Source organism: Enterobacter dykesii, assembly GCF_008364625.2.
Lineage (GTDB): Bacteria > Pseudomonadota > Gammaproteobacteria > Enterobacterales > Enterobacteriaceae > Enterobacter > Enterobacter dykesii.
Genome location: NZ_CP126604.1, coordinates 4,470,231 through 4,527,901 on the forward strand (window position 1 = coordinate 4,470,231; position 57,671 = coordinate 4,527,901).

The window sequence follows — 57,671 nt, forward strand, 5'->3', positions numbered from 1 at the left end:
CTGTTCTCCGTGGCGCTGGCGACCACGTTTTATGAAGGTGACCACTTCGCGGGCATGGCGCGCGTGCTGGGCGTGGCGTTTGCGGTGTTTTTAGCCTGGCGGAAGATGCCGTTGATTGTAGTGATCGTGGCGGCGGCGGTGGTAACCGCGCTGCTGCGCGTGGCGGGCATAAACTAAAAAAGCGCCCCGGGGGCGCTCTTTCGACGGTGTGACAGCTTATTTAGTCAGTTCAGCAGTCATGTGTACGCGGTTACCTGAGAACGCCTGGGTAATTTTGTAAGATGACGCGCCGGCTTCCTGAGCCTGAGCCGCGATTTTCGCTTCTGCTCCATCAATAGTTGACGCGGTTGCGGTCACGGTCTGAGCAGCGAAAGAACCGAAAGAAGTAGCCAGAGCGATTACAGCGACAAAAGTTTTGATGCTTTTCATAATATAAACCCTTTCATTAAGTTGTTTAGGTAAGGCACCGTGCCTTGATGAGATAAATACTAGACCTCATCTCGAACAACTAAAAGCGGAAGGATTTGCTATTATCATTCAAAATTATTGATCAACTATTAATCGCTGAGGATGGGTATAAACGGTCGCCCTTCCCGGCTTGCAGAAGCCCACCAGCGTCAGGTTGCAGCGCTCCGCCACCTCAACTGCCAGCGTGGTCGCCGCCGACACCGCGAACAGAATTTCCACCCCGCACATCGCGGATTTTTGCACCATCTCATAGCTGGCGCGGCTGGAAACGAGTGCCGCCCCCTGCTTCCACGCGTCACTTTCACGCGCCCGGCGACCGAGCAGCTTGTCCAGCGCCACGTGGCGGCCCACGTCCTCGTGTCCACCGGCAATATCGCCCGACGGCAACACCCATGCCGCCGCGTGCGTGCAGCCGCTCAGCTGACCGATGGGCTGTACATCGTTCAGGTGCTCGAGCGCATGGTCGAGGTGAGCCAGATCAAAGGTCTGAGTAAACGGCAGTGGCGCAACGGGTTTACCAATATCATTGAGCTGCTCAACGCCACAGACGCCGCAGCCGGTACGCCCGGCCAGCGCGCGGCGGCGCTCTTTCAGCCCCATAAAGCGGCGGCTGGAGAGTTCGATTTGCACTTCAAGGCCGTTGCAGGCCTGCACCACGTCCATGCCGTAGATCTCATGCGGATGGTCAATGATGCCTTCCGACAGGGAAAAACCGATGGCGAACAGCTCGAGATCTTTCGGTGAAGCCATCATCACCACGTGCGAGATACCGTTGTAAACGAGCGCAACGGGCACCTCTTCCGCCAGAAAATCGGGCGTGGCATGGGTTAGGTGGGGCGGTCTGTGTACCGACAGTTCCACAATGCCCGCAGGCAGTGGTGACGAGTGGGGAGCACGGTTTTGTTTAGACACAGCGGTATTCCTGAACAACCACGGAGGTGAGCCTGCTATTGCATCATAAAGTACAGGCTTTACGCATAGTATGGATCAACTTTTCGACAACCATTCTCTTACTCAATTGGGAGGGGTGCAACCTGACACCCGCTACACCGCTTTAACATGCAGAGCTGTTAATGTGATCGATATCACACTTTATAATCAACATGGTGATAATACGTTCACTTTGTATTAACGCCATTGGAACAGGCGTACCGACATTGTGGTATTCTGATGATACCCCTCGTGGAATTGAGGGATTAACGCAAATTTTTTTCCTTTGCGGCCATTCTTCAGCCGCGAAGTCAAAACTACATATGTAAGCAATGTCGAAACAAGGAGTGACCCATGCAGGTCAGCAGAAGGCAGTTCTTTAAGATCTGCGCTGGCGGTATGGCAGGCACCACGGCAGCGGCACTGGGCTTTGCGCCCGGCGTAGCGCTGGCGGAAACGCGGCAGTATAAACTGCTGCGCACCCGTGAAACCCGTAATACCTGTACGTACTGCTCTGTCGGTTGCGGGCTGTTGATGTATAGCCTCGGCGACGGTGCTAAAAACGCCAAAGCGTCTATTTTCCATATCGAAGGCGACCCGGATCATCCGGTCAACCGCGGCGCATTGTGCCCGAAAGGGGCCGGTCTGGTGGACTTCATCCACTCCGAAAGCCGCCTCAAATTCCCTGAATATCGCGCGCCTGGCTCCGACAAATGGCAGCAAATTAGCTGGGAAGAAGCGTTCGACCGCATCGCAAAACACATTAAAGAAGACCGCGATGCCAACTTTGTTGAGAAGAACGCCGACGGCGTCACGGTCAACCGCTGGCTCTCCACCGGGATGCTGTGTGCCTCTGCTTCCAGCAACGAAACCGGTTATTTAACCCAGAAATTTACGCGTGCACTCGGTATGCTCGCGGTCGACAACCAGGCGCGTGTCTGACACGGACCAACGGTAGCAAGTCTTGCTCCAACATTTGGTCGCGGTGCGATGACCAACCACTGGGTCGACATCAAAAACGCCAACCTCATTGTGGTGATGGGCGGTAACGCCGCTGAAGCGCACCCTGTCGGGTTCCGCTGGGCGATGGAAGCCAAAATCCACAACGGTGCGAAACTGATTGTGATCGATCCCCGCTTTACGCGAACTGCGTCAGTGGCGGATTTCTACACCCCTATTCGTTCAGGTACTGACATCACTTTCCTGTCAGGCGTATTGCTGTACCTGATGACCAACGAAAAATATAACCGCGAATACACCGAAGCTTATACCAACGCCAGCCTGATCGTGCGTGAGGATTACCACTTCGAAGATGGCCTGTTCAGCGGTTACGACGCCGAAAAACGCAAATACGATAAAACCAGCTGGAACTACGAGCTGGATGAGAAAGGCTTTGCGAAGCGCGATACCACTCTGCAACACCCGCGCTGCGTGTGGAACCTGCTGAAAGAGCACGTTTCCCGCTACACGCCGGAGGTGGTTGAAAACATCTGCGGTACGCCGAAGGCAGACTTCCTGAAGGTGTGCGAGCTTATCGCCGAAACCAGCGCGAAAGATAAAACCGCGTCGTTCCTGTACGCCCTCGGCTGGACGCAGCACTCCATCGGTGCGCAGAACATCCGTACCATGGCGATGGTTCAGCTCCTGCTCGGCAACATGGGGATGGCAGGCGGCGGCGTGAACGCCCTGCGCGGTCACTCCAACATTCAGGGTCTGACCGACCTCGGTCTGCTGTCTCAAAGCCTGCCGGGTTACATGACCCTGCCGAGCGAGAAACAGACCGACCTGCAAACCTACCTGACGGCCAGCACGCCTAAACCGCTGCTCGAAGGCCAGGTCAACTACTGGGGCAACTATCCGAAGTTCTTCGTCTCGATGATGAAAGCCTTCTTCGGGGACAAAGCGACGGCTGAAAACAGCTGGGGCTTTGACTGGCTGCCGAAGTGGGACAAAGGTTACGACGTTCTGCAGTATTTCGAGATGATGCACCAGGGCAAAGTGAACGGCTATCTGTGCCAGGGCTTTAACCCGGTGGCCTCGTTCCCGAACAAGAACAAGGTTGTTGAGTCGCTGTCGAAACTGAAGTTCCTGGTGACGATTGACCCTCTCAATACCGAGACCTCGACCTTCTGGCAGAACCACGGTGAATCGAACGACGTCGATCCGTCGAAGATTCAGACCGAAGTGTTCCGTCTGCCGTCGACCTGCTTCGCGGAAGAGAACGGTTCTATCGTCAACTCCGGACGCTGGCTGCAGTGGCACTGGAAAGGCGCTGACGCCCCGGGCATCGCCATGAACGACGGCGAGATCCTGGCCGGCATCTTCTTACGCCTGCGTAAGATGTATGCGGAAGAAGGCGGCGCGAACCCTGAGCCGGTGCTGAACATGACCTGGAACTACTCGACGCCGGAAAATCCAGCGCCGGAAGAAGTGGCGATGGAGAGCAACGGTAAGGCGCTGGCGGACGTTATCGATCCGGCCACCGGTACCGTGCTGGCGAAGAAAGGCGATCAGCTCAGCACCTTCGCGCACCTGCGCGATGACGGTACCACGTCAAGCGGTTGCTGGATCTTTGCCGGTAGCTGGACGCCGAAAGGCAACCAGATGGCCAACCGCGATAACGCCGACCCGTCGGGCCTGGGCAATACGCTGGGCTGGGCATGGGCGTGGCCGCTCAACCGCCGCATTCTCTATAACCGCGCATCCGCTGACCCGCAGGGCAACCCGTGGGATCCGAAGCGTCAGCTTCTGAAGTGGGACGGCGCGAAATGGGGCGGCGTGGATATTCCAGACTACAGCACTGCCGCACCGGGCAGCGACGTTGGGCCGTTTATCATGCAGCCTGAAGGGATGGGACGTCTGTTTGCTATCGATAAGATGGCGGAAGGTCCGTTCCCGGAACACTACGAGCCGTTTGAGACGCCGCTGGGTACCAACCCGCTGCACCCGAACGTGGTCTCTAACCCGGCAGCCCGTATCTTCAAGGGCGATTTTGAAGCGCTGGGTAAAAAGGACAAGTTCCCGTACGTGGGCACCACCTACCGTCTGACCGAGCACTTCCACTACTGGACCAAGCACGCGCTGCTTAACGCCATCGCGCAGCCGGAACAGTTTGTGGAGATCGGCGAGAAGCTGGCGGGCAAGCTCGGCATTGCCCATGGCGATACCGTGAAGGTCTCCTCTAACCGTGGCTATATCAAGGCCAAGGCGGTGGTGACCAAGCGTATTCGCACGCTGAACGTTCACGGTCAGCAGGTGGATACCATCGGTATTCCGATCCACTGGGGCTATGAGGGCGTGGCGAAGAAAGGGTTCATTGCGAATACCCTGACGCCGTTCGTCGGCGATGCGAACACGCAGACGCCGGAGTTTAAGGCCTTCCTCGTGAACGTGGAAAAGGTGTAACGGAGACGACTTATGGCTTATCAATCTCAAGACATTATCCGTCGTTCCGCGACTAACGGTTTCACGCCCGCGCCTCAGGCGCGGGACCACCAGCAGGAAGTGGCGAAGCTTATCGACGTGACCACCTGTATCGGCTGTAAAGCCTGCCAGGTGGCCTGTTCTGAGTGGAACGACCTGCGTGACGAAGTGGGTCACAACGTCGGGGTGTACGACAACCCGGCGGACCTGACCGCCAAGTCCTGGACGGTGATGCGTTTCTCGGAAGTTGAGCAGAACGACAAGCTGGAATGGCTTATCCGCAAAGACGGCTGTATGCACTGTGCGGATCCTGGCTGCCTGAAAGCATGTCCGTCAGAAGGGGCTATCATTCAGTATGCCAACGGTATCGTCGACTTCCAGTCCGAACAGTGCATCGGCTGCGGCTACTGCATCGCCGGCTGCCCGTTCGACGTGCCGCGCCTGAACCCGGAAGACAACCGCGTCTACAAATGCACGCTGTGCGTTGACCGCGTCACCGTCGGCCAGGAGCCAGCGTGCGTGAAGACCTGCCCAACCGGCGCAATCCACTTTGGCTCCAAAGAGGATATGAAAACGCTGGCAGCAGAGCGCGTGGGCGAGCTGAAAACCCGTGGTTACGACAACGCGGGCCTGTACGATCCGGCCGGGGTTGGCGGCACGCACGTGATGTACGTGCTACACCACGCCGACAAGCCGAATCTGTATCACGGTCTGCCGGAGAACCCGGAAATCAGCGCCACCGTGAAGTTCTGGAAAGGTATCTGGAAACCGCTGGCAGCGGTCGGTTTTGCTGCCACCTTCGCAGCGAGCATCTTCCACTACGTCGGCGTCGGTCCGAACCGCGCGGAAGAGGAAGACGACAACCTGCATGAAGAGAAAGACGAGGTGCGCAAATGAGAAAACGTGACACCATCGTGCGCTACACCGCGCCGGAACGCATCAACCACTGGGTCACCGCCTTCTGCTTCATGCTGGCGGCGATAAGCGGGCTGGGGTTCTTCTTCCCGTCCTTCAACTGGCTGATGCAGATCATGGGGACACCACAGCTGGCGCGCATCCTGCACCCGTTTGTGGGCGTCATCATGTTCGCGTCGTTCATCATCATGTTTTTCCGCTACTGGCACCATAACCTAATCAATCGGGATGATATCTTTTGGGCGAAGAATATTCGTAAGATCGTCGTCAACGAGGAAGTGGGTGATACCGGGCGTTATAACTTCGGCCAGAAATGCGTATTCTGGGCGGCGATTATCTTCCTGGTCCTGTTGCTGGTGAGCGGCGTGATCATCTGGCGTCCGTACTTTGCGCCTGCTTTCTCAATCCCGGTGATCCGATTCGCGCTGATGCTGCATTCATTTGCCGCAGTGGCGTTAATTGTGGTTATCATGGTGCATATCTACGCCGCCCTTTGGGTGAAAGGCACCATTACCGCGATGGTGGAAGGATGGGTAACCAGCACGTGGGCGAAGAAACATCACCCGCGCTGGTACCGTGAAGTCCGCCAGAAACAGGAAAAGTCATCTGAATGAGTATTCGCATAATCCCGCAAGATGAGCTGGGGTCGAGCGAGAAACGCACGGCGGATTATATTCCGCCGTTGTTATTCCCCAGACTCAAGAACCTCTACAACCGCCGCGCAGAGCGTCTGCGCGAGCTGGCAGAGAACAACCCGCTGGGCGATTTTCTGCGCTTTGCCGCGCTGGTTGCCCACGCGCAGGAAGTGGTGCTGTACGACCACCCGCTGCAAATGGATCTGACCGCGCGCATCAAAGAAGCCAACGCGCAGGGCAAGCCGCCGCTGGACATTCACGTCCTGCCGCGCGACAAGCACTGGCAAAAGCTGCTGCATTCGCTCATTGCAGAGCTGAAGCCAGAGATGAGCGGCACCGCGCTGGCGGTCATTGAGAATCTGGAAAAAGCCTCTGACCTGGAACTGGAAGAGATGGCGAGCGCGCTGTTTGCCTCCGACTTCTCGCTGGTGAGCAGCGATAAAGCGCCGTTTATCTGGGCTGCGCTGTCGCTCTACTGGGCGCAAATGGCAAGCCTGATCCCCGGCAAAGCCCGCGCCGAATACGGCGAGGCGCGCCAGTTCTGCCCGGTCTGCGGCTCCATGCCGGTCTCCAGCATGGTGCAAATCGGCACCACGCAGGGGCTGCGCTACCTGCACTGCAACCTGTGTGAAACCGAGTGGCACGTGGTGCGCATCAAGTGCAGCAACTGCGAGCAGACCCGCGATCTGAACTACTGGTCGCTGGAAAATGAAGAAGCGGCAGTGAAAGCCGAAAGCTGCGGCGACTGCGGCACTTACCTGAAGATTCTGTATCAGGAAAAAGACCCGAAAGTCGAAGCCGTGGCAGACGATCTCGCCTCGCTGATTCTGGACGCGAAGATGGAGCAGGAGGGCTTTGCCCGCAGCTCGATCAACCCGTTCCTGTTCCCGGGTGAAGGGGAGTAATCTCCTGTGAGAGTGCCGGGCGGCGCAAGCTTGCCCGGCCTACAGCTGGTAAGGTGAAACGACTTCAGTAATGCCCGAAAAGTCTTTCGTGTTTCGAGAAATCAACGGACAATTTCTGCTCTGAGCTGTGGCCAGAATGATAGCATCAGGCAGTTTCATTCCATGCTTCTCGCGCAGAATTACACTTCTTTCAGCGATATCTCGGGTGATATCAATAATCTCAAATACGCCCATCACTGTCGCAGTTTTCGCTTCGTGACCATGTTTGCGGGCCCCCACCATGACTTCCATCCATGTGATCAGGCTAATGGCTCGATGCGAAGCCGTGCGATCAATTGCATCCGCAGCCTCAACGCGATTATTAAAAAGATCAATGAGTATATTGGTATCGAACACCGCCATGTGTTCCATGATTACCACTCCTCACGCAGCTTGCGTTCATACTCAACCCCATCTTCCTGCTGGTTTCCCCACAAGCCAAGCGCATCGCGGATAACCGATGAACTCTGCTGGTCGAGATATTGCTCAATGGCTTCCCGAAGCAATTCGGCACGAGGCCGGTTACGCAGCTGCTTCAGATTATCCAGTCGTTGAATTACGTCATCAGACAAATCGATCAGAATTCTGCCCATATCAAAATCCGCGGAAAGACTCATATATCACCTTAGTATATCACCATTGTCTATTTTCAAGGCAACATACACTTTCTCTCTGTAGGGTTAAAGTCCCAGCCAATAGTTTGCCTTCCATTTGCGAGGCGCTTTCCAGATTGTTGTCCTCAACAATATTCTTGTTTTCTTTTGAATCAAACCAGGCTATAAAACTGTTCATCCATACAGTAAAAGGGAATTTTCATGGCGCTGGAACAGGGTATTGCACAGCTGGTTCAGGGGTTTATCGCTGCAGGTAGGCCCTGGTCACGTCGCCAGAGCATTGAGGTGCGACGAGCAGGCTATATTGCCAGCACGGGGCTTGCCGGGGAGACCGAAACGCGCGTACAGATAGAGACGCTTGTTCTTGAGGGTCTAACCATTCGGTTATATTCACCTCTCAATGCGCCTGAACTATTGCCTGCAGCCATCTACTACCACGGCGGATGCTTTATCAGCGGCGGCTTTGATACCCATGACAATCAACTTCGACAGTTAGCCTGCTACGGCAATTGCCGGATGATTGCGATTCAGTACAGGCTGGCGCCGGAGCATACTTTCCCCGCCGCACATGACGATGCGGAAAGAGGTGCAGATCTGGTCTGGCAATATGCGGAAAAACTGGGCGTGGATAAAAACCGGATCACCCTTTGCGGAGACAGCGCGGGGGGACATCTTGCGCTGGTAACGTCATTGCGGCTCAACGCGAAAGGGCGATGGAAACCTGCACAGCTTATTCTTATCTACCCCATGCTCGACGCCACCGCCAGTTTTGAAAGCTATGCCCTCAATGGCACGGATTACATTATCACCCGCGATACCCTGCTCAGCGGATATGAAATGTACCTCGCCGACACCGACCGCCAGCACCCCGAAGCGAGCCCGCTGTGGCGCGATGATTTTTACGGTCTTCCGCCTGTGCACATTATTACCGCAGAGTACGATCCGCTCTGCGATGAGGGCGAAATGTTGTTCCAGCATCTGACGGAGCAGGGTGTGAAGTGTACCGCTCAGCGCTGGCTGGGCGTCATCCATGGCTTCTTTCAGCTTGGCGGGGTTAGCCAGTCAGCGCGAGACGTTGTGCGGGATGTCGCCGGGCGGATTCAGCACGCCCGGGGAGCGTGAACAGGAGATTATTCCTCCTCGTTCCCACCCTCTTCATACGCGCCGAAGGGCTTCACTGGCAGAACAATGTAGGTACCTTCAAACACCGCGCCCGCCGTTTCATCGCCAAACAGCTCAACCTGCATCTGTACGCGCGCTTTGCGGCCTCGCGCCAGACGGTCAAGATCGCCACCCAGTGCACCGAGATCGGCCACCGCGCTCGGCTTGCCGCTGATGGGGGCGCTGTAGCGAATATGTGCATCAGCAAGAATAATGGTGCCGCCCAGGTGACGCTCGCGCAGCATGAGCCAGATCAGCCCCCAGCCAGTGAGCGTAGCCAGTGAGAACAGGCTGCCTGCAAACAGGGTGTGATGTGGATTTTGGTTGCCGGTTTCCGGCATGGTGGTAATGAATTTCTGCCCGGTGTACTGCTGAATGCGCACGCCCATTTTTTCACTGAGCGGAATGTGCTCATACCACGCCTGCTGCAGCTGACCGCACCAGTCCGCACGATGCAGAATGTCATCCAGCGTGGCAATGGGTTTAATCATCAAAAAGTGGCGAATCGGCGTGGTCTGCGGGGCGGTAATTTCGCCCTGGTTAACAAAACCGAGCTTGGCAAAGAACTCGACGGCGTCTTCACGGGCGCTACAGGTGACGCGCTTAACGCCTTCCTGACGGGCGACGGACTCCAGCGTCATCGCCATCAGGGTGCCGAGCCCTTTATCCTGCACTGACGGGTGAACCGCCATAAAGCGAATAGAGGCTTCATTGTCGGCATTGATATACAGTCGCCCAACGGCGACGAGGTTACCCTCTTCATCCACCACCATTTGATGGTGCGCCATTGCGTCCCAGGCGTCGCGTTCAGACCCTTTTGGTTGATGTAATGGCTTGCGCAGCATTTCCCAGCGGAACTGGTAATAAGCGTCTAACTCTTCTTCCGTTTGCGGTACTCTAAGGTGATACATAGCTGTACTCTCTCTGGTTACCCGCGGCCACGCCGCCAGTTGGCTCATACCTGGAGCCAGAATGTGACGGGGCCATCGTTCACCAGCGACACCTGCATATCTGCAGCGAATCGTCCGGTTTGCGTATTCATTTCCTGCTGGCGACAACGCTCAACAAAGTACTCGTAAAGTGCTTCTGCACGATCCGGCGCGGCGCCTTTGGAGAAGCTCGGACGCATGCCGCGCTCGGTATCCGCAGCCAGCGTAAACTGGGAAACCACCAGCACGCTGCCGCCCGCCTGCTGGACGTTCAGGTTCATCTTGCCTTCCGCATCGCTGAAAATACGGTAGCCCAGCACGCGCTCACACAAGCGGTTGGCTTTTTGTTCGTCGTCATCCTTTTCGACACCTAACAACACCAAAAGTCCTGGGCCAATTTCACCCGTCACCTCTCCCTCCACGGTGACGCTGGCACGGGTTACGCGCTGTATCAATGCAATCATGGTTGGTCTGCTTCTTGTTGTTTTTCAGCTTCTGCTGCTTTTTTGAGTTCGCGGTATACGCCGAGAGTGACAGTTATTTCCGCACCAAGCAAGACGATACACCAGGTCCAGTAGACCCAGACAAACAAAATGGGGATCACCGCCAGCACGCCGTAAATCAGTTGATAGGACGGAAACATGGTGATATAGAGGGCAAACCCTTTTTTACCGAGCTCAAAAAGCAACGCCGCCACCAGCGCCCCCACAACCGCATCACGGTTAGGCACGCGCGTGGTCGGCACCACGCTATAGAGCAGCCAGAACGAGAGCCATGACAGGATCAGCGGAAAAATGCGAAGCACATTATCAATCACGCCGTTTAAATCGCTCGCCCAGCGCAGAGAAAGAAGATAGGAACTGATCGCCAGGCTAGCCCCCGCCAGCAGTGGACCGAGGGTCAAAATCATCCAGTACACGGCAAAGGAGTAAACCTTAGGACGGATTTTTTTGCTTCGCCAGATGGTGTTGAGGGCACTGTCGATGGAATACATCAAAAGCAGCGCCGTGACGATGAGGCCGCAGGCACCCACTGCTGTCATCTTGCTGGAGTTGGCGACAAACTGCTCAATATAGTTCTGGATGACATCCCCGGTTGCAGGAATGAAATTCGCGAAGACAAAATGGCGAAGCTGCAGGCTGACGTCCGCAAACATCGGAAACGCGGAAAACAGGGCAAAGATGACCGCCACCAGCGGTACCAATGAGAGCAGCGACACGTAGGCGAGGTTACCCGCCAGCGTGGTCATATTGTCCTCATCAATCCGGTGCCAGAGCAGTTTCAGCCAGGCCCTCAGGGGGCGAGTATGGTGCGTGGCTTTTTGATGAACGGTTTTTAGCATAGCTGCTTCGCAAAGTAGTCAGGTATCGTCTCTTTTCCGGTCACCAGAATTGACGTAATACCCAACTGGTTAGCTCCCTCTATATTATCGGCGTTGTCATCGAAAAAGACCGCATCGGCCGCGGTGAATCCTTCTGACTGCAGAACAGCCTGATAAATTCGCGCTTCAGGCTTACGCATCCCCATCTCCTGCGAGAGGTAGATCTTATCCGCCGCCGCCTTAACTTCAGGGTATTCTTCAGGCCAGAATGTGGTGTGCAGACGGTTGGTATTTGATAGCACAACGACCCGATGGCCCTGCTCGCGCAGTTTGTGCATGATGTCGATCACCTCAGGGCGAACCGCCACAAATACCGCCTGCCAGCCGTGGGAAAACTGCTCGTAGCTTAACGAAAGCCCCATCTCCTGGCAGAAACGTTCAGCAAACTCTTCATCGCTGATTTCGCCGCGTTCATGCTGGTGAAAAGTCTCGCCCATCGCGAAATTCTGCTTTAAGGTCGCCAGCGGCACGCGGCTAAAATCGCTCCATGCACCCAACACGCGATTAAAATCGATATCGACGATGACGTTTCCTAAATCAAAGATATAAAGCATGTTTATCTCCTGCTCGCCGTGGAGAGGTAACTGTAGCGGGAAAGATAAAGTTTAGCTATGCACGAGATTCAGCTTAGAGGGAGCAGTATGAAGAACAAAAATTTAGCCAGGAAGATGATATTGGCTTTTGGGCGATAGGCAGGGATAAGTTTTATTTAAGTTCGACTTTGCGAAGATATAGGTTTTAGTTCATTCTGCAAAAAACTATCGAAAAACGCTTCCGTATAATTTTTTCTCATCACCATATTCCCCCATTTTTGCCATGGCAATCCCATTTCGCGCGGCTTTGCTCGAAATCGCAACAAGCTTACTTTACTTAAATTTACATTTTGATACAAACACTCTATTTATCTTCTTTTTTATAATGATAAGTTTACATTACTTTACACATGGAGCTGCACTTTCGTGAAGATTAAAAAGGGATACGTCCTCAGTGCCGTTTTAATAGCTTTACTCTGCGCTTTCGCTATGTATTCATACAATGCCTACCGATTTAAAAAAGCCAGCAGAGATATTTTATATCAACTCTCTAGCCAACTGATTGTGAAGCAAGGGCTTGAACCAAAACTTTCAACCCACCTCGTTTTTGATACGTTATATATCGACGGTAACATATCCAAAGATGATGACAAAATCATTGTGGGGCTTATCAGAAAAAACCTTATCCCTGTCAGAACGATATCGATAAACAGTGGTGGCGGCGATGTCGAAACTGCAATCAAAATAGCACAAGTTATTCATGATAAAGAAATTAACATTGAGGTGAGGCGATTATGCCTTTCTTCGTGTGCTAACTATCTTTTCCCAGCGGCAAAAAATAAAATCATCAACTATGGTTCCATTATTGGCTTCCATGGGTCGCCTAATTCTGATGACAATAAGTTAACAACTACGGTTAACGGAGAAATCAATACAGACACAACAATAACAGATCGCATTTTCTCAGAATTAAGAAAAACGGATAAAGAATTCTACAAAGATATAAATGTGTCATGGATGATGCCACTTTGCGGGCAAAAAGAAAATATTGGTGATCCAGACACAGGTCTGTCGACGTACAGCGAAAAGGATTTTACGCGTTTTGGCGTAAAAAACATTTCATTCACGGATGGTGAAATGGTATGGAAAAAGTCTATGGATATTATGGGTATACCTTTTGCTCACTATTGCAAGGAACATTAATAATGCGTGAACTCAATGATAGCGAATTAAGTAACGTCAGCGGTGCAGGAATGTGGGGTTCTATCGGTAGTGCGATTGGTGGGATGTTCGGTGGCGGTAGTGCTGGTTGTAATGGCAGCTATTCTCACACCAGCACCACTAACAAAGATGGTTCTCACTCTGAAAGCACATCCTTTAGCGGCGGTTGCTCGGTTAACGTTGGTGGTAAAAGCGGTGGTTCATCAAAAGGTAATGGTGGTTCGAAAAGTGGCGGTGGCCGCCAGGGTAATGATCACGGTAGACATTAATTCCTGAATCATTATAACTCATAGCCGCTGATATTTAGCGGCTATTTCCACCCTGCAAGAGGCCAGATATGTTTCGCAAGGAAGCTATTGAACATCAAAGAACCCGGTGGGAAGGGAGAGCCGTTCTTCTGCCGGGCATCCCTTTTGCTTTTATCATATTGCTCAGCTTTTTTTTTATTGCTTCCATTTCTATTTTTATTACCAAAGGTTCCTATACCCGACGCGTAATCGTTCACGGTGAGATAACCACTTTCCCAGGCTCAGTGAATATCTCAGCATCAATGCAGGGTACAGTCGTGCAGAGTTTTGTTAATGAAGGCGATCGCGTAAAAAAAGGTGACGCTCTCTTTCTCATTCATTCGGGTGTATCGACGCAATCAGGCCTGGTTGATGAGAATAAAAAAAAGGAGATCGCGCTACAGATAAATAGTATCAGTGTAATGATGGCAAATTTGAACTCTTCGAAAAAACGTACGCTCAACGCGCTGACCACTCAAAAAGATCATTATCAGTCCAGTTTTAATACCTCATCTAGGTTACTAGTGCAGGCTGAGCGGGAACTGCATCAGATTGAGAAAAACGTTAACGATTACCGTCGTTATCAGGAAAAAGGTCTGGTCACCAAAGACCAGATGAGTAGCCAAAACGCACTACTCTATCAACAGCAGAGCAATGTGTCTGACCTGGTCGCCAGAAAATCACAGGACCAGGTTCAGATCGATGCGCTCAATCAGCAAATCCAGTCCCAGAGCGCTGATTATGACCACCAGATTTACCAGCTTGAGCAACAGATATACGAATTGCAAAAAGAAAAGTTAAATGCAGAAGCGGAAGGTAATTATGTCATCGAGGCAACAGTCGATGGCTTAATCGACTCCATCAATACGGCGCAAGGTAAGATGATCGGCGCAGGCGATGTACTGGCGCGAGTTCAACAGAATATACATTCACCATGCTATCTCGAAACCTGGGTTCCGGATGAAGTTCTTCCTTATCTGGCGATTGGCCAGCGCGTTAATGTCAGTTACGACGCCTTTCCTTATGAAAAATTTGGTCAGTTCAGGGCATCAATATCAGCAATATCCAGGCTTCCGGCATCGAAGCCAGAACTCCTGTCAAAGCAGACCATCGCACATGAATTCTATGACGATAAAAAGTCCTGGTACAAAATCATGATCAAACCTGACCTACAGTCTGTGCAAGTTCATGGAAAACAACTCTCACTGAGCCAGGGAGCCAAAGCGCAGATTTCTCTTTTCCTTGAAAAGAGACATATCTATGAGTGGTTATTATCGCCCTTTTACGAAATGAAAATGAGCGTAACGGATGCGGGTAATGAATAATCTTTATACACTTGAGACGCTGCTGCGCAAGTTGGATCTGAGGATATTTAAACGCATCCCAGTTGTCTTTCAAACTGAAGCGTCCGAATGTGGCCTGGCCTGTCTTTCAATGATATGCAGTTTTTATGGCAAGCAGGTCGATCTACTGCAACTCCGGCAACAATTTAATTTGTCATCACGTGGGGTCAACCTCCATGCGATAAAAGCAATTGCCAGTCAACTGGAGATGTCGTCACGCGCATTGTCCGTGGACCTTCAGGAATTACATGATGTACGCAAGCCCTGCATATTGCATTGGGATTTTAACCATTTTGTCGTACTGATTAAGGTCGATAAGAACGGCGCGGTGATCCACGACCCTGCGTTTGGACGACGGGTGATTAGCATGCCCGAATTGTCCCAACATTTTACTGGTGTTGTGCTTGAGGTATGGCCGGGAACCACTTTCTCAGTTCAAAAAAAGCAAAACAGATTAAAAGCCACCACGTTATTAAAGAATATCAATGGACTGATAACATCACTGACGAAGATATTTTTCTTATCGCTGGTGATTGAGTTGATCAGCCTGCTGTTGCCTGTGGGGACACAATTAGTCACGGATAATGTCATTGCATCCGGAGATTACGGTTTACTTAATATCATCTGTCTTGGGCTATTTATTCTGATTCTGTTACGTTTGACGGTCAGTGTCATACGCTCCTGGACCACGCTGATACTGGGAACACTCATCGACGTCCAGTGGAGTTTTAGCCTCTTTTCTCACCTTATTAAGCTACCGACCACTTATTTTGAAAGACGCAAACTGGGGGACATTCAGTCTCGTTTCCACTCGCTTGATGTGATACGGGCCACTTTTACCACAGGTTTAACTGGTAGCATTATTGATACGCTAATGCTCATGGGTTTGCTGGTAATGATGTTTTTATACAACCTGCAGCTCAGCATGATAGTGGTCTCTTTTACCTCAATATACACCTTCATTCGGTTTGCTACCTATCGATACTATCGCCAGTTATCCGAAGAAGAGTTAATCAAGGAAGCACGTCTTAATTCTTATTTTATGGAAACCCTGTACGGTATCGCGACGATTAAGATTCAGGGGATGACTGACCTGAGAATCGATAACTGGTTTAATCTTTTTTCAGATAAGGTCAATACCGGCATTCGTTTGACGCGAATGGATCTCTTCTTTGGTGGTGTCGTCTCTTTTATCGCCGCCTGCGACCAAATTGTTATCCTGTGGGTTAGCGGCAGGCTGATGATGGATAGTCATTTAACCATCGGTATGTTTATCGCGTTTAACACCTTCAGAAGTCAGTTCTATGACCGAATAAATGCCCTGATCAACTTTATCATTCATCTGAAGATCATCAATTTACATAATGAACGCGTTGCCGATATTGCGCTGCAGGAAGCATCTTCTTCAAAGTCCACCAGCCCGCTGCGTTTACCACACGGAGCCTTAACGCTCGAAACTCAGGATCTGGCCTACCGTTATGATAACCATGCGGACCCTATCTTCAGCAAACTGAATCTGACCATTCATGCCGGGGAGAGTATTGCTTTTACGGGCGTATCGGGTGCAGGTAAAAGCACCTTGATGAAAGTGTTGTGCGGTTTATTCGAACCGTCGAACGGCTGCGTCCGAATTAATGGCATTGATATTAAGCAACTTGGTTTTGAACATTATGCTGAACGCATTGCCTGTATCATGCAGGAAGATAAGCTGTTTTCAGGCTCTATCAAAGAGAATATCGCCGGTTTTCGGCCTGACATTGACGAGCAGTGGATGGTGCAATGCGCCATCGCAAGCCATATTCATAATGACATTTTAAAACTACCAATGGGTTACGAGACACTGATTGGTGAACTTGGGGAGGGGTTGTCCGGCGGTCAAAAACAGCGGATTTATATTGCCAGGGCATTATACCGCAAACCGGGTATTTTATTCATGGACGAGGCGACCAGCCACCTTGATAAAACCAGTGAGAGTCAGGTCAATCAGTCTATACAGGCGATGAACATCACAAGGATTATTATCGCGCATCGCGAAACCACGATTTCATCGGCAGATCGGGTGTTCGTGATAAATGGAGCAGAGTTACGCTAATCCGTGAATTTCGCAGGAAAGAGATAGCTTCCGGACATAATGCCCCAGGTAATGAAGAATTCTGGCGATAATCGAATAAAAAAGCCGCTGATCGCTCAGCGGCTTTTTACATACAGGACAGCGTTAACGCTAACCTGTATTACTCTTCTTTCGCACCGCGCATAGCACGTTTACGATCGTTCTCGGTCAGGTGACGTTTACGGATACGAATTGACTGTGGAGTCACTTCGACCAGTTCGTCATCATCGATGAATTCCAGAGCCTGCTCCAGAGTCATCTTGATCGGTGGAACCAGAACCGTTGCTTCGTCAGTACCGGACGCACGCATGTTGGTCAGTTTCTTACCGGTCAGGCAGTTTACGGTCAGGTCGTTAGAACGACTGTGAATACCGATGATCTGGCCTTCATAAACTTCAGCACCGTGACCCAGGAACAGCTTACCGCGATCCTGCAGACCGAACAGCGCAAACGCAACCGCTTTACCCTGACCGTTGGAGATCAGCACGCCGTTGTTACGCTGGCCCACTTCGCCCGGACGCACGTCGTCGTAGTGGCTGAAGGTGGAGTACAGCAGACCGGTACCGGAAGTCATGGTCATGAACTCAGAACGGAAGCCGATCAGGCCACGGCTTGGGATCACGTAGTCGAGACGTACGCGGCCTTTGCCATCTGGATTCATGTTTTTCAGGTCGCCTTTACGCTCACCCAGAGCCTGCATCACAGAACCCTGGTGCTGCTCTTCAACGTCCAGCGTTACGTTTTCGAACGGCTCTTGTTTACGGCCGTCGATTTCGCGGAAGATTACTTTCGGACGGGAAACCGCCATTTCGAAACCTTCACGACGCATGTTTTCGATCAGAACAGAAAGGTGTAGCTCACCACGACCAGAAACGCGGAATGCATCAGCGTCTTCGGTTTCTTCAACGCGCAGCGCAACGTTGTGCACCAGCTCTTTGTTCAGGCGGTCAAGGATCTGACGAGAGGTAACGAATTTACCTTCTTTACCACAGAACGGAGAGGTGTTGACGTTGAAGAACATGGATACGGTTGGTTCATCAACGGACAGGGCTGGCAGCGCTTCGACGTTCTGCGGATCGCAGATGGTGTCGGAGATGTTCAGTTCACCCAGACCGGTGATAGCGATGATGTCGCCCGCTTCAGCGATGTCGCTCTCGATACGCTCAAGACCCAGGTGAGTCAGTACTTTACCGACTTTACCGTTACGGGTTTTGCCTTCGCTATCGATGATAGTAACCTGCTGGTTAGGCTTCACTTTACCGCGCTTGATACGACCAATGCCGATTACGCCAACGTAGTTGTTGTAGTCGAGCTGAGAGATCTGCATCTGCAGGGTGCCGTCGAGATCGACGTTTGGTGCAGGAACACGGTCAACAATCGCCTGATACAGCGGGGTCATGTCTTCAGCCATGTCTTCGTGGTCCAGACCTGCGATACCGTTCAGCGCAGAGGCGTAAACGATAGGGAAGTCCAACTGCTCGTCGGTCGCGTCGAGGTTAACGAACAGGTCGAAGACCTGGTCAACAACCCAGTCAGGACGCGCGCCAGGGCGGTCAACTTTGTTGATAACAACGATTGGCTTCAGACCATGGGCAAAAGCTTTTTTGGTCACGAAGCGCGTCTGTGGCATTGGGCCATCCATTGCGTCAACGACCAGCAGAACGGAGTCTACCATGGACATTACACGTTCAACTTCACCACCGAAGTCGGCGTGCCCTGGGGTATCAACGATGTTGATACGGTAGTCATTCCATTTAATCGCGGTGTTTTTCGCGAGGATGGTAATCCCACGCTCTTTCTCCAAATCGTTGGAGTCCATCACGCGTTCTTGGGTTTCGGCACGCGCATCAAACGTACCGGATTGCTGCAGCAGCTTGTCGACCAGGGTAGTTTTACCATGGTCAACGTGCGCGATGATGGCGATGTTACGCAAATTTTCGATCACAACTTTGCCTCAGGCATTTAGAAATAGCGCGTTATTGTACACGGATTAATCGCACTACAAAACAGGATCACAAACATCCCCCGCAAACAAGTATTGCAGAGATGCTTTGTGATCGCTTTCACGGAGCGGTAAAAGGGCACTTTAACGTAATTTGCACCAATATGGTGCTCAATGTTCACATTAAAGCACTATACTGGTGCAACAAATCCATTGTGGTGCAGCCCTTTTGCACTATGGTGCGCATGATAACGCCTTTTTAGGGTGATTTAAAAGTTGGCACAGATTTCGCTTTATAAAAAATACATGGCACCAGCCAGTACAAACAGAAATTGAAGACCTCGTTACCACGACGACAATGACCAATCTGGAGAGTTAAGTATGTCCGCTGAACACGTTTTGACGATGCTGAACGAACATGAAGTGAAGTTTGTTGATCTGCGCTTCACCGATACCAAAGGTAAAGAACAGCACGTCACAATCCCTGCTCATCAGGTGAACGCCGAATTCTTTGAAGAAGGCAAAATGTTTGACGGCTCCTCCATTGGTGGCTGGAAAGGCATTAACGAATCCGACATGGTTCTGATGCCAGACGCGACCACTGCGGTCATTGATCCGTTCTTCGAAGAACCAACCCTGATCATCCGTTGCGACATCCTCGAGCCAGGCACGCTGCAGGGCTACGACCGCGACCCACGTTCTATCGCGAAACGCGCTGAAGAGTACCTGCGTTCTACCGGCATCGCGGACACCGTTCTGTTCGGGCCAGAGCCAGAATTCTTCCTGTTCGATGACATCCGTTTCGGTGCCTCTATTTCTGGCTCCCACGTGGCTATCGACGACATCGAAGGTGCATGGAACTCCTCTACCAAATACGAAGGCGGTAACAAAGGTCACCGTCCTGGCGTGAAAGGCGGTTACTTCCCGGTTCCTCCGGTCGACTCTGCACAGGACATCCGTTCCACCATGTGTCTGGTGATGGAAGAGATGGGCCTGGTTGTTGAAGCTCACCACCACGAAGTGGCGACTGCGGGTCAGAACGAAGTGGCAACCCGCTTCAACTCCATGACCAAAAAAGCGGACGAAATTCAGATCTACAAATACGTTGTGCACAACGTTGCGCACCGTTTCGGTAAAACCGCGACCTTCATGCCAAAACCAATGTTTGGCGATAACGGTTCCGGTATGCACTGCCACATGTCTCTGTCCAAGAACGGTACCAACCTGTTCTCTGGCGACAAATATGCCGGTCTGTCCGAGCAGGCGCTGTATTACATCGGTGGTGTTATCAAACATGCTAAAGCGATCAACGCCCTGGCGAACCCAACCACGAACTCCTACAAGCGTCTGGTCCCGGGCTACGAAGCGCCAGTGATGCTGGCCTACTCTGCACGTAACCGTTCTGCTTCTATCCGTATCCCGGTGGTGGCTTCTCCTAAAGCGCGTCGTATCGAAGTGCGCTTCCCGGACCCAGCGGCTAACCCATACCTGTGCTTCGCAGCACTGCTGATGGCCGGTCTGGACGGTATCAAGAACAAAATCCATCCGGGCGAAGCGATGGACAAAAACCTGTACGACCTGCCGCCAGAAGAAGCGAAAGAGATCCCACAGGTTGCTGGCTCTCTGGAAGAAGCCCTGCAGGCGCTGGACGCAGACCGCGAGTTCCTGACTGCAGGTGGCGTATTCACTGACGACGCTATTGATGCTTACATCGCCCTGCGTATGGAAGAGAACGACCGCGTGCGTATGACTCCACACCCGGTTGAGTTCGAGCTGTACTACAGCGTTTAATTAAAGTTGTTTTACCCGGCGCGATAAGCGCCGGGGGTAGTTGCCGTGGAAACTTTTAGCCCATCTCCGGATGGGCTTTTTTCTCCACCAACAACCTGATCTCACGCGCTTTTTACGCCGAAAACGCTATACTGCACTAAATTAGTGCAAACGATTCCAGGAGACTGCTGAATGGCAACTGGCACGCTGCCCGATGCTGGGCAGATCCTCAATTCTTTGATTAACAGCATTTTGCTGGTCGATGACGAGCTGGCCGTTCATTACGCCAACCCGGCCGCGCAGCAGCTGCTCGCCCAAAGCGCACGTAAACTGTTCGGCACACCGCTTCCTGAACTCCTGAGCTATTTTTCGCTGAATATTGGCCTGATGCAGGAAAGTTTGCAGGCTGGCCAGGGGTTTACCGATAACGAAGTCACGCTGGTGATCGACGGGCGCTCGCACATTCTGTCGCTAACCGCGCAACGTCTTCCCGAAGGTCTGATCCTGCTGGAAATGGCGCCGATGGATAATCAGCGTCGACTGAGCCAGGAGCAGCTTCAGCATGCGCAGCAAATTGCCGCCCGTGACCTGGTGCGCGGTCTGGCGCATGAAATCAAAAACCCGCTAGGTGGATTACGCGGCGCGGCGCAGCTTCTGACCAAAGCGCTGCCCGATCCCGCGCTGGCGGAGTATACCAACGTCATCATTGAGCAGGCGGACCGTCTGCGGAATCTGGTAGACCGTCTTCTCGGTCCGCAGCAGCCGGGAATGCACGTCACGGAAAGCATCCATAAAGTGGCTGAGCGGGTGGTGAAGCTCGTCTCAATGGAGCTGCCGGAGAACATCACGCTGGTACGTGATTACGACCCAAGCCTGCCGGAACTGGCCCATGACCCGGACCAGATTGAGCAGGTCCTGTTAAATATTGTGCGTAATGCCCTGCAGGCGCTGGGGCCTGAAGGCGGCGAGATTATTTTACGCACCCGCACCGCCTTTCAGCTCACGTTACACGGCGTGCGCTACCGGCTGGCGGCCCGAATCGACGTTGAGGATAACGGGCCCGGCATTCCATCGCATTTGCAGGACACCCTGTTCTACCCGATGGTAAGCGGTCGCGAAGGCGGGACCGGCCTGGGCTTATCCATTGCCCGCAGTTTGATCGATCAACACTCCGGGAAAATTGAATTTACCAGTTGGCCGGGACATACCGAGTTTTCGGTTTTCCTGCCGATTAAAAAATAAAGGTGACGTTTATGCAACGAGGGATAGTCTGGGTAGTCGATGACGATAGCTCCATCCGTTGGGTGCTTGAACGCGCGCTCACAGGGGCAGGATTAAGCTGCACGACGTTTGAGAGCGGCAGCGAAGTGCTCGACGCACTCACCACCAAAACGCCAGATGTTCTGCTTTCGGATATTCGTATGCCGGGCATGGACGGGCTGGCGCTGTTAAAGCAGATCAAACAACGCCACCCTATGCTTCCGGTCATCATAATGACCGCGCACTCCGATCTGGATGCCGCAGTGAGCGCCTATCAGCAAGGGGCGTTCGATTACCTGCCCAAACCCTTTGATATCGACGAAGCGGTGGCGCTGGTTGAGCGCGCGATTAGCCATTATCAGGAGCAGCAACAGCCGCGCCACGCGCCCGATTTTGGGCCAACGACAGACATCATCGGCGAAGCGCCGGCGATGCAGGACGTGTTTCGCATTATCGGTCGTTTGTCCCGCTCGTCCATCAGCGTATTGATTAACGGTGAGTCGGGAACCGGTAAAGAGCTTGTGGCGCATGCATTGCACCGCCACAGCCCGCGGGCAAAAGCGCCGTTCATCGCCCTGAATATGGCGGCGATCCCGAAGGATTTGATTGAGTCCGAACTGTTCGGCCATGAAAAAGGGGCATTTACCGGCGCCAATACCATTCGCCAGGGGCGGTTTGAACAGGCTGACGGCGGTACGCTGTTCCTGGATGAGATCGGCGATATGCCGCTGGATGTCCAGACACGCCTGCTGCGCGTGCTGGCCGATGGGCAGTTTTATCGCGTGGGCGGCTATGCGCCGGTGAAGGTGGACGTGCGTATTATCGCCGCGACCCACCAGAACCTGGAGCAACGCGTGCAGGAAGGAAAATTCCGTGAGGATTTATTCCACCGTCTGAACGTCATCCGCGTTCATCTGCCGCCGCTGCGTGAGCGTCGGGAAGATATTCCCCGCCTGGCACGCCATTTCCTGCAGGTAGCCGCTCGTGAGCTGGGTGTGGAGGCCAAGCAGCTTCACCCGGAAACCGATGCCGCTCTGACGCGTCTGGCGTGGCCGGGCAACGTGCGTCAGCTGGAAAACACCTGCCGCTGGTTAACCGTGATGGCCGCCGGGCAGGAAGTGCTGATTCAGGACTTACCGGCCGAGCTGTTTGAAGCGACCGCGCCTGAAAGCAGTACCGGGCACGCGCTGCCGGACAGCTGGGCGACGCTGCTGGCGCAGTGGGCCGACCGCGCGCTGCGTTCCGGTCATCAAAATCTGCTGTCTGAAGCTCAGCCAGAGATGGAGCGTACGCTGTTAACTACCGCGCTTCGTCATACGCAGGGTCATAAGCAGGAAGCTGCTCGCCTTCTGGGATGGGGACGTAATACCCTGACGCGCAAGCTTAAAGAGCTGGGAATGGAGTGATCGTACGCCTCTGTGTAAAGCTTATTAATTGAGCGCAAATTGCCGTTATTTTGCGCTTTACTGTTCCGATGAGTTTTGTATGATCGTGCCCGGAAATTGGGGGTGAACATCATGCTGGAAACAATCGTGAATATGCTCTCTAGCGGAGCCGCTGAAAGCCACACGCCACAAACAGCCGTTGCGGCTATGTTGTGCGCGGCGCTGGTTGGGCTGTTTAGCTAGCGAGTTGAACGTAAAAGCCGGGTGGCGGCTTCGCCTTACCCGGCCTACGTTTTGTGCATTTTGCAATGTGCCTTAAATCACCCGCGAGAACTGCTGCAGTCGCGCTTTCTGACGCAGATAAGCGTCAAAGCACATGCAGATATTACGGATCAACAGACGCCCTTTAGGCGTGACCTCAATCGCGCTCTCCGACACATCCACCAGCCCGTCTTTCGCCAGCGGTGCAATCAGCTTCAGGTCTTCCGAAAAATAATCCCTGAAGTGCAGCTCCCACTGCGACTCAACGTCGCTGAAATCGAGACGGAAGTTGCAGATTAGCGCCTTAATCACATCGCGCCGGAGGCAGTCGTCGCGCGTTAACGCGATGCCTCGCCACAGCGCGTTGCCCGTTTCATCAACCTGCTGGTAGTAAAGCTTCAGCTCTTTCTGGTTCTGCGCGTAGCAGTCGCCAATCATGCTGATAGCGGAGACGCCCATCCCCAGCAAATCGGTATCGCCCTGGGTTGTGTAGCCCTGGAAGTTGCGGTGCAGAACGCCTTCACGCTGCGCAATCGCCAGCTCGTCATCCGGACGGGCAAAGTGATCCATCCCGATAAACTGATAGCCGGTTTCGGTCAGCGAGGTGATGGTTTCCTGCAGAATATCCAGCTTCTGCTGGGCAGAAGGAAGATCGGCATCTTTTATTTTGCGCTGAGCGGCAAAGAGCGTCGGCAGATGCGCATAGTTAAAGACGCTCAGGCGGTCCGGGTTGAGTTCGGCCACGCGTTTCAGGGTGAAGGCGAAACTTTCCGGCGTTTGTTTTGGCAGGCCGTATATCAGGTCAATATTGGTCGAGGTGAAACCGATCTCACGCGCGTGATTGAGTAAGGCAAAGATAAATTCTTCGTCCTGCTCGCGGTTCACCAGACGCTGAACCTCTTTATTGAAATCCTGCACGCCCATGCTCAGACGATTGAAGCCTTCGGCGCGTAAGTGATCCAGTACATCGAGTTCAATTTCACGCGGATCGACTTCGATCGAGATTTCAGCGTCGGCGTTAAAACTGAAATTGCCGCGCAGCAGCGTCATCAGGCGGCTTATTTGCGCTCTATTCAGATAGGTTGGCGTACCGCCGCCCCAGTGAAGCTGGCTGACGTGACGGCCAGCAAACAGCGGCGCGCGATGCACAATTTCTTGTTCGAGCGCATCAAGATACTGGTCGGCTTTGTGCTGCTGACGGGTAACGATTTTATTGCAGCCGCAGAAGTAGCAGAGCTTGTGGCAGAACGGAATATGGACGTAGAGCGACAGCGGACGCTCAGGATAGCGCGCGACAGCCTGCTGGAAATCAGCCTCGCCGAAGGCATCGGAGAACTCCAGCGCGGTGGGGTATGACGTATAACGCGGCCCGGAATAGTTATATTTCTGGATTAGGGCCAAATCCCAGTCGATAGTTGGTGCTGACATGCTCACTCCTTCCGTTGGTGTCGCGTTCGTATACGGCGGCCCGTTCTGGCCCCATTGCGGGCCATCATTCGGGTGCGCAGCCACTTCTGTCGCCGCGACAACCGCCGTAGTTTAACGAATAACCACACCAGATAACATATAACCGGAAGGGTTATAAGCAGGACTATCGTGCCTGCAGGGTGCAAATGTTAGTTTCCACCCTTCAGAAGGCGCATCATATCTTCCTGCTTCTCGTCTTCTTCTTCATCTTCGTCATCGTCGTATGACAGGCCCAGCTTCTGCATCAGTTCATCGATACGATCCAGTTTGGCATCCACCCATGACTGCTCTTCAGCGGTCAGGGTTTCCCCCTCTTCAAGACGTTCCAGCAGCGCGTCCAGGCGCTCATCGTTCTCCAGCAAATCCAGCTCAGCCTGCGGTGAAAGCATAGGTTTCTCGCTCTTTGGTTTGTGCTGCTTAGTGACCGGGGTGTCTGTCACGCCCAGTGGAATGGGAGTTTTACTGCCGATACGAGGGTCTTTCTGCTGTTTGCCTTTTGCAGAAGCACCCGCTGCACCACCACCGTTGGCACGGCTACCCGCAGCGTGACCGCGATGTTTTTTGTCGCGTTTGCGATCGCGCGCTTCCTGGTTCAGTTCTTCGCGCGTTTTGCGGCGTGCTTTTGCAGGGCGTTTCGCGCCCGCAGCGGAGGTTGGTTTTTTCATGATGTTTTATCTTTAAGTCGTTTTCTTCAGTATAGAATTGCGGCGAAATCTAGCAGAAAGCAAGCAAAGAAAAAAGGCGACAGAGCAATCTGTCGCCTTTTTTCCTGACTCACAACCCTTAGCGGGTCAGACATTCCGTGTTTGCCAACAACAAACCCTGTTTATCCCTTGGCTAATACCGTCCGTGATACGGTTCCATTTCCTTCTAAAACGCCTCCAGGCGCTGGTCATCCTGACAATCCTGCGTCTTCGCCTCCTGGCGCTCCTGACCCTAATCCTTAAGTCGATTTCCTGTTGGCTTCCTCGCCCTGACGCACACTTTACCTTGTTCCGTTAAACTAACAAGCAACGAAACGGTACAAAAAGGATTTTTCAGACAATTACCCGGAAATAAGCTTATGATTTAAAACAGTTTGGCTTTTTTGACGCCTGCGAATTCTCTGAAATCTCCCATAGCATCACTGGCCGATCTCTCACATCGGCTGGGGCATTTGCCTACACGTCATAGCAATCAGAAAAGCCTTTTGCCTGCATTCGGGTATAATCCCCTTCAGATTACGATTTTGGAGACGACCACGTGACTACCTGGAACTACCAACAGACGCATTTTGTCACCAGTGCGCCCGATATTCGCCACCTTCCTTCTGATACCGGTATTGAAGTGGCATTTGCTGGCCGCTCCAATGCGGGGAAATCCAGCGCCCTGAATACGCTGACCAATCAGAAGAGCCTGGCGCGTACCTCAAAAACACCTGGCCGTACTCAGCTGATCAACCTGTTTGAAGTCGCAGAGGGCAAACGCCTGGTCGACTTACCGGGCTACGGTTACGCGCAGGTACCGGAAGAGATGAAAATCAAGTGGCAGCGTGCGCTGGGTGAATACCTGGAAAAACGCCTGTGCCTGAAAGGTCTGGTGGTGCTGATGGATATTCGCCATCCCCTGAAAGATCTGGATCAGCAGATGATCGACTGGGCTGTAGCAAGCGATATCGCCGTGCTGGTGCTGCTGACGAAAGCCGATAAGCTGGCGAGCGGCGCGCGTAAAGCGCAGGTGAATATGGTTCGCGAAGCGGTGCTGGCGTTCAACGGTGATGTGCAGGTTGAGCCGTTCTCCTCGCTGAAAAAGCTGGGCGTGGACAAGCTGCGTCAGAAGCTCGACACCTGGTTTAGCGAGCTGGAACCCGCGACGGAAGCGGAAGAAGAGTAATACCGAGCGCGGCGATAGCCGCGTTTTTTTTTGCCTGAATTTTCTTTGCCGCAATAAAAAACGCCCCAGTCATTACTGACTGGGGCGGCTAAAATATTCAGCCAAATCCGATTACGTGAAGTAAAAGGTCTGAAAGATAGAACATCTTACCTCTGTACCCTACGCCGACAACTCTACCCCTTTTTGTGCTGCAGAAAAAGCACTTTTTGTAGTTTTTTTTCATTCTTTACATAGGGAATTCTAATGATTGTCACAAAACGCGCGTTGTTATGTTGCAAACTTACATAAAAGGCGCGTTATGTGAAGAACCGTTAGTGAGCCTGATCCCAGTTTTCGCCACTTCCCACTTCCACCAGCAACAGCACGTCGAGCGTCATGCTGCTTTCCATCAGTTCGTGGATCTTCTTCGACACGGCGTCGAGGTCGTCTTTGTGCACTTCAAATACCAGTTCATCGTGTACCTGCATGATCATTTTCACGCGAGGCTTCTCTTTTTCCAGCCAGGCATCAACGGCGATCATTGCACGCTTAATAATGTCCGCCGCGGTACCCTGCATCGGGGCGTTGATCGCCGCACGCTCTGCGCCAGCGCGACGCGCCGCGTTGCTGGATTTGATGTCCGGTAAGTAGAGACGGCGGCCATCCAGGGTTTCGACGTAACCTTTTTCCTTCGCCTGCGCGCGGGTGCGTTCCATATATTCCAGCACGCCCGGATAACGCTCGAAGTAGAGATCCATATACTTCTGCGACTCTTTGCGCGGAATGTTGAGCTGGCGCGAAAGACCAAATGCACTCATGCCGTAAATAAGACCGAAGTTGATCGCCTTAGCGCTGCGGCGCTGCTCGTTGGTCACGCTCTCCAACGGCAATCCGAAGACTTCCGCCGCGGTTGCCCGGTGGATATCCTTCCCTTCGGCAAACGCGGTCAGCAGGCCTTTGTCTCGCGACAGATGCGCCATAATACGCAGCTCAATTTGCGAGTAGTCAGCAGAGACAATCAGATAATCCTCTGGTGCGATGAAAGCCTGGCGAATACGGCGGCCTTCTTCGTTACGTACCGGGATGTTCTGTAGGTTAGGATCGGTCGACGAGAGACGACCGGTCGCCGCGACAGCCTGATGATACGACGTATGCACACGACCCGTTTTCGGGTTGATCATCAGCGGGAGCTTGTCGGTGTAGGTAGACTTCAGCTTCGCCAGACCGCGGTACTGCAGAATCACTTTTGGCAGCGGGTAATCCAGCGCCAGCTCTTCCAGCACCTCTTCCGAGGTTGACGGCGCACCGCCAGGAGTTTTCTTCAGCGGCTTGATGCCCTGCTTTTCAAACAGGATGGTCTGCAGCTGCTTCGGTGAAGAGAGGTTAAACGGCTCGCCTGCAAGCTCATGCGCTTTTTGCTCGAGCTCGGTCAGACGCTGCGCCAGCTCCCCGGAGTGGTTATGCAGCACCGTTGGGTCGATTTTCACGCCGTTGCGTTCAATGCGGGACAGCACGGGCACCAGCGGCATCTCGATATGCTGGAACACGTTCAGCGGACCTTCATGCTTCTGCAGTTTTGGCCACATCTTCAGGTGCAGCTGCAGCGTGACATCTGCGTCTTCCGCCGCGTAGCGCCCCGCTTCTTCCAGAGCAATCTGGTTAAAGGTGAGCTGATTTTTCCCTTTACCGGCAATCTCTTCAAAGGTAATCGTTTTGTGCTTGAGCCAGCGGTCAGATAAGGAATCCATATCATGGCGGCCCGCGACGCTGTCCAGAATGTAGGATTCAAGCATGGTGTCGAAGGCAATCCCGCGCAGTTCAATGCCGTAGTTTTGCAGAATGCCGCGGTCGTACTTGAGGTTTTGCCCAACCTTGAGCGCCTTTTCGTCTTCCAGGATCGGCTTTAGCAGCTCAAGCACGCGTTCACGGGAGATCTGCTCCGGCGCATCCAGGTAATCGTGCGCCACAGGAACGTAGGCGGCAATACCCGGCTCTGTCGCAAATGACAGACCAACCATATTGGCAGAGATGTTATCAAGACTGTCAGTTTCGGTATCAAAGGCAAAGACCGGCGCCTTTTTCAGTTTATCGATCCAGGCGATCAGCCGTGACTCTTCAAGAATGGTTTCGTAGTTGTCGAAGGAAAGCGCCACGGCTTCTTCTTCCGCCTGCTCTTCTGCGTCAACGACGATCGTCTCCTTCGGCTTTGCAGCAGGTTTAGCCCCTTTCGCCTGCAGCCATTTACCGGCTTCCACGTCAGCGGTCCAGCGCTTGAACTCGTATTTCTTAAACAGGCTCAGCAGATCGTCAGCGGAAGGCTGTTGCACTTCAAGCTGCTCACAGCCCAGCTCCAGTTCGACATCGGTTTTGATTGTGGCCAGCTTATAGGAGAGATAAGCCACCTCTTTGTTCTCTTCCAGTTTTCCGGCCATGGTTTTTGCGCCACGGAAGGAGAGCCCGGCGATTTTATCCGATTCCGCGTAGAGCGTGTCCAGACCACCCAGCCCCTGGAGCAGCGCCTGCGCGGTTTTTTCACCGACGCCAGGGACACCCGGGATGTTATCCGAGGAGTCGCCCATCAACGCGAGGAAGTCGATAATCAGCTCAGGCGGCACGCCGTACTTTGTGACCACTTCTTCTGGCCCCAGAATGGTGTTGGTCATGGTGTTAATCAGGGTGATGCCTGGCGTCACCAGCTGCGCCATATCTTTATCACCGGTGCTGATCAGCACAGGACGCCCCATCTTTTCTGCTTCACGCGCCAGCGTACCGATGACGTCATCGGCCTCAACGCCAGAGACGGCCAGCAGCGGTAGCCCCATCGCTTTTACCATGGTGTGCAGCGGCTCAATCTGCGCGCGCAGATCGTCAGGCATTGGCGGACGGTGAGATTTGTAATGCTCAAACAGCTCGTCGCGGAAAGTTTTACCTTTCGCATCAAAGACCACAGCCGCATGGGTTGGCTGATACTGAAGGATCAGGCTGCGCAGCATGTTCAGCACGCCGTACATTGCGCCGGTGGGTTCCCCTGCGCTATTGGTCAGAGGAGGAAACGCATGATATGCCCGATACAGGTAGGAAGAGCCATCGACGAGAATAAGAGGGTTTTCTGGGATCTGAACCATAATGTCCGTGCCTTTAATCAATTTATGGGTAAAGGATGCCACAGAAGGATGAAAACATCAGGTATTAGCGCCAGATACAGGAAAAGATTTTGCGATCGTGAGGATCGCTCGCAAAAATCAAACTGTGGATAAGTTTGTGTATATTTTCACTTCATATGAATAACAGACGTAAAAAATACATATGCGTTAATTTTTAGATCTTAATTATCATGCTGTTATAGCATTAGATCTTATCTATATGGTCAACTGATGGCAATTTAGTCTATGTGGATATAAGCCTTGTTAAGCGCGCAATCACAGAGAAATCGTCTGCTACAGGGTAAAAGCGGCCAAATCATCACGTCAAAGAGCCATTAATTTGTCCGTTTTCTGGTAAAATCAGCGCCCGGCGTCGCATAGCCGACCGCTAACTTACAGCTAACTACCTGAAAAAGCTCATCATGCCGAGATTGCTCGCAGCAATAACATTACTGTTAAGCATCATTTTAACTATCCTGGTGACTGTCGCCTGCTCTGTGCCGATCATCATCGCCGGGATCGTTAAACTGCTGCTGCCTGTCCGTGGGGTGTGGCGAGCCGTGTCCGCATTTTGTAATTTCATGATGTACTGCTGGTGCGAAGGACTGGCGATCCTGCTGTGCCTGAATCCGCATCTGAAGTGGGATATCAAAGGGCTGGAGAGTCTTAACAAGAAGAACTGGTATCTGCTGATCTGCAATCACCACAGCTGGGCGGACATCGTGGTGTTATGCGTACTTTTTCGCAAACACATCCCGATGAACAAATATTTTCTAAAACAGCAGCTCGCCTGGGTGCCTTTTATCGGGCTGGCCTGCTGGGCACTTGATATGCCGTTTATGAAACGCTATTCGCGCAGCTATTTGATTCGTCATCCCGAGCGTCGCGGCAAAGATGTGGAGACCACGCGCCGTTCCTGCGAAAAGTTTCGCGCGCATCCTACGACCATCGTGAACTTTGTTGAAGGCTCCCGGTTTACGGAAGAGAAGCATCAACAAACTCGCTCCCCTTATCAGCATCTGCTGCCGCCAAAGGCTGCGGGTATTGCGATGGCGCTTAACGTGCTGGGAGCACAGTTCGATAAGCTCCTTAACGTCACGCTCTGCTATCCGGAAAACGATAAGACGCCGTTCTTCGATATGCTCAGCGGCAAACTGACGCGCATTGTTGTGCGTGTCGATCTGGTTCCGATAGATGCCGGGCTGCACGGTGATTACGTTAACGATAAGAATTTCAAGCGTCGTTTCCAGCAATGGCTTAACACGCTCTGGAAAGAGAAAGACGAGCAGATAGACAATATTAAATCTTCATACAAAAACGCCGGTCAGTGACCGGCGTTTTTACATCAGCGAAATTACTTCTTCTCAACCAGGTATTTCACGGTATCAGCATACTGTTGTACGAAGATATCCATGCTGCTGGTGTCCATGCCCTGCATGTTCAGCTGGTATTTGCCGTTAACAAACATCGCCGGAACGCCCTGAAGCTGAAGGTCAGCAGCTGCTTTTTCCTGCTGAGCAACCAGAGATTTCACCACAAAGCTGTTCCATGCAGCGTCATACTCTTCACCTTTCACGCCGGCATCAACGAACACTTTACGAATATCCGCAGTGGTCTGAACGGTCTGGGTTTTCTGTACGGCTTCAAACATTGGCGCAGTGATCTTATCTTCCACGCCCAGTGCCATCGCAACCGCCCACGCCTGGGTCAGGTCTTTACCCAATGGGCCCAGGAACTCGACGTGGTACTTGGTCATTTTGGTGCCTTCTGGCAGCTTTTTCTTAACGTTGTCAGACACATGCAGAACCTGCTCGAACTGATAGCAGTGTGGGCAATAGAACGAGAAGAACTCCAGAACCTGTGGCTCGCCAGCGACCGGCTTGTCCAGCGTGATGAACTGTTTTCCGTCGGTAAACTGCGCAGCAGAAGCGCTAAATGCCAGAATCATACCTGCCAGCGCCAGCCAAATTTTTTTCATGATTAACTCTCTCCTGGGTGTGTCCAATTAATACATCGGCGTTAATTGCAGAGGGGGTTCCTGAAGAACCTTAACCTGCTCAGTAAATGTAGATATCTGGCTACGCCAGTAATCCTCTCCGGTAAGCCACGGGAAATTCCGGGGAAATGCGGGATCGTCCCAACGCCTGATTAACCATGCGAGATAATAAACAAAACGCATCGCACGTAAAGGCTCAATCAGGGCAATTTCGTCTGAATTAAACGGGCTAAATTCTTCATAAGCTTCAATAATGGTTTCAAGCTGCATGCGTTGCTCGGCTTTATCACCATTGAGCAGCATCCACAGGTCCTGAACCGCTGGCCCCATACGCGCATCATCGAGATCGACAAACAGCGGGCCATCACGCCAGAGGATATTTCCGGCATGGCAATCGCCATGCAGGCGCAGGACGGAAATATCGTCGCGCCAGAAGGTTTTAACAGCAGCAATGAGCTTATCGGTGGCGTTGAGGAAATCATCCTTTAACGCAGTGGGGATCATGGCAGACGTTTCGAATATTCCGCGTGGCTCAATAAGGTATTCCTGAATCCCGATAGTCGGGCGGGCAATAAAGGCTTTTTTGCGTCCCGTCTGGTGTATGCGCCCAAGATAGCGGGCAACCCACTCCATCTGATCGATATTATCCGCTTCAAACTGGCGGCCACCCAGGCTCGGGAATACAGCGTAGTAAAACCCTTCGTGCGTGAGGAGCGTTTGGTCATTGAATTTTAGCGGTGCGGCAACGGGAACATCGTCATCCAGCAGATCGTGAGCAAACTGATGCTCTTCCTGAATTTGTTCTGCGGACCAGCGTTCAGGACGATAGAATTTTACGACGAAGCGCTGACGATCCTCATCCTGAAACTGATAGACGCGGTTTTCGTAGCTGTTTAACGGTGTTAACCCGGAATCCACCCGAATACCCTGTTCAAACAGGGCATCCATAATGGTGTCCGGGTGTAATGTCTGGAAAGTAAAAGCCTGGTCGTTCATCCGATCATCCGGAAATTATACGAATGATTCAGGATATCATCTTGTGGCGATTTCGGTGCCGCCGCTTACAAGCTTTTACTCTTTAATTACGCCTCGGGCGCGCAGTAATGCGGTCTTAAAATCTTCCTCATAATCTTTCTGAATACCAGGAATAACAGCATCTTTGGCAGAGTCACGCATTTTAAGGTGATAGATCAGGATGTCGTCAGAAAGGTCTGCCAGATCACCGTCAAAACCTGACTCTTTCGCCAGTTTCTGTAAAAATTGCATCAGATTTAGCTCTGGCTCTTTTTGCCAGGCGGGCTGGAGGAGTTCAATAACTTCATTCAGACGTTTACATTTCATGGTGGTGCTCCTTTCATTTAGAGTGACACGTTAGCAGGGTCAATCCCACAATAAAAGAGGCGATATTCGTGAATCTTAGCCAGGAAATCATTGGGGTCGTTCTGGCAGGTGGCAGAGCGACGCGAATGGGGGGAAAAGATAAGGGGCTTCAACGCCTGAACGGCAAACCCTTATGGCAATGTGTCGCTGATACGCTCGCAGGCCAGGTGTCGACAATGGTCATCAGTGCTAACCGGCATATCGACATTTACCAGCTCAGCGGGTATGCCGTTTACCAGGATATCCTTGAGGATTACCCGGGACCGCTGGCCGGGATGCTTTCGGTCATGCAACAGTCTCACGGAGAGTGGTTCATCTTCTGTCCCTGCGATACCCCGTTTATTCCGTCCTGTCTTGTAGAACGTTTGTTGCTGCTTCGCGGTACGGCTCCTGTGGTTTGGGTACATGACGGCGAGCGTGATCATCCTGCTATCGCATTGATGCATCGATCGCTAGCGCCAGCTCTGCAGTCCTATCTGGCTGCGGGAGAGCGCAGGGTGATGGCTTTTATGCGCGAGTCTGGCGGTCATCCCGTTGATTTTAGCGATTTAAAATCAGCTTTTTTGAATGTGAATACGTGTGAAGATTTGCAGATGATGCAGGAGAAAAGATGATACCTGTTGTCGCCATTTCCGCCTGGAGTGGGACCGGAAAAACCACGCTGCTGAAAAAACTCATTCCTGCGCTTTGTGCCAGAGGTATCCGTCCAGGATTGATTAAGCATAGCCATCACAACATGGATATCGATATGCCAGGAAAAGACAGCTATGAGCTGCGTAAGGCCGGAGCAGCGCAAACGATGGTAGCAAGTCCTCAGCGCTGGGCGTTAATGACAGAAACGCCGGATGAGGTGCCGCTGGATCTCGCTTATCTGGTCAGTCGGATGGATCATGCCATGCTGGATCTGGTGCTGGTTGAGGGATTTAAGCATGAGGCAGTGCCTAAGATCCTGCTGTTCAGAAGCGATGCCGGGCATGATTTCAGCGAATTAACGCTGGATGAGCATGTGATTGCGGTGGCCAGTGATGTTGTATTGCCGCTTGAAGTTCCGATGCTGGATTTAAATGATGTGGAAGGGATTGCGGAGTTTATAGTGGAGTGGAGTGCCATCTGACTTACCGTGGGGCGGTTTCGCCCTACCCGGCCTACAAATTTCTGAGGTGCTTAAACGCAAAAAGGCCATCCTTGCGGATGGCCTCTTCACTTGTTTGATGCCTGGCAGTTCCCTACTCTCACATGGGGAGACCCCACACTACCATCGGCGCTACGGCGTTTCACTTCTGAGTTCGGCATGGGGTCAGGTGGGACCACCGCGCTAAAGCCGCCAGGCAAATTCTGTTAATCTGTATCAGGCTGAAAATCGTGTCTCTCTTCGCCAAAACACCTTCGGCGTTGTAAGGTTAAGCCTCACGGTTCATTAGTATCGGTTAGCTCAACGCATCGCTGCGCTTACACACCCGACCTATCAACGTCGTAGTCTTCAACGTTCCTTCAGGACTCTCAAGGAGTCAGGGAGAACTCATCTCGGGGCAAGTTTCGTGCTTAGATGCTTTCAGCACTTATCTTTTCCGCATTTAGCTACCGGGCAGTGCCATTGGCATGACAACCCGAACACCAGTGATGCGTCCACTCCGGTCCTCTCGTACTAGGAGCAGCCCCCCTCAATTCTCCAGCGCCCACGGCAGATAGGGACCGAACTGTCTCACGACGTTCTAAACCCAGCTCGCGTACCACTTTAAATGGCGAACAGCCATACCCTTGGGACCTACTTCAGCCCCAGGATGTGATGAGCCGACATCGAGGTGCCAAACACCGCCGTCGATATGAACTCTTGGGCGGTATCAGCCTGTTATCCCCGGAGTACCTTTTATCCGTTGAGCGATGGCCCTTCCATTCAGAACCACCGGATCACTATGACCTGCTTTCGCACCTGCTCGAGCCGTCACTCTCGCAGTCAAGCTAGCTTATGCCATTGCACTAACCTCCTGATGTCCGACCAGGATTAGCTAACCTTCGTGCTCCTCCGTTACTCTTTGGGAGGAGACCGCCCCAGTCAAACTACCCACCAGACACTGTCCGCAACCCGGATTACGGGTCTACGTTAGAACACCAGCCATTAAAGGGTGGTATTTCAAGGGCGGCTCCACGCAGACTGGCGTCCACGCTTCAAAGCCTCCCACCTATCCTACACATCAAGGACCAGTGTTCAGTGTCAAGCTATAGTAAAGGTTCACGGGGTCTTTCCGTCTTGCCGCGGGTACACTGCATCTTCACAGCGAGTTCAATTTCACTGAGTCTCGGGTGGAGACAGCCTGGCCATCATTACGCCATTCGTGCAGGTCGGAACTTACCCGACAAGGAATTTCGCTACCTTAGGACCGTTATAGTTACGGCCGCCGTTTACCGGGGCTTCGATCAAGAGCTTCGCGTTACCGCTAACCCCATCAATTAACCTTCCGGCACCGGGCAGGCGTCACACCGTATACGTCCACTTTCGTGTTTGCACAGTGCTGTGTTTTTAATAAACAGTTGCAGCCAGCTGGTATCTTCGACTGATTTCAGCTCCACCCGCAGGGGCTTCACCTACATATCAGCGTGCCTTCTCCCGAAGTTACGGCACCATTTTGCCTAGTTCCTTCACCCGAGTTCTCTCAAGCGCCTTGGTATTCTCTACCTGACCACCTGTGTCGGTTTGGGGTACGATTTCGTGTTACCTGATGCTTAGAGGCTTTTCCTGGAAGCAGGGCATTTGTTACTTCAGCACCGTAGTGCCTCGTCATCACACCTCAGCGTTAAAAAGGTACCGGATTTACCTGGAACCTCCGCCTACATGCTTAAACCGGGACAACCGTCGCCCGGCTAACATAGCCTTCTCCGTCCCCCCTTCGCAGTAACACCAAGTACAGGAATATTAACCTGTTTCCCATCGACTACGCCTTTCGGCCTCGCCTTAGGGGTCGACTCACCCTGCCCCGATTAACGTTGGACAGGAACCCTTGGTCTTCCGGCGAGCGGGCTTTTCACCCGCTTTATCGTTACTTATGTCAGCATTCGCACTTCTGATACCTCCAGCAACCCTCACAGGCCACCTTCAACGGCTTACAGAACGCTCCCCTACCCAACAACGCATAAGCGTCGCTGCCGCAGCTTCGGTGCATGGTTTAGCCCCGTTACATCTTCCGCGCAGGCCGACTCGACCAGTGAGCTATTACGCTTTCTTTAAATGATGGCTGCTTCTAAGCCAACATCCTGGCTGTCTGTGCCTTCCCACATCGTTTCCCACTTAACCATGACTTTGGGACCTTAGCTGGCGGTCTGGGTTGTTTCCCTCTTCACGACGGACGTTAGCACCCGCCGTGTGTCTCCCGTGATAACATTCTTCGGTATTCGTAGTTTGCATCGGGTTGGTAAGCCGGGATGGCCCCCTAGCCGAAACAGTGCTCTACCCCCGAAGATGAGTTCACGAGGCGCTACCTAAATAGCTTTCGGGGAGAACCAGCTATCTCCCGGTTTGATTGGCCTTTCACCCCCAGCCACAAGTCATCCGCTAATTTTTCAACATTAGTCGGTTCGGTCCTCCAGTTAGTGTTACCCAACCTTCAACCTGCCCATGGCTAGATCACCGGGTTTCGGGTCTATACCCTGCAACTTAACGCCCAGTTAAGACTCGGTTTCCCTTCGGCTCCCCTATACGGTTAACCTTGCTACAGAATATAAGTCGCTGACCCATTATACAAAAGGTACGCAGTCACACCACGAAGGTGCTCCCACTGCTTGTACGTACACGGTTTCAGGTTCTTTTTCACTCCCCTCGCCGGGGTTCTTTTCGCCTTTCCCTCACGGTACTGGTTCACTATCGGTCAGTCAGGAGTATTTAGCCTTGGAGGATGGTCCCCCCATATTCAGACAGGATACCACGTGTCCCGCCCTACTCTTCGAGTTCACAGCCTGTGTGCTTTCGTGTACGGGACTGTCACCCTGTACCGTGCGACTTTCCAGACGCTTCCACTAACACACAAGCTGATTCAGACTCTGGGCTGCTCCCCGTTCGCTCGCCGCTACTGGGGGAATCTCGGTTGATTTCTTTTCCTCGGGGTACTTAGATGTTTCAGTTCCCCCGGTTCGCCTCGTTAACCTATGTATTCAGTTAACGATAGTGCAACGAATTGCACTGGGTTTCCCCATTCGGACATCGCCGGGTCAAAGGTTCATATCACCTCGCCGGCGCTTTTCGCAGATTAGCACGTCCTTCATCGCCTCTGACTGCCAGGGCATCCACCGTGTACGCTTAGTCGCTTAACCTCACAACCCGAAGATGTTTCACTTCTGATTGCGAAAATTTGAGAGACTCGAACACACATAACATGTGTGTCGTTTCAATTTTCAGCTTGATCCAGATTTTTAAAGAGCAAATATCTCAAACGTCACCCGAAGATGAGTTTTGAGATATGACGGCAGGTGACTTTCACTCACGAACCAGCAAGTGGCGTCCCCTAGGGGATTCGAACCCCTGTTACCGCCGTGAAAGGGCGGTGTCCTGGGCCTCTAGACGAAGGGGACGTAAAGTCTCAATCGCAAGACGCCTTGCTATTTACTTTTCATCAGACAATCTGTGTGAGCACTGCAAAGGCAGGTTCTTTAAGGTAAGGAGGTGATCCAACCGCAGGTTCCCCTACGGTTACCTTGTTACGACTTCACCCCAGTCATGAATCACAAAGTGGTAAGCGCCCTCCCGAAGGTTAAGCTACCTACTTCTTTTGCAACCCACTCCCATGGTGTGACGGGCGGTGTGTACAAGGCCCGGGAACGTATTCACCGTAGCATTCTGATCTACGATTACTAGCGATTCCGACTTCATGGAGTCGAGTTGCAGACTCCAATCCGGACTACGACGCACTTTATGAGGTCCGCTTGCTCTCGCGAGGTCGCTTCTCTTTGTATGCGCCATTGTAGCACGTGTGTAGCCCTACTCGTAAGGGCCATGATGACTTGACGTCATCCCCACCTTCCTCCAGTTTATCACTGGCAGTCTCCTTTGAGTTCCCGGCCGGACCGCTGGCAACAAAGGATAAGGGTTGCGCTCGTTGCGGGACTTAACCCAACATTTCACAACACGAGCTGACGACAGCCATGCAGCACCTGTCTCAGAGTTCCCGAAGGCACCAAAGCATCTCTGCTAAGTTCTCTGGATGTCAAGAGTAGGTAAGGTTCTTCGCGTTGCATCGAATTAAACCACATGCTCCACCGCTTGTGCGGGCCCCCGTCAATTCATTTGAGTTTTAACCTTGCGGCCGTACTCCCCAGGCGGTCGACTTAACGCGTTAGCTCCGGAAGCCACGCCTCAAGGGCACAACCTCCAAGTCGACATCGTTTACGGCGTGGACTACCAGGGTATCTAATCCTGTTTGCTCCCCACGCTTTCGCACCTGAGCGTCAGTCTTTGTCCAGGGGGCCGCCTTCGCCACCGGTATTCCTCCAGATCTCTACGCATTTCACCGCTACACCTGGAATTCTACCCCCCTCTACAAGACTCTAGCCTGCCAGTTTCGAATGCAGTTCCCAGGTTGAGCCCGGGGATTTCACATCCGACTTGACAGACCGCCTGCGTGCGCTTTACGCCCAGTAATTCCGATTAACGCTTGCACCCTCCGTATTACCGCGGCTGCTGGCACGGAGTTAGCCGGTGCTTCTTCTGCGGGTAACGTCAATCGACAAGGTTATTAACCTTATCGCCTTCCTCCCCGCTGAAAGTACTTTACAACCCGAAGGCCTTCTTCATACACGCGGCATGGCTGCATCAGGCTTGCGCCCATTGTGCAATATTCCCCACTGCTGCCTCCCGTAGGAGTCTGGACCGTGTCTCAGTTCCAGTGTGGCTGGTCATCCTCTCAGACCAGCTAGGGATCGTCGCCTAGGTGAGCCGTTACCCCACCTACTAGCTAATCCCATCTGGGCACATCTGATGGCAAGAGGCCCGAAGGTCCCCCTCTTTGGTCTTGCGACGTTATGCGGTATTAGCTACCGTTTCCAGTAGTTATCCCCCTCCATCAGGCAGTTTCCCAGACATTACTCACCCGTCCGCCGCTCGTCACCCGGAGAGCAAGCTCTCCTGTGCTACCGCTCGACTTGCATGTGTTAGGCCTGCCGCCAGCGTTCAATCTGAGCCATGATCAAACTCTTCAATTTAAGTTTGATGCTCGTGAATTAAACTTCGTAATGAATTACGTATGTTCACTCAGAGACTTGGTATTCATTTTTCGTCCGAGGACGTTAAGAATCCATGTCACTTTGAGTGCCCACACAGATTGTCTGATAAATTGTTAAAGAGCAGTGCCGCTTCGCTTTTCGCTGCGGCGCGGGGTGTGCATATTACGCTTTCCCGCTTCAGAGTCAAGCGTTTATTTTCGCTTTTCTCTGCTGACCCGGCGGCGTGTGTGCCGTTGTTCCGTGTCAGTGGAGGCGCATTATAGGGAGTTATTCCGACGTGACAAGAGGAAATTTAAAAAAAGTTTCCATCCGCGTTTTTTTTCACCAATAGAGGTGAAATCAAGCTACAAATTGTTCTATTTGATGTATCTGCAACCACAATCACATTCGAGGTGGCATAATTATCAGCATGAATCTTTAAGGAATAAAAGCGATGCCATTAAGCGCACAACAGCTGGCCGCCCAAAAAAACCTGTCGTACGTGCTGGCAGAAAAGCTGGCTCAGCGGATTTTAGCGGGTAAATATGCCCCGGGTAGCATCCTGCCGGGAGAAATGGAGCTGGGTGAGCAGTTTGGGGTGAGCCGTACCGCCGTGCGCGAAGCGGTGAAAACCCTAACGGCAAAAGGTATGGTGCTTCCACGGCCTCGCATTGGCACACGCGTGATGCCACAGAGTAACTGGAATTTCCTCGATCAGGAGCTGCTCTCCTGGTGGATGACGGAAGATAACTTTCACCAGGTCGTCGATCACTTTCTGGTGATGCGCAGCAGCCTTGAACCTCAGGCATGTCTGCTTGCCGCCACGCTAGGAACTGCAGAGCAGAAAGCGCAGCTTAACGCGTTGATGGAAGAGATGGTGTTCCTGAAAAAACACTTCAACCGCGAACGCTGGGTTGAGGTCGATATGGCCTGGCATGAACACATCTATATGATGAGCGCCAATCCGTTTCTCACCTCTTTTGCCTCTTTATTTCATTCGGTGTATCACACCTACTTTACCTCTATTACACAAAACGAAGTGGTAAAACTGGATTTGCACCAGGCGATTGTTGATGCCATCCAGGAAAGCGACGGGCAGCGAGCCCTGAGTGCGTGCCAGGCATTGCTGGCCGCGCCAACCCACCAGCAGGTAAATAAATGACAACGAAAAAAGCGCGCAGCATGGCCGGATTGCCGTGGATTGCAGCCATGGCGTTTTTTATGCAGGCACTGGATGCCACCATCCTCAACACAGCGCTTCCCGCTATAGCGCAAAGCCTTAACCGCTCCCCGCTGGCGATGCAGTCCGCTATCATCAGCTACACCCTGACGGTCGCAATGTTAATTCCGGTCAGCGGGTGGCTGGCCGACCGCTTTGGCACCCGCAGAGTTTTCATGCTGGCCGTAACGCTCTTTACGCTCGGTTCGCTGGCCTGTGCGCTCTCCTCATCCTTAACGGAGCTGGTTATCTTCCGCGTATTGCAGGGCATTGGCGGCGCGATGATGATGCCTGTGGCGCGTCTTGCCTTGCTGCGAGCCTACCCCAGGAGCGAACTGCTTCCCGTGCTCAACTTCGTCACCATGCCGGGCCTGGTTGGCCCGATTCTTGGCCCGGTACTCGGTGGTGTGTTTGTCACCTGGGCTAGCTGGCACTGGATCTTCCTGATTAATATTCCAATTGGCGTTGTGGGACTTCTGTATGCCCGCAAATATATGCCGAACTTCACCACGCCAAGGCGCAGCTTCGACATGGGCGGCTTTTTCCTGTTTGGCCTGAGCCTGGTGTTATTCTCCAGCGGGATGGAGCTGTTTGGCGAGAAGATCGTCGCGACGTGGTTAGCGCTCTCCGTCATCCTCGGCGGTATTCTGCTGTTCCTTCTTTATATACGTCACGCGCGCCGTCATCCGACACCGCTGATCTCCCTGGGGCTCTTTAACACCCGAACGTTTTCCGTAGGGATTGCAGGGAACATTGCGTCTCGTCTGGGGACGGGTTGCGTACCGTTCCTGATGCCATTGATGCTGCAGGTGGGTTTCGGCTACCCGGCCCTGATTGCCGGGTGCATGATGGCGCCCACGGCAATGGGCTCGATTCTGGCAAAATCAACCGTGACACAGGTGCTGCGCTGGTTTGGCTATCGCAAAACGCTGGTTGGCGTGACGGTCTTTATCGGCCTGATGATTGCGCAGTTCTCGCTGCAATCCGCCGCGCTACCCGTATGGATGCTGATCCTGCCGCTGTTTGTGTTGGGCATGGCGATGTCAACGCAGTTCACGTCGATGAACACCATCACCCTCGCCGACCTGACTGACGAGAACGCCAGCAGCGGCAACAGCGTGCTGGCCGTCACACAACAATTATCGATAAGTCTGGGCGTTGCCGTGAGTGCAGCGGTGCTGAGGTTTTATGAGGGTTTTGACAGCGCGAATACCGTTGAGCAGTTCCACTATACCTTTATTACCATGGGCGCACTTACCGTGGTATCGGCGCTGGTCTTTATGCTGTTAAAACCGAAAGACGGCCGAAACCTAATTAAAGAGCGTCACAAAGAGAAAGCTAAACCGAACCGCGTTCCATCAGAACAGGAGTAAGCTGCAGGCGTTGCTGTTGCAGCGTGGGCTGCGCCATACGATGGATCAACACATCGATGGCCAGCTCGCCCAGTTCATCTTTTGGCTGATGGATCGTGGTCAGCGGCGGCGTCATGTAGCTGGCCAGTTCGATATCGTCATAGCCAATCACCGCCATATCATCAGGCACGCGTAGCCCCGCCTGATATAACGCCTGATAGGCACCAAACGCCATGGCGTCGTTGCCGATAAACACCGCCTGCGGACGCTGAGGCTGCGCCAGCAGCGTCTGCATCGCTTCAAAACCACCGTGAAACTCAAAATCACCGGTGATACGGTACCCTTCCGGCACGGAAAGGCCCGCCCGCGCCATGGCGGAGAGATACCCTTCCAGACGCAAACGCGCCGGGGTTTTATCCAGCGGACCGGTAATACAGGCGATGCGGGTATAGCCTTTATCAATCAGATACTGAGTCGCCATATCGCCGCCCAGCAGGGAGTTATCCTGAATGAGATCGCTGGTTCCGTCGAACGGCGCCCAGTCCATCATCACGGTGGGAATCGAAGGATAGCGCTGGATAATCTCTTTCGAGGGCTGGTGCGTTTCGGTGCAGAGCAGCAATAGCCCGTCGACGCGTTTTTGCATCAGCGTTTCCAGGTTACGATTCATGCGCTGCTCGTCACCCTCGGTATTACACAGCACCAGGCTGTAGCCACGCTCGAAGCAGCTGCGCTCCACGCCGCGAACCAGTTCTGAATAAAAGGGGTTGGTACTGGCGGTGATCAGCATACCGATGGTGCGCGTCTGGTTGAGCTTAAGGCTGCGCGCCAGCGCAGACGGCGCATAGTTGAGTTCTTTTACCGCAGCTTCGACTTTCTCCCGAATCGCCTCGCTGACGAAGCGATCGTTGTTTATAACGTGGGAGACCGTCGAGGTAGAAACACCCGCCATGCGGGCGACATCTTTCATTGTGGCCAAGCGTTACCCCTGCTGACTTAAGAATTCATCGATCTCTTTACGCCACGGAACGGAAGGCTGGGCGCCCTTGCGCGTTACCGCAATCGCGGCAGCAGCGTGAGCGAAGCGAATAGCGTCATCCATTCTCTTGCCTTCCAGCAGCGCGGTGACCAGTGCACCGTTGAAGGTATCTCCCGCTGCGATGGTATCAATCGCTTTGACCTTAAAGCCCGGCACGCGACGGCCTTCGCCATTGACGCTTGCCCACACCCCACGGCTACCAAGGGTGATAATCACGGTACCGATGCCCTTATCATGCAGTGCACGCGCGGCTCGCGCAGCATCGTCATCATTTTCTACGCTAATGCCCGTCAGCTTTTCGGCTTCGGTTTCGTTTGGCGTAATGATGTCCACCAGCGCCAGCAGCTCGTCTGATAATACACGGGCCGGGGCCGGGTTAAGTACGACAGTGGTATGATTTTCATGCGCAATTTTCGCGGCAGCCAGAACGCTTTCAACCGGTGATTCCAGCTGCATCAGCAGGGCTTCCGCTCCGGCGATGATGGCACGTTGCGCTTCTACGCGCTCCGTCGTCAGCGCAGCGTTAGCGCCAGCATGAATACCGATAACATTCTCACCTTCAGCGTTGACGAAAATCAGCGCCACGCCGGTCGATTCCCCTGCAACCACGCTGACCGGTGCGATATCGATATTATCGCTCGCCAGCTGTTTGCGTACGCGCTCGCCGGTATCGTCATCACCCGTGCAGGCGATAAACGCAATTTTCGCCCCGCTGCGACCCGCAGCGACAGCCTGGTTGGCACCTTTACCGCCAAATGCCACCTGATACTGGTTACCCGTGACGGTTTCGCCCGGTGCAGGGAACGATTCAAGGTTAAGAATGTGATCGGCATTGATACTGCCAAGGACGACGAGGTTGCCTGCGGTTTTCATGGTTGGGTTGTCCATCTGAGAGCGCCACCGGTGTTACCCGGTGGCGTATGCCACACTTTTCTTTATTGGTGTCCCTCAGGCAGCCAGCGACTGCCTGATTCGCCTTTTACTGCTTAATGACCAGCTTCAGGTCAACCGGGTATTTGGCCTGAACTTTTTCGCCCTTCAGCACTTTGTCGGCAGTTTCAACGCCAGTGGCGCCAATCTGCTCAGGCAGCTGAGCGATGGTCGCAGCCAGTTTGCCATCGTTTACTGCTTTTTCACCATCCGGCGTGCCGTCAAATCCGACAACCATCACATCAGATTTACCTGCAGTCTGCAGGGCACGCAGCGCGCCCAGCGCCATTTCGTCGTTCTGCGCGAACACGGCCTGCACGTCAGGGTGTGCGGTCAGCAGGTTCTGCATAACGTTCAGACCTTTAGTACGGTCGAAGTCGGCCGGCTGGCTCGCCAGCACGTTGAATTTGTGCGCAGCCACAGCCTGCTGGAAGCCTTCACCACGCTCGCGGGCTGCAGACGTACCGGCAATCCCCTGCAGTTCGATAACTTTCGCGCCTTCGCCGGCTTTCTTCGCGATGTAATCACCCGCGATTTTGCCGCCCAGCACGTTATCAGACGCAATGTGGCTAACAACCTCGCCTTTCGTTGCCTGGCGGTCCAGAGTGATCACCGGAATTTTCGCCTGGTTTGCCATTTTAACGGCGTTACCGACGGCGTCAGAATCGGTTGGGTTGATCAGCAGAATTTTGGTGCCACGAACGGTTAAGTCCTGAACGTTAGCCAGCTCTTTCGCCGGGTTGTTCTGTGAATCCAGTACCACCAGGTTGTAGCCCAGTTTGTCCGCTTCTTTCTGCGCACCGTCCTTCAGGGAGACGAAGAACGGGTTGTTCAGGGTAGAGACAACCAGCGCGATGGTATCTTTCGCCATGGCGTTAGCACTTACGGTTGCGCTCAGCGCGACAGCAGAAACCAGGGTAGCCAGTTTTTTCATGTTCATATCTAAGATGTCCTGTAGTGTCGTCAGTTACTGTTTTTTGTTGTCTACCAGTACCGCCAGCAAAATCACCACTGCCTTAACGATCATCTGGTAATAGGAGGAAACACCTAACAAATTCAAACCATTATTCAGGAAACCAAGAATCAGTGCGCCGATCAATGTCCCAACAATGCGACCTTTACCGCCCGCAAGACTCGTACCGCCCAGAACCACTGCCGCAATGGCATCCAGCTCATACCCCGTACCTGCCGTCGGCTGCGCAGAAGAGAGGCGCGCCACTTCGATGATACCTGCCAGCGATGCCAGCAGACCGCACAGGGAGTAAACGATAATTTTGACTTTATTAACGCTGATCCCGGACAGGCGCGTTGCCGCTTCGTTACCGCCAAGCGCATAAATATAGCGGCCCAGACGGGTGTGGTGCAGCATGTACCACGCCGCCAGGAAGACGATAGCCATGATCCAGACCGGGGTCGGAACACCCAGCGGGCGACCGATACCGAACCAGCCAAACAGATCCGCGTTATCGGTAAAGCCGGTATTAACCGGGCTGCCGTTGGTGTACACCATGGTCACACCGCGCAGCAGCAGCATCATCACCAGCGTGGCGATAAACGCCTGAACGCGGCCTTTTGCCACAATCACGCCGGTTACGGCACCAATCGCCGCGCCTGCCGCCAGGGCAGCGGCCACGGCCACCAGCGCGTTGGCTTCAATGCCGACAATCGAAGCGGCGATCGCGCCGGTGAGCGCCAGCAGGGAACCGACGGACAGATCGATACCCGAGGTCAAAATCACCAGCGTCATGCCGACCGCCATAATGGCGTTCACAGACGTCTGCTGCAGAATGTTGAACAGGTTATTTACGGTGAAAAAGTTCGGGCTCATGGTCGACACAATCGCGATCAGCACCAGCAGGGCAATCAGCGATTTTTGTTCCATCAGCCATGCCTTTGTGAAATAGCGGCGACCAGAAACAGCCTGGGTAGTCATCTTCTTACTCCTGATTCACGCGATTAAGCTTGCCCACAGCGGCAGCCATCAGAACTTCCTGGGTGGCCTGCTCGCGAGTGAATTCACCGCCGAGATGCCCTTCATGCATGACGATAATGCGATCGCTCATGCCTAATACTTCTGGCATCTCGGAAGAGACCAGAATGATGCTCAGACCGTCGGCCTTGAACTGGTTAATCAGCTGATAAATCTCTTTCTTCGCGCCCACGTCTACGCCGCGGGTTGGCTCATCGAGGATCAGCACTTTCGGGCGCGTCATCAGCCCGCGCGCAATCGCCACTTTCTGCTGATTACCGCCGGACAACAGGCCAATCGCCTGCTCCATCGACGGGGTCTTGACGTTAAAGAGGCGGATAAAATCGCTGACCGCCTGCTGCTCATCTTTATGCTTCAGGCTACCGCCGCTATGGCTGAAATAGCGCAGCGCGGTCAGGGACATGTTCTCTTTAACCGACATCCCCAGCACCAGGCCGTCGCGTTTGCGGTCTTCGGAGATATAGACGATGCCGTTCGCCAGACCATCCTGCGGAGAGCGGGTGACCACTTCATGACCGTCAAGGGTGACATAACCGCTGGTGCGCGGCAGTGCGCCGTAGAGCACTTTCATCAGCTCGGTACGTCCCGCGCCCATCAGGCCCGCCACGCCCAGGATCTCGCCCTGGCGCAGGGTAAAGGTGACGTCGTTCACGCCAGGACCGCAGAGGTTGTCCACCTTCAGGCGGATCTCTCCCGGCGCTTTATCCAGATGCGGATACTGATCTTCGAGCTTGCGTCCCACCATCATTTCGATGAGCGTATCTTCGGTCAGCGTGGCGACTTCGCGCTCGGCAATAAACTGCCCGTCGCGGAAGACGGTGACGTCATCGCAGATCTCGAAGATCTCTTTCATGCGGTGAGAGATATAGACAATCCCGCGCCCCTGCGACTTCAGCTCGCGGATAACGCGGAACAGGGATTCCGTTTCAGTATCGGTCAGGGCGTCGGTCGGTTCATCCATAATGATGACCTTCGACTCAAAGCTCAGCACCTTCGCGATTTCCACCATCTGCTGATCGCCAATGGAGAGATCGCCTACCAGGCGGTCGCTCTTAAAGCGCAGGTTCAGCTTCGCCAGCAGCTTGTCCGCCTCGGCATACATGGTTTTCCAGTCGATTTTGCCGAACCGGTTAACAAACTCGCGGCCGAGGAAGATGTTTTCCGCAATGGTGAGCTGAGGAATGAGGTTCAGCTCCTGGTGAATAATGCCGATACCCGCTTCCTGAGAAGATTTCGGGCCAGTGAAGGTGGTCTCTTTGCCCAGCCAGACGAGTGAACCGGCATCGCGTTGATAGATACCAGTCAGCACTTTCATCATGGTGGATTTGCCGGCACCGTTTTCCCCCACCAGCGCCATCACGCGCCCGGGGTAGACGTTCAGCGCCGCGCCGGAGAGGGCTTTTACGCCCGGGAACGACTTATCGATCCCTTTGAGTTGCAGTAATGCGTCCATGATGGCCTCAGAATGTGACGCCAGCACAGAGAATGATATTCGCATACGGGGAACACTCCCCGCTGCGAATCACCGCCTGACTGTCTGCGGTTTGTTGTTTGAACTGTTCATGCGTCGTGTAACGAATTTCTATGGTGTTTCCCTGGTGTTGTTGCAGTTGCTCAATATGGCTGAGCAACGTTTCGTGGAGTTGCGGATTATGTTGTTTGATTTCCGCCGCGAGAATGGCGGTCTCAACCTGCATCTCCGCCGTCACAACTTCCAGTACCTGCATAAACGAGGGTACACCCTGCGTTAACGCCATATCGATACGGGTTGTGCTGCGCGGAACCGGTAAGCCTGCATCGCAAACCACCAGCGTATCGGTATGCCCAAGACGGGAAATAACCGATGAGATTTCTGAGTTGAGTACCGTGCCTTTCTTCATTTTCTTGCTCCACTAGCGAAACGTTTCGCTAAAAATAGTGTAGCGCCAGAAATGTTCAGAAAACCATCATGACGTAACAGATTTGTGATCGACGTCGAAACGTTTCGCTAAGTGAAATGCAGAGACAATTATTGTGGGTTGGCGAGGGGTTTGGTAGGCCGGGTAAGCGAAGCGCCACCCGGCATTTTCAGAAGGGATTAGATCTCGACCTGCGTCCCCAGTTCAATCACGCGGTTAGGCGGGATCTCAAACTGGTCAGGCGCGCGCAGGGCGTTACGCTGCAGGATGAGGTATAGCTTGCCGCGCAGGCGCAGATACCACGGTCGCTTGCCGATGATCAGCGACTCGTGCGACATAAAGAACGACGTCTCCATCATCCGGCAGCTCAGCCCTTCCAGGCCGCAGCGGTGGAACACCTCTTCCACGTTTGGCGTTTCGCGCCAGCCGTAGCTCGCCACCACGCGCCAGAATGTCGGCGACAGCTGCTCGATTTGCACACGACGCACGTTGTGAACGTAAGGCGCATCTTCGGTGCGCAGCGTCAGCAGGATCACGCGCTCGTGCAGCACTTTGTTGTGCTTGAGGTTATGCATCAGCGCGAACGGAATGACGTTCAGCGCGCGAGACATATATACCGCAGTACCCGGCACGCGGACCGGCGGGGATTTCTCCAGCGAAGCGATCATCGCCTCCAGAGAATTGCCGTGCTCATGCATGCGGCGCAGCAGGCGGAAGCGCTCGCTTTTCCAGGTGGTCATGACAATGAACATCACCAGACCCAGCGTCAGCGGCAGCCAGCCACCGGAGACAATTTTGTCGAGGTTTGCGGAGAACAGCGGCACGTCGATACACAGGAAGCCCACCAGAATCATCGCCACGAGGAATTTATTCCAGTGCCAGTTTCGGTAAGCCACCGTGGTGGAGAGAAGCGATGTCAGCACCATCGTACCGGTTACCGCAATACCGTACGCTGCAGCCAGGTTACTGGAATGCTCGAAGCTGACGATAACAATAACAACAGCGAAATAGAGGAGCCAGTTAACGAACGGAATGTAGATCTGGCCCGACTCCATCTCTGAGGTATGGATGATGCGCATCGGTGACAGATACCCCAGACGCACGGCCTGGCGCGTCAGAGAGAACACGCCGGAAATCACCGCCTGGGAGGCAATGACGGTCGCCAGCGTCGCCAGGATCAGCATCGGCACCAGCGCCCAGTCGGGCGCCAGCAGGAAGAACGGGTTCTTGATCGCTTCCGGGTTTTTAAGCAGCAGCGCGCCCTGACCGAAGTAGTTCAGCACCAGCGACGGCAGCACCACAATAAACCATGCCACGCGGATAGGCAGTTTCCCGAAGTGGCCCATGTCAGCATACAGCGCTTCCACACCGGTGATGGAGAGCACGACGGCCCCCAGCGCCACGAAGGAAACCACTTTGTATTCGAGGAAGAAATGCACCGCCCAGTAAGGGTTCAGCGCGTGCAGCACTTCCGGGTTCGCGATAATGCTGCGTAAACCAAGCGCCGCCAGGATCAGGAACCAGGCCAGCATAATCGGCGCAAACAGTTTGCCCACCAGCCCTGTACCGTGCTTCTGGATCATGAACAGCAGCGTCAGGACAATGATGGCCAATGGGACCACCCATGAATCGAGCTGGGGAGCGATAATCTCCAGCCCCTCTATCGCCGACAGCACCGAGATAGCCGGCGTTATCACCACTTCTCCGTAGAAGAAACTGCCGCCAATCAGGCCGATAATAACCAGCACAGAGGTCATCCTGGCCGAGGTATTGCGCCCGGCAAGAGACATCAGGGTCAGGATCCCGCCTTCACCCGCGTTATCAGCACGCATAACGAAGGAGAGATATTTAACGGAAACCACCAGGATCAGCAGCCAGAAGATGAGGGACAGGAAGCCAAATACGGCATCGCGCTCAACACCAAAGCCAAACTGGCCGGACAGACATTCACGAAGCGTATAAAGCGGGCTGGTGCCGATATCACCGTAGACAACCCCGATCGCCGCAAGCGTTATTGCGGGTAATGATTGCTTATTATCAGTGCTCATAGACTAGTCTTTTCGTTTAAATAACAAATGTGTTCCCGGTCCCTTGGCCCACAAAAAGCGCACAGTATGCACGATTCAATGCAAAATCGTACCCCTAAATGCAACCGCATTAATGTAGCGCAAAGAAAATTGCGCCGCACTTCAGTCTATTACCAGCCCTGACTGAAACGTCTATACTCGCTTCAATTGGCCGCCACGACGGCGAAAGGATGCAAAACTATTATGGCTCACTCACATTTATTAGCAGAAAGAATTTCCCGCCTCAGCAGCGCGCTGGAGAAAGGCCTTTTCGAGCGTAGCCACGCCATCCGCCTCTGTTTACTGGCGGCGTTGAGCGGTGAGAGCGTGTTTTTGCTGGGACCGCCGGGCATTGCCAAAAGCCTGATTGCCCGCAGGCTAAAATTTGCTTTTCAGAACGCCCGCGCCTTCGAATATCTCATGACCCGGTTTTCCACCCCAGAAGAAGTTTTTGGTCCGCTCTCCATTCAGGCATTGAAAGATGAGGGTCGCTATCAGCGTCTGACAGAAGGGTATCTTCCGGAGGCTGAGATTGTTTTTCTCGATGAGATCTGGAAAGCGGGGCCGGCTATTCTTAACACCCTCCTCACGGCGATAAACGAACGTCGGTTCCGTAACGGCGCCAGTGAAGAGAAAATCCCGATGCGCCTGCTGGTGGCCGCCTCTAACGAACTGCCTGAAGCCGACAGCAGTCTGGAAGCGCTGTATGACCGTATGCTTATCCGCCTGTGGCTGGACAAAGTACAGGATAAGTCCAACTTTCGCTCCATGCTGGTCAGCCAGCAGGATGAAAGTGAAAACCCGGTATCCGCTTCGCTGCAGGTGACGGATGAGGAGTATCACCAGTGGCAGCAGGACATCGGCAAAATCAAACTGCCAGACGCCGTCTTCGAGCTGATCTATCTGCTGCGCCAGCAGCTTGATCTCATCCCTTCAGCGCCCTATGTCTCCGATCGCCGGTGGAAAAAAGCGATCCGCCTGCTGCAGGCGAGCGCCCTGTTCAGCGGCCGTGATGCCGTCGCGCCAATCGATCTGATCCTGCTGAAAGATTGCCTCTGGCACGATGCAGAAGGTATGAACCTGATGCAGCAGCAGCTTGACGTTTTGATGACCGGACACGCCTGGGGGCAGCAGGCGATGCTCAACCAGCTGGGGGCGATTGCCCAGCGGCGCATCCAGCTTCAGCAGCAGCAAAGCGATAAAACCGCGCTGAAAGTAAATCGCCTTGGGGGCATGTTCGCCCGCAAACCGCACTACGAGCTTCCCGCGGATCTGACCGCAGCAACGCTAACGTTGCTGCTCCAGCAGCCGCTTAAACTGCATGATATGCAGGTGGTGCACATTACGATTGAGCGCGAGGCGCTGGCGCAGTGGCTGGATAAGGGCGGAGAGATCCGGGGAAAACTCAACGGCATTGGTTTCGCGCAGCCGCTGAATATGGAATTGGACAGCAGCCAGCACCTGGTGATCCGCGACGTCAGCCTCCAGGGATCGCGTCTTGCTCTTCCGGGAACCGCTTCGGATAGCGTGCCGGAAGAGATTAAGCAGCAGCTGGAAGCGCTGGATACCGAATGGCATCAGCAGCACACCCGCTTTAGCGAGCAGCAAAAATGCCTCTTTATTCATAGCGACTGGTTAGGTCGCATCGAAGCCAGCCTGCAGGACGTCAGCGCGCAGATCAAACAGGCGCGTCAATGCTAACCCTGGATACGCTTAACGTCATGCTGGCGGTCAGCGAGGAGGGGTTGATCGAAGAAGTGGTCATTACCCTTCTGGCGTCGCCGCAGCTGGCGGCCTTCTTCGAAAAATTTCCGAAGCTTAAAAAGGCGATGACGGACGATCTGCCCCGCTGGCGAGAAAATTTGCGTCAGCGGTTCAGGGAGACCGAAGTTCCGCCTGAGTTAACGGAAGAGGTGGCCTGCTATCAGCAGTGCCAGCGGCTCTCCACGTCGCAGTTTATCGTCCAGCTCCCGCAAACCCTGACGTTGCTCGATAACGTCCACTCTCCGTTTGCCAGCCAGGCCCGGGGGCTGGTCACGGATAACGCCACCTTTACCCCCGCACTGCATACCCTTTTCTTACAGCGCTGGCGCCTCAGCCTGGTGGTGCAGGCCACAACGCTGAACCAGCAGCTGCTGGATGAAGAGCGTGAACAGCTGCTGAGTGAAGTTCAGGAACGTATGACGCTGAGCGGCCAGCTAGAACAGGTGCTGGTGGAGAATGAAAATGCCGCCGGACGTCTGTGGGATATGAGCGCCGGTCAGCTCCGGCGCGGGGATTATCAGCTGATCGTCAAATACGGCGATTTTCTGGCACAGCAGCCCGAACTGATGAAGCTTGCAGAACAGCTGGGCCGCTCAAGGGAGGCAAAATCGGTCCCAAAGAAAGATGCCCCGATGGAAACCTTCCGCACCCTGGTGCGCGAACCGGCTACCGTGCCGGAGCAGGTCGACGGGCTCCAGCAGAGCGATGACATTTTACGCCTGCTGCCAACGGAGCTGAGCACGCTGGGGATGACCGAACTGGAGTATGAGTTCTATCGTCGGCTGGTGGAAAAACAGCTTCTCACCTACAGACTGCACGGCGAAGCCTGGCGCGAGAAAGTCAGCCAACGGCCGGTCGTCCATCAGGATTTTGATGAACAGCCGCGCGGGCCCTTCATTGTTTGCGTGGATACGTCCGGTTCGATGGGCGGGTTTAACGAGCAGTGCGCGAAGGCGTTCTGTCTGGCACTGATGCGCGTGGCGCTGGCCGATCGCCGTCGCTGCTTTATCATGCTCTTCTCCAGCGAGGTGGTGGGCTATGAGCTGACGAACCAGCAGGGTATCGAGCAGGCAATCCGCTTCCTGAGCCAGCGCTTTCGCGGCGGCACGGATCTGGCCAGCTGCTTTCGCAGCATTGTGGAGCGTATGCAGGGAGGCGACTGGTACGACGCTGACGCGGTGGTGATTTCCGATTTTATTGCCCAGCGGCTGCCGGATGAGGTGGTGAATAAGGTGAAGGAGTTACAGCGGGTGCATCAGCACCGTTTTCATGCGGTGGCGATGTCAGCCCATGGAAAACCCGGCATCATGCGCATCTTCGATCATATCTGGCGCTTTGATACCGGGTTGCGTAGCCGCCTGCTCAGACGCTGGCAGCGTTAATTACAGAAGAGAACCGACGCTTTCACGTACCTGCCGCGGCCAGACGCCACACTGAACCTGACCGATATGGGGTAATTGCAGCAGCAGCATGGTCAGACGGGACTGGCCGATACCGCCGCCGATCGTCTGAGGCATTTCACCGCGCAGCAGCGCCTGGTGCCACTCGAGTTTGAGACGATCTTCATCGCCGGTGACCGCCAGCTGGCGCTTAAGCGCGTCAGCATCCACGCGGATCCCCATAGAAGAGAGCTCGAAGGCGTCTTCCAGTACCGGGTTCCACACCAGAATATCGCCGTTCAGCCCAGCAAATTCGCCTTCACCCGCAGTACTCCAGTCATCATAATCCGGCGCGCGAACGTCGTGGCGTTTGCCATCAGACAGTTTGCCGCCGATTCCGATCAGGAACACAGCACCTAATTCTTTGGCGATCGCACGCTCGCGGCCTTTAGCATCGAGATCCGGGAAGCGGCTCAGCAGCGCCTGGCTGTGAACAAAGTGGATCGTATCCGGCAGGAACGGTGCCAGACCAAACTCTTTGCTTACGGCCGCTTCGGTTGCTTTGATCCCGGCGTAGATCGCCTCAACGGTGGATTTCAGCGTGCCGACGTGACGTTCACCATCCCCCATCACGCGCTCCCAGTCCCACTGGTCAACGTAAACGGAATGAATCGGTGAAAGGCGATCTTCATCGGGACGAAGGGCTTTCATATGCGTGTAAAGCCCTTCGCCCGCGCTGAAGTCGTGTTGTCCCAGAGTTTGACGCTTCCACTTCGCCAGGGAATGAACCACTTCGAACTGAGCGTCTGGCAGTGTTTTCACTTTCACCTGTACCGCTTTTTCGCATCCAGAGAGGTTATCCTGCGTCCCGTCACCCACGCGGCTCAGAATCGGCGCCTGAACTTCAATAAGGCCAAGCTTCTCTTCCAGCTGGCGGGAAAAATGGGATTTTACGAAACTGATCTGGCGTTGTTTTGCGATGTAAGCGGTTTTCATTATTTATACTCCTGCGTCCTGTTGATATTGATTAAGCAACAGAAATGGCATCATATTCAATAACTCATCAACAAAAAGCCGCCTTCACTTTTGATTCGATAAAATTAAACGCTAGAATAGAATGATTCATTAATCTTCATAAGAAAAAGCTATGGAAAATTATCAGATCGACAATCTCGACCGCGGCATTCTGGAGGCGTTAATGGCCAATGCCCGTACCGCCTACGCCGAACTGGCAAAACAGTTTGGCGTCAGCCCGGGAACCATTCACGTCCGCGTAGAGAAGATGAAGCAGGCGGGGATCATTACCGGCGCACGCATTGACGTCAGTCCTAAACATCTCGGTTACGACGTCTGCTGCTTCATCGGCATCATTCTTAAAAGCGCCAAAGACTACCCTTCCGCTCTGGCGAAGCTGAACGCGCTGGATGAAGTCACCGAGGCGTATTACACCACCGGGCATTACAGCATCTTTATTAAGGTCATGTGCCGATCCATCGACGCCCTCCAGCAGGTACTTATCAACAAGATCCAAACAATCGATGAAATTCAGTCCACCGAGACGCTGATCTCCCTGCAAAACCCGATCATGCGTACCATCCGCCCGTGATCGGGCAAATTCATTCCCACATTTTCCACAGGTAGATCCCAGCTCGTTCACAGCGTACAATGGCCGTCTCTTTATCTGGGCGAGCGATCAATGGCGGACATTACCCTTATCAGCGGCAGCACCCTTGGTGGTGCGGAATACGTAGCGGAACACCTGGCTGAAAAGCTGGAAGATGCGGGCTTTTCTACGGAAACCCTGCACGGTCCCTTGCTTGAAGATCTCCCGACTGACGGGGTCTGGCTGCTGATCACCTCCACGCACGGCGCGGGCGATCTGCCGGATAACCTGCAACCTTTATACGACGAACTGCTGGAACAGCAGCCCGACCTGTCAAACGTCCGTTTTGGCGCGGTGGGGATCGGCAGTCGTGAATATGACACCTTTTGCGGGGCAATAGAGAAAGTTGAAGCCGCTGTCACCTCCTGCGGAGCAAAACAGCTGGGTGAAACGCTCAAGATCAACATCCTCGATCATGACATTCCGGAGGATCCAGCCGAGATCTGGCTCGCGGAATGGAAAAATTTACTCAAAAACGATTAAAGATCGCGCGAACAGATGTGGATAACTCTGGTTAAAAGCTCGTATTAACCCGTAGTTATCCAAAGAACAACTGTTGTGTCGTTTTTGACCTGTGTATAAAGTCGCGATCTGATCCCAGCTTATACTGTCCAGGATCACCGATCATTCACAGCAAACGATCCTTTCTAACTGCATGATCTTCTTTGTGAGATCGGACTTATCCACACAGGTTCGCGATCCTAATAAGAGATCACAATAGAACAGATCTCTAAATAAAAAGATCTTCTTTTTAATAGCCCAGGATCCCAATGCTTTCTCGAAAGACTAAAGTTGAGTAGAATCCACGGCCCGGGCTTCAATCCATTTTCATACCGCTTTACGCGAGGCAGACCACCATGTTTTATCAGGATCCTTTTGACGTCATCATCATTGGCGGGGGTCACGCAGGCACTGAGGCCGCAATGGCCGCAGCGCGTATGGGTCAGCAGACCCTGCTTTTGACACACAATATCGACACGCTGGGACAAATGTCCTGTAATCCGGCGATTGGCGGCATTGGGAAAGGACACCTGGTAAAAGAAGTGGATGCACTTGGCGGCCTGATGGCGAAAGCGATCGATCGGGCCGGCATACAGTTTAGGATACTAAACGCGAGTAAAGGTCCCGCTGTGCGTGCGACCCGTGCTCAGGCAGACCGCGTGCTTTACCGTCAGGCGGTGCGTACCGCCCTGGAGAACCAGCCGAACCTGATGATCTTCCAGCAGGCGGTTGAAGATCTTATCGTTGAGAACGATCGCGTCGTGGGCGCCGTGACCCAGATGGGCCTCAAATTCCGCGCGAAAGCCGTGGTGCTGACCGTGGGCACCTTCCTTGACGGTAAAATTCATATCGGTCTGGATAACTACAGCGGTGGCCGTGCTGGCGATCCGCCGTCTATTCCACTGTCTTGCCGTCTGCGTGAACTGCCGCTGCGCGTTAGCCGCCTGAAAACCGGTACGCCGCCGCGTATTGATGCGCGCACCATTGATTTCAGCGTGCTGGCGCAACAGCACGGTGATAACCCCATGCCGGTGTTCTCGTTCATGGGCAATGCGGCTCAGCATCCGCAGCAGGTACCGTGCTACATCACGCATACCAACGAGAAAACTCATGATGTGATCCGCAACAACCTCGATCGCAGCCCCATGTATGCCGGCGTGATCGAAGGGATCGGTCCACGCTACTGCCCGTCGATCGAAGACAAAGTGATGCGCTTTGCCGATCGTAACCAGCACCAGATCTTCCTGGAGCCGGAAGGACTGACCTCAAACGAAATTTACCCGAACGGCATCTCCACCAGCCTGCCGTTCGATGTGCAGATGCAAATTGTTCGCTCAATGCAGGGGATGGAGAATGCGAAAATTGTTCGCCCCGGCTACGCTATTGAGTACGATTTCTTCGATCCACGCGACCTGAAGCCAACCCTGGAAAGCAAGTTCATCCACGGTCTGTTCTTCGCGGGGCAGATTAACGGCACCACCGGCTACGAAGAAGCGGCTGCACAGGGCCTGCTTGCCGGTCTGAACGCCGCGCGCTTCTCTGCTGAGAAAGAGGGCTGGGCACCAGGCCGTTCTCAGGCGTATCTGGGCGTGCTGGTTGACGATCTCTGCACGCTGGGTACCAAAGAGCCGTACCGTATGTTTACCTCTCGCGCGGAATATCGCCTGATGCTGCGTGAAGATAACGCCGACCTGCGTCTGACCGAAATGGGCCGCGAGCTGGGTCTGGTTGATGACGAACGCTGGGCGCGCTTCAACGAAAAGCTGGAGCGCATTGAACAGGAACGTCAGCGCCTGAAAACCACCTGGGTGAATCCGCAGGCGGAAACCGCTGCCGAAGTAAACGCTCACTTAACAGCGCCGCTGTCGCGCGAGGCCAGCGGTGAAGATTTACTGCGCCGTCCTGAAGTCACCTACGAGAACCTGGTTAAACTGACCGCGTTCGCGCCGGGCCTGGAAGACGCTGAAGCGGCAGAGCAGGTTGAGATCCAGGTGAAGTACGAAGGTTACATCGCGCGTCAGCAGGATGAGATCGAAAAACAGCAGCGTAACGAAAACACGCTGCTGCCGGAAATGCTGGACTACCGCCAGGTGACGGGCCTCTCGAACGAAGTGATCGCCAAGCTGAACGATCACAAACCAGTATCGATCGGCCAGGCATCCCGTATCTCGGGTGTTACCCCTGCGGCGATTTCGATCCTGCTGGTCTGGCTGAAAAAGCAGGGCATGCTGCGCCGCAGCGCGTAATTGACATTGCTTTTGGCGGGTGGCGCTTCGCTGACCCGCCCTACTTATTCGTAGGCCCGGTAAGCGGCAGCGCCACCGGGCAAAAAAAC

At 53.6% G+C, this 57,671-nt stretch carries 48 protein-coding genes, 1 tRNA gene and 3 rRNA genes (1 of these 52 only partly in view); 25 read left to right on the forward strand and 27 right to left on the reverse strand.

The window, feature by feature from the left end:
• A protein-coding gene (locus tag F0320_RS21355) for an AzlD domain-containing protein (protein ID WP_033146957.1) crosses the window boundary here: on the forward strand, positions 1–177 show its 3' portion. The gene continues 147 nt to the left of window position 1, outside the view; the window shows 177 of its 324 coding nt (coding positions 148–324); the start codon falls outside the window, past its left edge; it ends in the stop codon at positions 175–177.
• Between the two features lie 39 nt (positions 178–216).
• Here F0320_RS21355 and F0320_RS21360 read toward each other — a convergent pair whose 3' ends face one another.
• On the reverse strand, positions 217–429 hold the full coding sequence (locus F0320_RS21360; protein ID WP_023309747.1) for a DUF1471 domain-containing protein: 213 nt from the start codon (positions 427–429) through the stop codon (positions 217–219).
• Between the two features lie 114 nt (positions 430–543).
• Positions 544–1,380 carry a formate dehydrogenase accessory sulfurtransferase FdhD gene (fdhD, locus tag F0320_RS21365; protein WP_126330979.1) on the reverse strand — a complete coding sequence of 279 codons (837 nt, stop codon included), beginning with the start codon at positions 1,378–1,380 and terminating at the stop codon, positions 544–546.
• Between the two features lie 372 nt (positions 1,381–1,752).
• Between fdhD and fdnG the strand changes: the two genes are divergently transcribed.
• Genes fdnG through fdhE form a run of 4 tightly spaced genes read left to right on the forward strand, consistent with a single transcriptional unit; the run spans position 1,753 to position 7,276 of the window.
• On the forward strand, positions 1,753–4,803 hold the full coding sequence (gene fdnG / locus F0320_RS21370; protein WP_126330977.1) for a formate dehydrogenase-N subunit alpha: 3,051 nt from the start codon (positions 1,753–1,755) through the stop codon (positions 4,801–4,803).
• A 12-nt stretch (positions 4,804–4,815) separates the two neighbouring features.
• Entirely contained in the window at positions 4,816–5,718 is a 903-nt protein-coding gene (gene fdxH, locus F0320_RS21375; RefSeq protein ID WP_008501831.1) for a formate dehydrogenase subunit beta, read from the forward strand.
• Positions 5,715–6,350, forward strand: a complete 636-nt coding sequence (fdoI, locus tag F0320_RS21380; RefSeq protein ID WP_008501832.1) for a formate dehydrogenase cytochrome b556 subunit — start codon at positions 5,715–5,717, stop codon at positions 6,348–6,350. Before fdxH ends, fdoI begins: the two co-directional genes overlap by 4 nt.
• Complete coding sequence (gene fdhE / locus F0320_RS21385) at positions 6,347–7,276, forward strand: formate dehydrogenase accessory protein FdhE (protein WP_010436850.1); 930 nt, start codon at positions 6,347–6,349, stop codon at positions 7,274–7,276. Before fdoI ends, fdhE begins: the two co-directional genes overlap by 4 nt.
• A gap of 39 nt (positions 7,277–7,315) precedes the next feature.
• Here fdhE and F0320_RS21390 read toward each other — a convergent pair whose 3' ends face one another.
• Both F0320_RS21390 and F0320_RS21395 read right to left on the reverse strand, forming a co-directional pair.
• Positions 7,316–7,687, reverse strand: coding sequence for a type II toxin-antitoxin system VapC family toxin (locus F0320_RS21390; RefSeq protein WP_126330975.1), 372 nt, complete (start codon positions 7,685–7,687; stop codon positions 7,316–7,318).
• Positions 7,688–7,689: 2 nt separating this feature from the next.
• Positions 7,690–7,932 (reverse strand): CopG family transcriptional regulator, encoded by a 243-nt coding sequence (locus F0320_RS21395; protein WP_126330973.1) that lies wholly within the window; start codon positions 7,930–7,932, stop codon positions 7,690–7,692.
• Positions 7,933–8,130: 198 nt separating this feature from the next.
• Here F0320_RS21395 and F0320_RS21400 point away from each other — a divergent pair, with 198 nt between their 5' ends.
• Complete coding sequence (locus tag F0320_RS21400) at positions 8,131–9,051, forward strand: alpha/beta hydrolase (RefSeq protein ID WP_126330971.1); 921 nt, start codon at positions 8,131–8,133, stop codon at positions 9,049–9,051.
• An 8-nt stretch (positions 9,052–9,059) separates the two neighbouring features.
• On the opposite strand, the gene fabY is transcribed toward F0320_RS21400, so the two are convergent.
• Genes fabY through yihX form a run of 4 tightly spaced genes read right to left on the reverse strand, consistent with a single transcriptional unit; the run spans position 9,060 to position 11,954 of the window.
• Positions 9,060–10,001 (reverse strand): fatty acid biosynthesis protein FabY, encoded by a 942-nt coding sequence (gene fabY / locus F0320_RS21405; RefSeq protein WP_185807273.1) that lies wholly within the window; start codon positions 9,999–10,001, stop codon positions 9,060–9,062.
• 44 nt (positions 10,002–10,045) lie between these two features.
• On the reverse strand, positions 10,046–10,483 hold the full coding sequence (dtd, locus tag F0320_RS21410) for a D-aminoacyl-tRNA deacylase (RefSeq protein WP_008501836.1): 438 nt from the start codon (positions 10,481–10,483) through the stop codon (positions 10,046–10,048).
• A complete protein-coding gene (locus F0320_RS21415) occupies positions 10,480–11,361 on the reverse strand; it encodes a virulence factor BrkB family protein (protein ID WP_126330967.1) in 882 nt (293 codons plus the stop codon). Before F0320_RS21415 ends, dtd begins: the two co-directional genes overlap by 4 nt.
• Positions 11,355–11,954 (reverse strand): glucose-1-phosphatase, encoded by a 600-nt coding sequence (gene yihX / locus F0320_RS21420; protein ID WP_126330965.1) that lies wholly within the window; start codon positions 11,952–11,954, stop codon positions 11,355–11,357. Before yihX ends, F0320_RS21415 begins: the two co-directional genes overlap by 7 nt.
• A gap of 405 nt (positions 11,955–12,359) precedes the next feature.
• On the opposite strand from yihX, the gene F0320_RS21425 reads away from it, so the two are divergent.
• From F0320_RS21425 to F0320_RS21440, 4 genes are all read left to right on the forward strand, one after another.
• Positions 12,360–13,136: a hypothetical protein gene (locus tag F0320_RS21425; RefSeq protein ID WP_126330963.1), complete on the forward strand. Its 777-nt coding sequence runs from the start codon at positions 12,360–12,362 to the stop codon at positions 13,134–13,136.
• 2 nt (positions 13,137–13,138) lie between these two features.
• Positions 13,139–13,423: a hypothetical protein gene (locus tag F0320_RS21430; RefSeq protein ID WP_126334599.1), complete on the forward strand. Its 285-nt coding sequence runs from the start codon at positions 13,139–13,141 to the stop codon at positions 13,421–13,423.
• A 68-nt stretch (positions 13,424–13,491) separates the two neighbouring features.
• Positions 13,492–14,766, forward strand: a complete 1,275-nt coding sequence (locus F0320_RS21435) for an HlyD family secretion protein (protein ID WP_126330960.1) — start codon at positions 13,492–13,494, stop codon at positions 14,764–14,766.
• Complete coding sequence (locus tag F0320_RS21440; protein WP_126330958.1) at positions 14,759–16,876, forward strand: peptidase domain-containing ABC transporter; 2,118 nt, start codon at positions 14,759–14,761, stop codon at positions 16,874–16,876. The genes F0320_RS21435 and F0320_RS21440 overlap by 8 nt, the downstream gene beginning before the upstream one ends.
• A 139-nt stretch (positions 16,877–17,015) precedes the next feature.
• On the opposite strand, the gene typA is transcribed toward F0320_RS21440, so the two are convergent.
• Positions 17,016–18,839 (reverse strand): ribosome-dependent GTPase TypA, encoded by a 1,824-nt coding sequence (typA, locus tag F0320_RS21445; protein ID WP_047624623.1) that lies wholly within the window; start codon positions 18,837–18,839, stop codon positions 17,016–17,018.
• A 378-nt stretch (positions 18,840–19,217) separates the two neighbouring features.
• Between typA and glnA the strand changes: the two genes are divergently transcribed.
• From glnA to F0320_RS21465, 4 genes are all read left to right on the forward strand, one after another.
• A complete protein-coding gene (gene glnA / locus F0320_RS21450; protein ID WP_149323974.1) occupies positions 19,218–20,627 on the forward strand; it encodes a glutamate--ammonia ligase in 1,410 nt (469 codons plus the stop codon).
• 171 nt (positions 20,628–20,798) lie between these two features.
• Positions 20,799–21,848, forward strand: coding sequence for a nitrogen regulation protein NR(II) (gene glnL, locus F0320_RS21455; protein WP_047652977.1), 1,050 nt, complete (start codon positions 20,799–20,801; stop codon positions 21,846–21,848).
• Positions 21,849–21,859: 11 nt separating this feature from the next.
• Positions 21,860–23,272: a nitrogen regulation protein NR(I) gene (gene glnG, locus F0320_RS21460; protein ID WP_023309765.1), complete on the forward strand. Its 1,413-nt coding sequence runs from the start codon at positions 21,860–21,862 to the stop codon at positions 23,270–23,272.
• Between the two features lie 111 nt (positions 23,273–23,383).
• Positions 23,384–23,494 carry a YshB family small membrane protein gene (locus tag F0320_RS21465; protein ID WP_023333898.1) on the forward strand — a complete coding sequence of 37 codons (111 nt, stop codon included), beginning with the start codon at positions 23,384–23,386 and terminating at the stop codon, positions 23,492–23,494.
• Between the two features lie 72 nt (positions 23,495–23,566).
• Here the strand turns inward: F0320_RS21465 and hemN are convergent, their stop codons facing one another.
• Together hemN and yihI are read right to left on the reverse strand one after the other, a co-directional pair.
• Positions 23,567–24,940: an oxygen-independent coproporphyrinogen III oxidase gene (gene hemN / locus F0320_RS21470; RefSeq protein WP_126330956.1), complete on the reverse strand. Its 1,374-nt coding sequence runs from the start codon at positions 24,938–24,940 to the stop codon at positions 23,567–23,569.
• A 188-nt stretch (positions 24,941–25,128) separates the two neighbouring features.
• Positions 25,129–25,644, reverse strand: coding sequence for a Der GTPase-activating protein YihI (yihI, locus tag F0320_RS21475; protein ID WP_032644299.1), 516 nt, complete (start codon positions 25,642–25,644; stop codon positions 25,129–25,131).
• A 577-nt stretch (positions 25,645–26,221) separates the two neighbouring features.
• On the opposite strand from yihI, the gene yihA reads away from it, so the two are divergent.
• Positions 26,222–26,851: a ribosome biogenesis GTP-binding protein YihA/YsxC gene (yihA, locus tag F0320_RS21480; protein ID WP_029741470.1), complete on the forward strand. Its 630-nt coding sequence runs from the start codon at positions 26,222–26,224 to the stop codon at positions 26,849–26,851.
• A gap of 311 nt (positions 26,852–27,162) precedes the next feature.
• On the opposite strand, the gene polA is transcribed toward yihA, so the two are convergent.
• Positions 27,163–29,955 carry a DNA polymerase I gene (polA, locus tag F0320_RS21485; RefSeq protein ID WP_126330954.1) on the reverse strand — a complete coding sequence of 931 codons (2,793 nt, stop codon included), beginning with the start codon at positions 29,953–29,955 and terminating at the stop codon, positions 27,163–27,165.
• A gap of 440 nt (positions 29,956–30,395) precedes the next feature.
• Between polA and F0320_RS21490 the strand changes: the two genes are divergently transcribed.
• Positions 30,396–31,304, forward strand: coding sequence for an acyltransferase (locus F0320_RS21490; protein ID WP_126330953.1), 909 nt, complete (start codon positions 30,396–30,398; stop codon positions 31,302–31,304).
• Positions 31,305–31,327: 23 nt separating this feature from the next.
• On the opposite strand, the gene dsbA is transcribed toward F0320_RS21490, so the two are convergent.
• The 3 genes from dsbA to F0320_RS21505 all read right to left on the reverse strand — a co-directional run bounded on the left by dsbA (position 31,328) and on the right by F0320_RS21505 (position 33,310).
• Positions 31,328–31,951, reverse strand: coding sequence for a thiol:disulfide interchange protein DsbA (gene dsbA / locus F0320_RS21495; protein ID WP_033146975.1), 624 nt, complete (start codon positions 31,949–31,951; stop codon positions 31,328–31,330).
• Positions 31,952–31,978: 27 nt separating this feature from the next.
• Complete coding sequence (locus F0320_RS21500) at positions 31,979–32,965, reverse strand: serine/threonine protein kinase (RefSeq protein WP_047652973.1); 987 nt, start codon at positions 32,963–32,965, stop codon at positions 31,979–31,981.
• Between the two features lie 75 nt (positions 32,966–33,040).
• Positions 33,041–33,310 (reverse strand): YihD family protein, encoded by a 270-nt coding sequence (locus F0320_RS21505; RefSeq protein WP_008501866.1) that lies wholly within the window; start codon positions 33,308–33,310, stop codon positions 33,041–33,043.
• Between the two features lie 68 nt (positions 33,311–33,378).
• Here F0320_RS21505 and mobA point away from each other — a divergent pair, with 68 nt between their 5' ends.
• Both mobA and mobB read left to right on the forward strand, forming a co-directional pair.
• Positions 33,379–33,963 carry a molybdenum cofactor guanylyltransferase MobA gene (mobA, locus tag F0320_RS21510; protein ID WP_126330951.1) on the forward strand — a complete coding sequence of 195 codons (585 nt, stop codon included), beginning with the start codon at positions 33,379–33,381 and terminating at the stop codon, positions 33,961–33,963.
• Entirely contained in the window at positions 33,960–34,463 is a 504-nt protein-coding gene (gene mobB / locus F0320_RS21515) for a molybdopterin-guanine dinucleotide biosynthesis protein MobB (RefSeq protein WP_126330949.1), read from the forward strand. The genes mobA and mobB overlap by 4 nt, the downstream gene beginning before the upstream one ends.
• Before the next feature lie 99 nt (positions 34,464–34,562).
• On the opposite strand, the gene rrf is transcribed toward mobB, so the two are convergent.
• The 4 genes from rrf to F0320_RS21535 all read right to left on the reverse strand — a co-directional run bounded on the left by rrf (position 34,563) and on the right by F0320_RS21535 (position 39,535).
• Positions 34,563–34,678, reverse strand: a 5S ribosomal RNA gene (rrf, locus tag F0320_RS21520).
• 67 nt (positions 34,679–34,745) lie between these two features.
• A 23S ribosomal RNA gene (locus F0320_RS21525) occupies positions 34,746–37,651 on the reverse strand.
• A gap of 182 nt (positions 37,652–37,833) precedes the next feature.
• Positions 37,834–37,909: transfer RNA gene (locus F0320_RS21530), tRNA-Glu, on the reverse strand.
• 84 nt (positions 37,910–37,993) lie between these two features.
• Positions 37,994–39,535: ribosomal RNA gene (locus tag F0320_RS21535) — 16S ribosomal RNA — on the reverse strand.
• Together the 16S, 23S and 5S rRNA genes with 1 tRNA gene alongside form the textbook arrangement of a ribosomal RNA operon.
• A 454-nt stretch (positions 39,536–39,989) precedes the next feature.
• Here F0320_RS21535 and F0320_RS21540 point away from each other — a divergent pair.
• Together F0320_RS21540 and mdtD are read left to right on the forward strand one after the other, a co-directional pair.
• Positions 39,990–40,697: a FadR/GntR family transcriptional regulator gene (locus F0320_RS21540; RefSeq protein WP_023309775.1), complete on the forward strand. Its 708-nt coding sequence runs from the start codon at positions 39,990–39,992 to the stop codon at positions 40,695–40,697.
• Positions 40,694–42,127 carry a multidrug transporter subunit MdtD gene (gene mdtD, locus F0320_RS21545; RefSeq protein WP_126330318.1) on the forward strand — a complete coding sequence of 478 codons (1,434 nt, stop codon included), beginning with the start codon at positions 40,694–40,696 and terminating at the stop codon, positions 42,125–42,127. Before F0320_RS21540 ends, mdtD begins: the two co-directional genes overlap by 4 nt.
• On the opposite strand, the gene rbsR is transcribed toward mdtD, so the two are convergent.
• The 7 genes from rbsR to kup form a co-directional block, all read right to left on the reverse strand.
• Entirely contained in the window at positions 42,093–43,085 is a 993-nt protein-coding gene (gene rbsR, locus F0320_RS21550) for a ribose operon transcriptional repressor RbsR (protein WP_028017751.1), read from the reverse strand. The genes mdtD and rbsR overlap by 35 nt on opposite strands.
• Positions 43,086–43,088: 3 nt before the next feature.
• Positions 43,089–44,018, reverse strand: a complete 930-nt coding sequence (gene rbsK / locus F0320_RS21555; RefSeq protein WP_126330541.1) for a ribokinase — start codon at positions 44,016–44,018, stop codon at positions 43,089–43,091.
• A 106-nt stretch (positions 44,019–44,124) separates the two neighbouring features.
• Positions 44,125–45,015 (reverse strand): ribose ABC transporter substrate-binding protein RbsB, encoded by an 891-nt coding sequence (gene rbsB / locus F0320_RS21560; protein ID WP_010426610.1) that lies wholly within the window; start codon positions 45,013–45,015, stop codon positions 44,125–44,127.
• Positions 45,016–45,042: 27 nt separating this feature from the next.
• Positions 45,043–46,008, reverse strand: a complete 966-nt coding sequence (rbsC, locus tag F0320_RS21565) for a ribose ABC transporter permease (RefSeq protein ID WP_126330320.1) — start codon at positions 46,006–46,008, stop codon at positions 45,043–45,045.
• 4 nt (positions 46,009–46,012) lie between these two features.
• Positions 46,013–47,518: a ribose ABC transporter ATP-binding protein RbsA gene (rbsA, locus tag F0320_RS21570; RefSeq protein ID WP_032662095.1), complete on the reverse strand. Its 1,506-nt coding sequence runs from the start codon at positions 47,516–47,518 to the stop codon at positions 46,013–46,015.
• 7 nt (positions 47,519–47,525) lie between these two features.
• Positions 47,526–47,945 carry a D-ribose pyranase gene (rbsD, locus tag F0320_RS21575; protein WP_045631285.1) on the reverse strand — a complete coding sequence of 140 codons (420 nt, stop codon included), beginning with the start codon at positions 47,943–47,945 and terminating at the stop codon, positions 47,526–47,528.
• Positions 47,946–48,142: 197 nt separating this feature from the next.
• Complete coding sequence (gene kup / locus F0320_RS21580) at positions 48,143–50,011, reverse strand: low affinity potassium transporter Kup (protein WP_023309781.1); 1,869 nt, start codon at positions 50,009–50,011, stop codon at positions 48,143–48,145.
• Between the two features lie 222 nt (positions 50,012–50,233).
• Between kup and ravA the strand changes: the two genes are divergently transcribed.
• Together ravA and viaA are read left to right on the forward strand one after the other, a co-directional pair.
• Positions 50,234–51,730: an ATPase RavA gene (gene ravA, locus F0320_RS21585; RefSeq protein WP_126330322.1), complete on the forward strand. Its 1,497-nt coding sequence runs from the start codon at positions 50,234–50,236 to the stop codon at positions 51,728–51,730.
• Entirely contained in the window at positions 51,724–53,175 is a 1,452-nt protein-coding gene (viaA, locus tag F0320_RS21590; RefSeq protein ID WP_126330324.1) for an ATPase RavA stimulator ViaA, read from the forward strand. Before ravA ends, viaA begins: the two co-directional genes overlap by 7 nt.
• Here the strand turns inward: viaA and asnA are convergent, their stop codons facing one another.
• A complete protein-coding gene (asnA, locus tag F0320_RS21595; protein WP_126330326.1) occupies positions 53,176–54,168 on the reverse strand; it encodes an aspartate--ammonia ligase in 993 nt (330 codons plus the stop codon). It abuts the gene before it with no gap.
• A gap of 151 nt (positions 54,169–54,319) precedes the next feature.
• Between asnA and asnC the strand changes: the two genes are divergently transcribed.
• The 3 genes from asnC (at position 54,320) to mnmG (ending at position 57,582) form a co-directional block, all read left to right on the forward strand.
• Positions 54,320–54,778, forward strand: coding sequence for a transcriptional regulator AsnC (gene asnC, locus F0320_RS21600; protein WP_023333916.1), 459 nt, complete (start codon positions 54,320–54,322; stop codon positions 54,776–54,778).
• A 90-nt stretch (positions 54,779–54,868) separates the two neighbouring features.
• Positions 54,869–55,318: an FMN-binding protein MioC gene (gene mioC / locus F0320_RS21605; RefSeq protein ID WP_023309786.1), complete on the forward strand. Its 450-nt coding sequence runs from the start codon at positions 54,869–54,871 to the stop codon at positions 55,316–55,318.
• A 374-nt stretch (positions 55,319–55,692) separates the two neighbouring features.
• Positions 55,693–57,582, forward strand: a complete 1,890-nt coding sequence (gene mnmG, locus F0320_RS21610; RefSeq protein ID WP_126330328.1) for a tRNA uridine-5-carboxymethylaminomethyl(34) synthesis enzyme MnmG — start codon at positions 55,693–55,695, stop codon at positions 57,580–57,582.
• Positions 57,583–57,671 lie beyond the last annotated feature (89 nt).

Excerpts from the sequence above, each read along its gene's own strand:
- glnG (WP_023309765.1), top strand. The coding sequence starts at position 21,860 with ATGCAACGAGGGATAGTCTGGGTAGTCGATGACGATAGCTCCATCCGT.
- F0320_RS21400 (WP_126330971.1), top strand. The coding sequence starts at position 8,131 with ATGGCGCTGGAACAGGGTATTGCACAGCTGGTTCAGGGGTTTATCGCT.
- F0320_RS21540 (WP_023309775.1), top strand. The coding sequence starts at position 39,990 with ATGCCATTAAGCGCACAACAGCTGGCCGCCCAAAAAAACCTGTCGTAC.
- F0320_RS21395 (WP_126330973.1), bottom strand. The coding sequence starts at position 7,932 with ATGAGTCTTTCCGCGGATTTTGATATGGGCAGAATTCTGATCGATTTG.
- mdtD (WP_126330318.1), top strand. The coding sequence starts at position 40,694 with ATGACAACGAAAAAAGCGCGCAGCATGGCCGGATTGCCGTGGATTGCA.
- hemN (WP_126330956.1), bottom strand. The coding sequence starts at position 24,940 with ATGTCAGCACCAACTATCGACTGGGATTTGGCCCTAATCCAGAAATAT.
- yihX (WP_126330965.1), bottom strand. The coding sequence starts at position 11,954 with ATGCTTTATATCTTTGATTTAGGAAACGTCATCGTCGATATCGATTTT.
- F0320_RS21390 (WP_126330975.1), bottom strand. The coding sequence starts at position 7,687 with ATGGAACACATGGCGGTGTTCGATACCAATATACTCATTGATCTTTTT.
- glnL (WP_047652977.1), top strand. The coding sequence starts at position 20,799 with ATGGCAACTGGCACGCTGCCCGATGCTGGGCAGATCCTCAATTCTTTG.
- rbsB (WP_010426610.1), bottom strand. The coding sequence starts at position 45,015 with ATGAACATGAAAAAACTGGCTACCCTGGTTTCTGCTGTCGCGCTGAGC.
- F0320_RS21440 (WP_126330958.1), top strand. The coding sequence starts at position 14,759 with ATGAATAATCTTTATACACTTGAGACGCTGCTGCGCAAGTTGGATCTG.
- dsbA (WP_033146975.1), bottom strand. The coding sequence starts at position 31,951 with ATGAAAAAAATTTGGCTGGCGCTGGCAGGTATGATTCTGGCATTTAGC.
- fabY (WP_185807273.1), bottom strand. The coding sequence starts at position 10,001 with ATGTATCACCTTAGAGTACCGCAAACGGAAGAAGAGTTAGACGCTTAT.
- F0320_RS21430 (WP_126334599.1), top strand. The coding sequence starts at position 13,139 with ATGCGTGAACTCAATGATAGCGAATTAAGTAACGTCAGCGGTGCAGGA.
- fdoI (WP_008501832.1), top strand. The coding sequence starts at position 5,715 with ATGAGAAAACGTGACACCATCGTGCGCTACACCGCGCCGGAACGCATC.
- dtd (WP_008501836.1), bottom strand. The coding sequence starts at position 10,483 with ATGATTGCATTGATACAGCGCGTAACCCGTGCCAGCGTCACCGTGGAG.
- F0320_RS21505 (WP_008501866.1), bottom strand. The coding sequence starts at position 33,310 with ATGAAATGTAAACGTCTGAATGAAGTTATTGAACTCCTCCAGCCCGCC.
- polA (WP_126330954.1), bottom strand. The coding sequence starts at position 29,955 with ATGGTTCAGATCCCAGAAAACCCTCTTATTCTCGTCGATGGCTCTTCC.
- glnA (WP_149323974.1), top strand. The coding sequence starts at position 19,218 with ATGTCCGCTGAACACGTTTTGACGATGCTGAACGAACATGAAGTGAAG.
- kup (WP_023309781.1), bottom strand. The coding sequence starts at position 50,011 with ATGAGCACTGATAATAAGCAATCATTACCCGCAATAACGCTTGCGGCG.
- mobB (WP_126330949.1), top strand. The coding sequence starts at position 33,960 with ATGATACCTGTTGTCGCCATTTCCGCCTGGAGTGGGACCGGAAAAACC.
- ravA (WP_126330322.1), top strand. The coding sequence starts at position 50,234 with ATGGCTCACTCACATTTATTAGCAGAAAGAATTTCCCGCCTCAGCAGC.
- asnC (WP_023333916.1), top strand. The coding sequence starts at position 54,320 with ATGGAAAATTATCAGATCGACAATCTCGACCGCGGCATTCTGGAGGCG.
- yihI (WP_032644299.1), bottom strand. The coding sequence starts at position 25,644 with ATGAAAAAACCAACCTCCGCTGCGGGCGCGAAACGCCCTGCAAAAGCA.
- F0320_RS21435 (WP_126330960.1), top strand. The coding sequence starts at position 13,492 with ATGTTTCGCAAGGAAGCTATTGAACATCAAAGAACCCGGTGGGAAGGG.
- viaA (WP_126330324.1), top strand. The coding sequence starts at position 51,724 with ATGCTAACCCTGGATACGCTTAACGTCATGCTGGCGGTCAGCGAGGAG.
- mioC (WP_023309786.1), top strand. The coding sequence starts at position 54,869 with ATGGCGGACATTACCCTTATCAGCGGCAGCACCCTTGGTGGTGCGGAA.
- mnmG (WP_126330328.1), top strand. The coding sequence starts at position 55,693 with ATGTTTTATCAGGATCCTTTTGACGTCATCATCATTGGCGGGGGTCAC.
- F0320_RS21500 (WP_047652973.1), bottom strand. The coding sequence starts at position 32,965 with ATGAACGACCAGGCTTTTACTTTCCAGACATTACACCCGGACACCATT.
- fdxH (WP_008501831.1), top strand. The coding sequence starts at position 4,816 with ATGGCTTATCAATCTCAAGACATTATCCGTCGTTCCGCGACTAACGGT.
- F0320_RS21490 (WP_126330953.1), top strand. The coding sequence starts at position 30,396 with ATGCCGAGATTGCTCGCAGCAATAACATTACTGTTAAGCATCATTTTA.
- fdhE (WP_010436850.1), top strand. The coding sequence starts at position 6,347 with ATGAGTATTCGCATAATCCCGCAAGATGAGCTGGGGTCGAGCGAGAAA.
- rbsC (WP_126330320.1), bottom strand. The coding sequence starts at position 46,008 with ATGACTACCCAGGCTGTTTCTGGTCGCCGCTATTTCACAAAGGCATGG.
- asnA (WP_126330326.1), bottom strand. The coding sequence starts at position 54,168 with ATGAAAACCGCTTACATCGCAAAACAACGCCAGATCAGTTTCGTAAAA.
- F0320_RS21360 (WP_023309747.1), bottom strand. The coding sequence starts at position 429 with ATGAAAAGCATCAAAACTTTTGTCGCTGTAATCGCTCTGGCTACTTCT.
- F0320_RS21415 (WP_126330967.1), bottom strand. The coding sequence starts at position 11,361 with ATGCTAAAAACCGTTCATCAAAAAGCCACGCACCATACTCGCCCCCTG.
- rbsD (WP_045631285.1), bottom strand. The coding sequence starts at position 47,945 with ATGAAGAAAGGCACGGTACTCAACTCAGAAATCTCATCGGTTATTTCC.
- rbsA (WP_032662095.1), bottom strand. The coding sequence starts at position 47,518 with ATGGACGCATTACTGCAACTCAAAGGGATCGATAAGTCGTTCCCGGGC.
- rbsK (WP_126330541.1), bottom strand. The coding sequence starts at position 44,018 with ATGAAAACCGCAGGCAACCTCGTCGTCCTTGGCAGTATCAATGCCGAT.
- F0320_RS21465 (WP_023333898.1), top strand. The coding sequence starts at position 23,384 with ATGCTGGAAACAATCGTGAATATGCTCTCTAGCGGAGCCGCTGAAAGC.